This window comes from Streptococcus oralis (genome assembly GCF_023109315.1).
Taxonomy (GTDB): domain Bacteria; phylum Bacillota; class Bacilli; order Lactobacillales; family Streptococcaceae; genus Streptococcus; species Streptococcus oralis_BS.
In genome coordinates this window covers 1-54,792 of record NZ_JALDUF010000005.1, presented here as the reverse complement: position 1 = coordinate 54,792, position 54,792 = coordinate 1, and the positions used below count along the sequence as shown (strand labels likewise).

The window sequence follows — 54,792 nt, the reverse complement described above, 5'->3', positions numbered from 1 at the left end:
AAATCTGATTATTGACATCTTTACCAAAACGCACGAACCTGTCGGATCCAAGGCGCTACAAGAGTCTATCAATTCTAGTAGTGCTACCATTCGTAATGACATGGCGGCTCTAGAAAAGCAAGGTTTGCTTGAGAAGGCGCATACTTCAAGCGGTCGGATGCCAAGTGTTGCTGGTTTTCAGTACTATGTGAAACACTCACTGGATTTTGACCGATTGGCTGAAAATGAGGTCTATGAGATTGTCAAAGCCTTTGATCAGGAATTCTTCAAACTGGAGGATATTCTGCAAGAGGCTGCTAATTTACTAACAGACTTGAGTGGCTGTACGGTAGTGGCTCTAGATGTTGAACCAAGTAGACAGCGCCTGACGGCTTTCGATATTGTCGTTCTAGGACAACATACTGCTCTTGCAGTTTTCACCCTAGACGAGTCTCGAACGGTTACTAGTCAGTTTCTGATCCCAAGGAACTTTTTGCAGGAGGATTTGCTGAAACTGAAGAGCATCATTCAGGAACGTTTCTTAGGACACACTGTTCTAGATATTCACTACAAGATTCGGACGGAGATTCCGCAGATTATCCAGCGTTACTTCACAACAACGGACAATGTTATCGATCTCTTTGAACATATCTTTAAGAAAATGTTCAACGAAAACATTGTGGTGGCGGGCAAGGTCAATCTCTTGAATTTTGACAATCTAGCAGCCTATCAGTTCTTTGACCAACCACAGAAGGTGGCCTTGGAAATTCGTGAAGGTCTGCATGAAGATCAGATGCAAAATGTCCGTGTGGCTGACAGTCAGGAATCCTGCCTAGCTGATCTAGCTGTGATTAGTAGTAAATTCCTCATCCCTTATCGTGGTTTTGGAATTCTGGCGATTATCGGTCCAGTCAATCTGGATTACCAGCAACTAATCAACCAACTCAATGTTGTCAATCGAGTCCTAACTATGAAACTCACAGATTTCTACCGCTATTTGAGTAGTAATCACTATGAGGTGAGTTGAACATGAAATTACACAAATTCCTAAAAAGGAGGCGAAAAATGTCTGAGGAAATAAAAAACGAAGAAGTAAAAGAAGAGGAAGTTGTTGAAACGACAGAAGAAGCAACTCCTGAGAAATCTGAATTGGACTTGGCAAATGAACGTGCGGACGAGTTTGAAAATAAATACCTTCGTGCTCATGCTGAAATGCAAAATATCCAACGTCGTGCTAATGAGGAGCGTCAAAACTTGCAACGCTATCGTAGTCAATACTTGGCAAAAGCAATCTTACCATCGCTCGACAACCTAGAACGTGCACTCGCAGTTGAAGGTTTGACAGATGATGTCAAAAAGGGATTGGAAATGGTCCAAGAAAGTTTGATTCACGCTTTGAAAGAAGAGGGGATCGAAGAAATCGCAGCTGATGGCGAATTTGACCATAATTACCATATGGCAATCCAAACTCTTCCAGCAGACGATGAACACCCAGCAGATACCATTGCACAAGTCTTCCAAAAAGGCTACAAACTCCATGACCGCATCCTACGCCCAGCCATGGTAGTAGTGTATAACTAGGCTAGAGAACTTAAAAACTTGTCCGAAACGACAATAAACTATGAAGAAAGATAAAAAGCAAGCTGGAGGCTTGCAAGGAAGATGTTGCCCGCCGTGGTGAAAGTTTCAGTAGCGTGTGCTACTGAAACAGGGGATTTTTGAGACAATTGGCTCAAAAATAAGTGATGAAATCCCGAAGGGAGTTGCTCACGTCCCCACCACTTAAGGGAAATATCAAAAAAAGAAGAAAAAACAACAAGGAGAAAACACATGTCTAAAATTATCGGTATTGACTTAGGTACAACAAACTCAGCAGTAGCAGTTCTTGAAGGAACTGAAAGCAAAATCATCGCAAACCCAGAAGGAAATCGTACAACTCCATCTGTAGTGTCATTCAAAAACGGTGAAATCATCGTTGGTGATGCTGCGAAACGTCAAGCGGTCACAAACCCAGATACTGTTATCTCTATCAAATCTAAGATGGGAACTTCTGAAAAAGTTTCTGCAAACGGAAAAGAATACACTCCACAAGAAATCTCAGCTATGATCCTTCAATACTTGAAAGGTTATGCGGAAGATTACCTTGGTGAAAAAGTAACCAAAGCTGTTATCACAGTTCCCGCTTACTTCAACGATGCACAACGTCAAGCTACAAAAGACGCTGGTAAAATCGCTGGTCTTGAAGTAGAACGTATTGTCAACGAACCAACTGCAGCAGCTCTTGCTTATGGTTTGGACAAGACTGACAAAGAAGAAAAAATCTTGGTATTTGACCTTGGTGGTGGTACATTCGACGTATCTATCCTTGAATTAGGTGACGGTGTCTTCGATGTATTGGCGACTGCAGGGGATAACAAACTCGGTGGTGACGACTTTGACCAAAAAATCATCAATCACATGATTGCAGAATTCAAGAAAGAAAATGGTATTGACTTGTCTACTGACAAGATGGCTCTTCAACGTTTGAAAGATGCGGCTGAAAAAGCGAAGAAAGACCTTTCTGGTGTAACTTCAACTCAAATCAGCTTGCCATTTATCACTGCTGGTGAATCTGGACCTCTTCACTTGGAAATGACTTTGACTCGTGCCAAATTTGACGATTTGACTCGTGACCTTGTAGAACGTACAAAAGTTCCAGTTCGTCAAGCCCTTTCAGATGCAGGTTTGAGCTTGTCAGATATTGACGAAGTTATCCTTGTTGGTGGTTCAACTCGTATCCCAGCCGTTGTAGAAGCTGTTAAGGCTGAAACTGGTAAAGAACCAAACAAATCAGTAAACCCTGACGAAGTTGTTGCCATGGGTGCTGCCATCCAAGGTGGTGTGATCACTGGTGATGTTAAAGACGTTGTCCTTCTTGACGTAACGCCATTATCACTCGGTATCGAAACAATGGGTGGAGTATTTACAAAACTTATCGATCGCAACACTACTATTCCAACATCTAAGTCACAAGTCTTCTCAACTGCAGCAGACAATCAACCAGCCGTTGATATCCACGTTCTTCAAGGTGAACGCCCAATGGCAGCAGATAACAAGACTCTTGGACGTTTCCAATTGACAGATATCCCAGCTGCACCTCGTGGTATTCCACAAATCGAAGTAACATTTGATATCGATAAGAACGGTATCGTGTCTGTTAAGGCTAAAGATCTTGGAACTCAAAAAGAACAAACAATTGTTATCCAATCTAACTCAGGTTTGACAGACGAAGAAATCGACCGCATGATGAAAGATGCAGAAGCTAATGCTGAAGCAGATAAGAAACGTAAAGAAGAAGTTGACCTTCGTAACGAAGTAGACCAAGCAATCTTTGCGACTGAAAAGACAATCAAGGAAACTGAAGGCAAAGGTTTTGATGCAGAACGTGACGCTGCCCAAGCTGCCCTTGATGACCTTAAGAAAGCGCAAGAAGACAACAACTTGGATGAAATGAAAGCAAAACTTGAAGCATTGAACGAAAAAGCTCAAGGACTTGCTGTGAAACTCTACGAACAAGCAGCTGCAGCGCAACAAGCTCAAGCAGGAGCAGAAGGCGCACAAGCAACAGGAAACGCAGGCGATGACGTCGTAGACGGAGAGTTTACTGAAAAATAAGATGCAAAGCCCGTTAAAACCTCACAGTGAAAATAGGAAATCTGACGCAGACACTTTAGTTTCTAGGAAGATTTGCACCTAAAGGTAGCCATATCTGTAGTTCGCTAAAGCGAAAACAGCTACGTCTCTTTTTCGCCAAGAGGTTAGGGAGTGCTCGATTTAGCATTACTAGTTTGATTTTTAAAACTAGAACGTCGTAATGATAAGAAGAAATCCAGAGGTTGCAACCCAGCCTCTGTTTTTCGGTAAAATAGAGGATGTTGCGTATGAAAAAAGTACTTTGTATTATTTATCCTAATTTTTCTCTTTATGAGATAACCACTTTAACGAGTACTTTAGCTCTGTCTTTTGATATCACGATTGATTATGTAGCTTCTGAGCGTTCGATGGTGGTCTCTGAGGATGGTTTGCCCTGTCAACCGACGAAAACATTGGATCAAATCCGTATAGAAGATTATTCTTGTGTGATTTTGCCAGGAATGGTAAATATAGGTCCTGCTCTACAAGATGAGAAATTGATCTCGTTTTTGAGAAGTCTTGATGAGCAAGATATCCTAATTGCAGCCATTTCTTCAGCGCCACTTTTATTGGCGAAAGCAGGCTTGTTGAACGACACGAAATTTACAGGTGGAATTTGGCAAAACTTCTTTGACTATTTTGAATTTCTTTCACGTGAAAATTTCAAATCGAAAGTTCTTGTGCAAGATAAACAAATCATTACGGCTATCGGTTTTGCACATCAAGAGTTTGCAAGAAAAGTGATACTTGGTCTAGGTTTGGCAGAAAATACTGACAACTATTTTAAAGAACAGAACGAATATTCAGAAGAGGACTTGATTTTTACTCTATCGGATAAAGAGTTTGATGAAGTGAAGCAGAGTATAGAAAATACACTCTAATGATTTACTTATAAACTATAGAAAGGAATAAGGGTGTTCGAGTAACTGAACACGGGCTACGGACTGTGTCAAAAAGATAGTTTTTTCTAGAACGTAAGCGTCCGTCGTCAAAACTCCTATTTTGACTGTGTCCGTTTGACGCCCTTTGTATCTTGAATTATGAACAATACTGAATTTTATGATCGTCTGGGGGTGTCAAAAAACGCTTCGGCAGACGAGATCAAAAAGGCTTATCGTAAGCTTTCCAAAAAATATCACCCAGATATCAACAAGGAACCTGGAGCTGAGGAAAAATACAAGGAAGTTCAAGAAGCCTATGAGACTTTGAGTGACGATCAAAAACGTGCAGCCTACGACCAATATGGGGCTGCGGGTGCCAACGGTGGCTTTGGTGGTGCTGGCGGTTTCGGTGGCTTTGACGGAGCAAGTGGCTTCGGTGGTTTTGAGGATATTTTCTCAAGTTTCTTCGGTGGAGGCGGAGCTTCGCGCAATCCAAACGCTCCTCGTCAAGGGGATGATCTCCAGTATCGTGTGAACTTGACCTTTGAAGAAGCTATCTTCGGAACAGAAAAGGAAGTTAAGTACAACCGTGAAGCCAGCTGTCGTACATGTAATGGATCTGGTGCTAAGCCAGGGACAAGTCCAGTCACATGTGGACGCTGTCATGGTGCTGGTGTCATTAACGTCGATACGCAGACTCCTCTTGGTATGATGCGTCGTCAAGTAACCTGTGATGTCTGTCATGGTCGTGGAAAAGAAATCAAAGACCCATGTACAACTTGTCACGGTACAGGTCATGAAAAACAAGCTCATAGTGTACATGTGAAAATCCCTGCTGGTGTGGAAACAGGCCAACAAATCCGCCTAGCTGGTCAAGGTGAAGCTGGCTTTAACGGTGGACCTTACGGAGACTTGTATGTAGTGGTTTCTGTGGAAGCTAGTGATAAGTTTGAACGTGAAGGAACGACTATTTTCTACAATCTGAACCTCAACTTTGTCCAAGCAGCTCTTGGTGATACTGTGGAAATTCCAACCGTGCATGGAGATGTTGAATTGGTTATCCCAGAAGGAACTCAGACTGGCAAGAAATTCCGTCTACGTGGCAAGGGAGCGCCAAGCCTTCGTGGCGGTGCCGTTGGTGACCAATATGTTACAGTTAATGTCGTGACTCCGACAGGTTTGAACGACCGCCAAAAAGCTGCGCTTAAAGAATTCGCAGCTGCAGGTGACTTGAAAGTCAATCCAAAGAAAAAAGGCTTCTTTGACCACATAAAAGATGCCTTTGAAGGAGAATAAAGTAAAAAGAGCCAGCGGGCTCTTTTTTTGTATAATCTTGGGAAATTTAGTATCGAGAAATCATTCTCCAGTTAGTCTACTATTTATACTTTTGAGTGAGCAAGCCAGCTGCATCCATCTCCTGAATGAGTTGCTTGATTTCCGCTTCCTTGCCAGGCTTAATGGTAATAGTATCAATGTGTTTGATTGCCGAGTTATCTTGAATATCCACTAAGGTCAAAGCTTTTTCATAGAATGCAATTCCCTTTTTAAGATTTTCCTGATCTTTCCAATTTAGAATTGTGTAAGAAGAATTTGATTTCTCTCCTTTTTCTTGGAAATACTTCTCACTTTCCTTTTCTAAAAATTGTATTAAACCATGATTGAACAAGTTGTCTCCTACCTTATAGTATGAAATATCCCCTGCCTGTAGGACATAGACTTCCAGTCGGTTTTTGGTGAGTTTTGGACTTTCTTTTAGGACGGGGTGACTATTGATAACCTCATCTGAGAAAGTAACATAGAAATTTAAGCCTCCACCCTCGAATTGATACCTTCCATTTGATTCTACTTTCTCAGGAGGCATGTCAAGAGAGATAAATATTTGTTTTAAGGATTCATTTCCTTTTTGGATGTCACTCGGTGAGGCCTTGAAAAGATTCATCAGTAGTAGAAATGCTAGAGCCGTCAGAAGGCAGAGACAGCCACAAGGGATCGCGATGACCTTCGCTAGAACTTTTAAAAACTGTTTCACTTTCATTCCCTCCCTTTTCTGTTCGAATCTAGTAACCCAAAAAGGATTTAAGGAAACTTGGAGGCTCTCTTATTCTTGTTTTTCTTCTTGGAGGACTGCCATTCTAGTTTGAAAATCCTTTTCCAAGACTTTGAATTTATAGGTTAAATCTTTTTGGTATTCCTTGATAAGGGATTTTTGTTGGTCGATGATTTGTAGGCTGTTTTGGATGATATCCAAATCATCTTTGATAGCTTCGACGCGGTCAGTTGTATCTAGCACTTCATCCTGAATGGCTTGGCGATTTTTTACGACAAAATAACTTCCAGCTGCAGCACCTGCAAATAGCAATAGATTGGATAGTTTCATGGCAACTCCTTAGGCATTTTTAATGGTTTCAGCGACTTGGGCAAGTTTGTCAAAGTCTGGTTCGTGGGCGCTAAAGTCAATCTTGAGGTCGTCTTCTGCACTGTAGCGAGGTACGAGGTGCACGTGAGTATGAAAGACCGTTTGACCAGCAATTTCCTCGCAGTTGGCAATGATATTCATGCCGACTGCTTTGGTAGCCTTCATGACTTTTTGAGCCACTGTTGGCACTTGTGCAAAGAGTTGGCTGGCACTCGCAGCATCCATTTCTAAAAGATTGCGATAGTGCTCTTTTGGTACAATGAGGGTGTGTCCAGGCGTTACTTGAGAGATATCAAGGAAGGCAAGAATCTGCTCGTCCTCGTATACTTTTGAAGCAGGAATCTCTCCTGCGATGATCTTACAAAAAATGCAATCTGACATAAAATCCACCTCTACTGTATTGAATTTTGATATAATATAGCTACATTATACCAGATTCGGAGAAAATATGTTAGAAATTAAAAACCTGACAGGAGGCTATATTCACGTTCCTGTCTTGAAAGATGTGTCCTTTACCGTTGAAAGTGGGCAGTTGGTCGGTTTGATTGGTCTCAATGGTGCTGGGAAATCAACGACAATCAATGAGATTATTGGTCTGTTGACACCTTACAGTGGGGAAATCAAGATTAATGGCCTAACCCTGCGAGAAGATGCGACCAACTATCGCAAGCAGATTGGCTATATTCCTGAAACGCCTAGCTTGTACGAGGAATTGACCCTCAGAGAGCATATTGAAACGGTGGCTATGGCTTATGGTATTGAGCAAAAAGTCGCTTTTGATCGTGTGGAACCTTTGTTGAAAATGTTTCGTTTGGATCAAAAATTAGACTGGTTTCCAGTGCATTTCTCCAAAGGGATGAAGCAGAAGGTCATGATTATCTGTGCATTTGTGGTAGATCCGAGTCTTTTCATCGTTGATGAGCCTTTTCTTGGGCTCGATCCGCTGGCCATTTCTGACTTGATTCAGCTTCTGGAAGTAGAAAAGCAAAGAGGCAAGTCTATTCTCATGAGTACCCATGTTCTGGACTCGGCGGAGAAGATGTGTGATGCCTTTGTCATCCTCCACAAGGGGGAGGTGCGAGCTCAGGGGAACCTCCAGCAACTCCGCGAAGCCTTTGACATGCCTGAAGCGAGTTTGAATGATATTTACTTGGCTCTGACCAAAGAGGAGGAGCTATGAAAGACTTGTTTTTAAAGCGAAAGCAGGCTTTTCGTAAGGAGTGTGTCGGTTATCTGCGCTATGTTCTCAATGACCACTTTGTCTTGTTTCTGCTAGTTCTCATCGGTTTTCTAGCTTACCAGTACAGCCAACTCTTGCAAGATTTTCCTGAAAATCATTGGCCTATTCTCTTGTTTTTGGGGATTGTATCTGCCTTGCTTTTGGCTTGGGGAGGGATTGCCACTTATATGGAGGCACCTGACAAGATCTTTCTCTTAGTCAGTGAAGAGGAGGTCAAGTCCCACCTTAAAGGGCAGACGACGCGCTCACTGGTCTTTTGGCTCTTTGTCCAAACCCTTTTCTTGCTTTTATTTGCGCCCTTATTTTTAGCTCTGGGTTATGGCTTGCCAGTCTTTCTCATCTATGTGTTTTTACTGGGAGCTGGAAAATATCTCCTCTTTCGCCAAAAAGCCAGTAAATTTTTTACTGAGACTGGCCTCAACTGGGATTATGTGATTGCCCAAGAAAGCAAACGCAAGCAAGTCTTGCTTCGTTTCTTTGCTCTCTTTACTCAGGTCAAGGGCATTTCAAATAGTGTCAAACGTCGCGCTTATCTGGATTTCATCCTTAAAGCAGTTCAGAAAGTGCCGAGCAAGATTTGGCAAAATCTCTATCTCCGTTCTTACCTGCGAAATGGCGACCTCTTTGCCCTCAGTTTGCGCCTTTTGCTCCTATCCTTGTTAGCACTAGTCTTTATCGAGCAAGCTTGGATTGCGACGGCAGTGGTGGTTCTATTTAACTATCTCTTACTCTTCCAATTGCTAGCCCTCTATCACGCCTTTGATTACCAATACTTGACCCAGCTCTTCCCACTAGACAAGGGACAAAAGGAAAGAGGGTTGCAGGTTGTAGTCAGAGGATTGACCAGTTTCGTCTTGATAGTGGAATTAGTCGTCGGCCTTGTGACTTTCCAAGAAAAACAGGCCCTCCTAGCCTTGCTGGGTGCTGGTTTAGTTTTACAAGTCTTGTACTTGCCTTATCAGGTGAAACGTCAGATGCAGGACTAAAACGTACTTATATGATACTAAAAAAGAAGTTGAGTTCAATCTGTCTCAGCTTCTTTTATTTTCTACAAGATAATGGTTGGTCCATAAAGACTTAACTTGGTCTTGACTTGGTCAAAGTGAAAACGGTCATAGGCCCGCCAAGCAGCACGAGTAGGAGCATCTGGATCGAGAGCACTGAGGCCCATGAGAAGACTGGAAGTCTGGTAAAATGTTTCCAGCTCAATCAAGAATCGATTATCCACTGTCTCAGCTTTAGAGAGAAAGCGGAGGATATTGTTCAGTTGCTCCTGAAAGCAGACATCGTCAGCTGTTGCCTGTTTGCATGCTTGATAGGCTTTGTTTAACTCAGTAATCAAAGTCTGAGCTCTTTTGATAGGTTCTGTATCTGTCATGAGAATTCCTCCTTTAATCTGGGTGCTAGTCTTGTTTCTAGCAACTGTTTTTTTGATACTGCCAGTCTATCACTTTTATCTCCTTTTTCAGCTTTAAATCTTTAATTGTCATTGAAATTTCCTGAATGGTAATAGCGGGATTTTATGATAAAATGGTTGTAAGGTTATCATAGTCAATTTGTAAAAGCTTCGACACTTTAGGAATTTTTAAGAACCGTTTAGGATTTGGCAAAAAATGGATTCTAGACTTATGGTATCCTCTCTTCAGGAGGTTTTATCCATGAACTATATCATCATCCAAAAAGAGAAAGAAATTTTCAAATTAAACATAAAGGATATCTACTATATCCAAACGCATCCAAGTAAAGCCCATACCGTGCAGATTGTTACAGAAGACGCTAGCTTTGATCTGTTTCAAAATTTAAGCAATCTTGAGAAACAATATGGGGAAACCTTGACGAGATGTCATCGAAATTGTCTGGTCAACCTTGAACGAGTAAAATCCATGGATATCCAATCAAAGACCCTCTTTCTAGGGGAAGAAGGTCGATATGCTGTTCAGTATGCCAGGCGTCGCTATAGAGACATTCGCCAAAAATGGTTGAAACAAGGAGAGTAAGAAGATGAGAATATTTGTTTTAGAAGATGACTTTTCCCAACAAGCTAGGATTGAAACGACGATAGAGAAACTCTTGAAAGAATATCGTATCATTCCCAGCTCTTTTGAAGTTTTTGGCAAGCCAGACCAACTGCTGGCAGAGGTACATGAGAAGGGGGCGCATCAGCTATTCTTTTTGGACATTGAGATTCGAAACGAAGAGATGAAGGGTCTAGAGGTGGCTAGAAAGATTCGGGATCGGGACCCCTATGCCCTGATTGTCTTTGTGACAACTCACTCAGAGTTTATGCCCTTGTCCTTTCGCTATCAAGTGTCAGCTTTGGACTACATTGATAAGGCCCTTTCGGCAGAGGAGTTTGAATCTCGTATCGAGTCAGCCCTTCTCTATGCCAATAGTCAAGATAGTAAAAGTCTGGCGGAAAATTGCTTTTACTTTAAATCAAAATTCGCCCAATTCCAGTATCCTTTTAAAGAGGTTTACTATCTCGAAACGTCGTCCAGAGCCCATCGTGTTATTCTCTATACCAAGACGGATAGGCTGGAATTTACGGCGAGCCTAGAGGAGGTTCTCAAACAGGAACCTCGTCTCTTGCAGTGCCACCGCTCTTTTCTCATCAATCCTGCCAATGTGGTTCATTTTGATAAGAAAGAAAAACTCCTTTTCTTTCCCAATGGTGGAAGCTGTCTAATCGCGCGTTATAAGGTCAGGGAAGTGTCTGAGGCTATTAATAACTTACACTGAGCTAGGAGAGTTTATGAATATTGCTTGGATATTGTTGTATACACTTATTACTAATGGGCTAGAAATTGTCATTTTCTTTAAGGTAGATGGAATTGGTCTCACTTTCGAGAGGATTTTTAAGGCTTTTCTTTTTAAGATACTTTTGGCAGTTGTTTTTGTAATGATTAGCTATATAGTAGGAAATGATTACCTATCTTATTTTGTGGACCCCTTGTACGGCATAGGTTTATCTTTCTTATTGTTAAGAGGGCTTCCTAAAAAACTCCTTTTCTTTTATGGTCTCTTTCCAATGATATTGGTGAATCTCTTTTATAGAGGAGTCTCCTATTTTGTGCTTCCATTTTTGGGACAAGGGCAAGTATATGATGGCTACTCATTTACTGGGTTATGTATAATAATTTTCAATTTCTTCATTTCTCTAGCTTTTTTGAAATGGTTGGGCTATGATTTCACTAAGTTGAGAAAGGAGATTCTCGATAAAGATTTTCAAAAATCCCTTACTAAGATTAACTGGGTAATGGGAGCTTACTATCTAGTGATACAAAATCTGTCTTACTTTGAATATGAACAAGGTATCCAATCAACGACTGTTCGTCATCTGATCCTAGTGTTTTACTTGCTCTTTTTTATGGGGGTTATCAAGAAATTAGATACCTATTTGAAGGACAAACTTCATGAGAGACTGAACCAAGAGCAGGACTTGCGATACAGAGATATGGAACGTTATAGTCGGCATATAGAGGAACTTTACAAGGAAGTTCGGAGCTTTCGTCATGATTATACCAACCTCTTGACCAGTTTACGTCTGGGGATTGAAGAGGAGAATATGGAGCAGATAAAAGAGGTCTACGACTCGGTCTTAAAGGATTCTAGTCAGAAATTGCAGGACAATAAATATGATCTGGGCCGATTGGTGAATATTCGAGACCGTGCCCTCAAAAGTCTCTTAGCAGGAAAATTTATAAAAGCCAGAGAAAGGGATATTGTCTTTAATGTCGAAGTTCCTGAGGAGATTCAAGTCGAGAGTATGAGTCTGCTTGATTTTTTAACCATCGTATCTATTCTTTGTGACAATGCCATTGAAGCCAGTGCAGAGGCCAGTCAACCTCATGTTTCAATCGCTTTTTTAAAAAATGGAGAACAGGAGACCTTTATCATCGAAAATTCTATCAAAGAAGAAGGCATCGATATTTCTGAAATCTTCTCTTTTGGAGTTAGTTCAAAAGGGGAGGAGCGAGGTGTTGGTCTCTATACCGTTATGAAGATTGTCGAAAGTCATCCCAATACCAGTCTAAATACCACCTGTCAAAATCAAGTTTTTCGTCAGATGCTTACTATGATACATACAGAATGATAAAAATAAGACCTAGAGAGCTTTTCTCTTGGTCTTGTTTTTTTATAGTAGTATTGGCTGATGAAGTCCTTTCGTATTGTTATACTTAATTATATTAAGGCTATACAAGAAATCTTCCCACCATCCTCCACCTGTAATTTGATTGAGTTCAGTAGTTGTTAATTCTTGAAATGAAGTTAGGTTTTGTTTCTTATCCATGTTATGATTCTCCTGTTTTATAAGATAATAAATAGTTATAGAGTGTTATCTGAAAATTAATTAGAATGTGTTAAAATTTTATCTTTGAAATAATCAAAATATGTTTTCTTTGCAGTTACACTAGTGACTCGACCTTGTAGGCCATATTGGATGAGTTTACTGTTCTCACCAGATAGTTTTGCAAGAGCGGTTAATTTAAAGAGATTTCCTTGCTCTGTTCTGGTAGGGGTTTGATCAATGCTCTGAAGTTGGCCGATGATGGTAATGCCGTGATTTCCAATCTTCTCAAGCTTTAATCTTACAGTTTGTCCTTTATCTAGTAAGGGGAGATAGTCAGATGATACGTAGTAAGTGATTAGTACTTCTCTTGTATCTGTGATGAGAGGAAATATTTGAGCAATTTCTGTACCAGTTGGAATTCTATTTTTACCTTCAAATTCGCTGTTCAGATGAACGATACCTTTACTTGGAGCGGTTAAGGTATTGTTTTCCAAGCGCTGTGTCGCTTGATCTAGTTGTACTTTTAATTCTGTTAATTGATTCTCCACGGTTAGTTGTTGCTGAGAAGCTGTCTGTAAAAACTGAGTGCGGAGTACTTCAATTTTGGTTGCTAAACTATTATCATAAGTTGCTACACTTCCGATACCAGCTTGCTGAATTTTGAGACTTGCGATAGATGATTCAAGATTTGCAATACTTTGATTGATTTGAGATAAAAATGGCTCATCTGCAGTTTCTTGTGTTTGTTCTTGAGAGGCTACAAGATAACGATTCAAAATTGACTGGTGTGGATTGCCAGTCGGTAAGCGTGCTCTTTTGTTTATGATAGCATCTCTCAGCTCCTGGTATTCTCCAATTTGTTGTTGAACTCTTGTGATTTCTTGTTCAATAGCTGATGAACTGCTATTGGCAAGGTTGGCTTGATTTGCAACCTCAGTGTTAGTCTTTGAGATACCTAGTTCAATATCATGAGTTTGTTTAGTAAAATTCATAAAGGTATTATAGTAGCCAAACTCATCCTCACCAGAAAAAAGATCGGTATTTTTTTCTAAGCTTTGTTTCAAAATTCCAAGTCCTTCTTTTTGCTTCTCAAGTCTTTGTAATTGAGTTTCTAAGGCAGTTTTCTGGCTCTCTTCCATTGTTTCAGAGTATTTGATGAGTAAGTCACCTTTTTCAACTACTTGATTTGCCACTAAATGATTAGCTAAGATAGTATTATCACTGGTTGACTGAATGGATGCAATGACACTTGTAGGAGTGACTTCTCCTTGCGATGTAACAATAATCTCTTTTGTAGCAACAAGGGAGAAAATCACGATGAAAGTAAACAGTAATGAAAGTGGTATGATCAATACTGTCGCATAATTATGGTAACGTCTCTGATAAAACTCGACGCTTCTAAAAAGATTAGGATTCATAACATTCTCCTTATTTGTTGAATAGATGATGGTAGAAGCCTTGCGCCTGTATTAACTCTTGATGACTACCAACTTCAATGATTTTCCCTTGGTCAAGAACAATGACACGATTAGTCCGTTCGGCTATACTTAGACGATGGGCTACAAAGAGAATGGTTTTATCAGTTAGGGACATAAGATTATCTATAACCTTTTTCTCAGTCAAAACATCGAGAGCACTAGTAGCTTCATCTAGTATTAAAACAGGAGCTTTAGTTAAAAGAGCACGAGCGAGGGCGATTCGTTGCTTCTGTCCTCCTGACAGACCTGCTCCATCAGAAAGTTGAGTTTGATAGCCCATAGGCATTCTTTCAATATCTTGACGGATTTCAGCTAATTCGCAAGCTTTTAGAATATCTTCTTGGCTAATCATATTATTACCGCCCAAGGTTAAGTTTTCCAAGATAGAGCCATTAAAGATATAGGCTTGTTGGGGCAGGTAATTAATATGACGTCGCAAGATTTTTTTATCAATATTTTTAATATCCTGATGATTGATGGTAATCTGTCCTTTGTAAGGGTCAAAGAAATTGACAATCATTTTGGCTAGAGTTGTTTTACCAGAACCACTAACTCCAACCAGGCTAACCTTATCACCTTCTTTAATTGTTAGATTGATATCTGTTAAGGTATCTCGTCCAAAACCATACTTATAAGAAAGGTCATCAAATTCAATATCGCCCATCAAAAAATTTGAATGAACAGGATTTTCTTGAACTTGAAATTCAGATTCAACTAAATAGACCTCGTTCAAGCGGTTATTAGCAACCTTCGCAGATTGGAGTTTAGTTTGTAGGTTGATAATATTTTCCATAGGAGTTGTAAAGTAAGAAAGAAGTGTATTAAAGGTAATCAGCTGACCGATAGAAATCTTACTCGACATGACTAATTGAGCACCAAACCATAGGATAAAGATATTAAGAACTAACTTTGTTCCTTGCTTTAAATTAGTTTGTAAAATAGAATATTTAGTAAGTTTAAAGGATTTTTCCAAATAATCGACAAATTCACTGTCAATATTTTGGTAGCGATTTTCTTCACTTGTGAGTGACTTGATGGTTTCGATCCCGTTGATATCTTCGATAATGGCAGAACTAACCATAGAATTACTTTGCATGACATCATGGTTCATTTTTTCAAAAGGCTTCATAAAAGAAAAGATGATAAATATGTAAATAGGGATGGAAATAAGAGAAAGAAGAAAGAGGTTAGGATTTTGTGCTAGTAAGACGCTCCCTACAAGGATCAGAATGGAAACATCAAGAAGAAGAGAGAGAATGGTAGAAGCTAAGGCATCTATAATAGAGTTGGCATCTGTGAAGCGTGAAATGATTTCTCCTGTACGACGTGTCGCAAAGAAAGACATAGGAAGTTCAAAGATATGGCGAATATAGGCCAAAATTACATCAATGCTTAATCTCTGACTCAGAACAGTTAGGAGATAATCTCTGGAGAAGCTCATGGCTTGTTGGAGGATATAGGTGATAATTAGACCAATTGAGATAATTCCTAAAGTTGATTTCATCTGATTTGGAATGTACTCATCCAAGATTCCTTGGAGATAATAAGAACCACCGATATTGATAATAGTGACTAATAAGCTTGAGAGAACAATGTAAGCAATGAGAGATTTTTGTTTGAAAATCAGAGGGAGGAAGCTCAGTAGACCATTCTTTTTATCTTTATGGGGTTGATAGCTGGGTTTGGGAGCTAGAAAAATAGCTACTCCAGTCCATTCAGAGAAAAAGCGTTCTTTTGACATTTTGGTGATTTTTACAGAAGGATCAGGATCACCAATAATCAGATAGTCTTTCTTTGTTTGATAGACAACATAGTAATGTTGGAGTTTCCCTTCTTTGTTAACGTGAACGATAAATGGATAGGGGACATCGCTCATGTCAAAGAGCGTTTTATCTGCTTGAACAGGCCTTGTTTCAAAGCCCATTTCATCAGCGGCTTTTACAATGCCAAGAGCAGTCGTCCCTTCTTTATTGGTCTTTGCAAGTTCTCTCAAGTGAGCTAGAGAAAAATCTGAACCATAGAATTTGGCAATCGAGGCTAAGGCAGCGACACCACAGTCTCTAGCATCTATTTGAGGAACAAATGTACGTTTATAAGAAGTCATTGGCAAATCCTTTCATATAAAATATGAATTTATTATACCATGATAATAAGCTCATATTTTATAAAATCTTGAATTGTCATTGAAACTTCCTGAATGGTAAAAAAGTGATTAGAAATTATCTTTTTTAAAAAATTTAGAGGTGGTTTCAAATGAAAAGCTAATTCAAGACGTTTCGATGACAATTCAAGATTTGGATGAAAAATTTTAAAAAACAATGATATACTAAGCTTGTCAAGGTTGCAACAGGACAAAAATTAAAAATAAAAAAGGAGTATTTGTCATGAATACAAAAACGATGTCACAATTTGAAATTATGGATACTGAGATGCTTGCGAAAGTTGAAGGAGGTTTCGGAGGTTGGGGAGATATGATTGCTGGTTTATTGGGTGGGCTAGCACCTTCTCCAACTTTGGATCAATTAAATGGTAAGTGGCCTATTATACATTTTTCAAAACCATGTGGTCTTTATGGTATAGGGGGAACTCCAAACTCATGTAATGGTATTTAAAAAGGATTGAAACTATGAAGGCAAAATATGGGAATCAAATTGTTGATGTTTGGGAAATTGGTCAAGCAACTCCTAAACCAAGTTGGGTAGAGGAAGCTTTTCAAAAAAATTATATGGTTTGGTTGGATAATCATGTGCGCATTCTAATGGCAGGTCTCAACACTTCTCTCGCAACGAATATCAAGTTTGGTCTAGTTGGAACAGTTGGAGGAGGATTCGCTGGTTATGGAATGTATGTTCTTGGTTATCCAGGTGATTATATAGATATCACCAATCATAGAGTTGTTTCTGCTAAAACATTTCACAAAAGTTATCAAATTTTAGAAAATGATTAGATGTCATTTAATTGTAATGGAGAAAGCAATGAAAAAAATATTTTTAAAAAAACGGACCATCTTCCTTGCGAGATTGTTCCTAGGGCAGTTGCCTTTGCTTGTCTCTACTTATCTATTTCTATCTCGTCAATTTTTAAATTTTTCCTTAGTCCTCCAATTTCTTTTAGTGGTTATTAACTTAGCTTCTATTTTGGCTACTGTTTATCTCACTAGGGAAATGAAGATAAGAGAGTTTGAAGATGATGATTTGGTTAGTCCTAGAACCAATCAACTCATGTTCATCGGCTTGACAGGCTTTATGTCTATTATCTGTTTGTATAGAGGTATCACAGCAGGAGAATCTTACCAACAACTAATCGCTTATATTGGCGCGGTTCTATGCTGGCTTATCATGCTTTTGCTTATTTGGGGTTTGAAGTATTATAAAAAGTAGAGGTTAATGAAGTATAAAAGGGTGAGTGTTTTTGAAATACTTACCCTTTTATACTGAAGTTTTTGCAATTCAAGACGTTTCGATGACAATTCAAGATTTGGATGAAAAATTTTAAAAAACAATGATATACTAAACTTGTCAAGGTTGGAACAGGACAAAAATTAAAAATAAAAAAAGGAGTATTTGTCATGAATACAAAAATGATGTCACAATTTAAGATTATGGATACTAATATGCTTGCTTGCGTTGAAGGTGGGGATAAAGTAGGGGCTGGAGAAGTTGTTCAAGCATTGGGAGTTTATACAATAGGAGGTGCAGCTCTGGGGAGTGTTATCCCAGTTGTGGGAACTCTTGCTGGAGGGATTTTAGGAGCACAGTTCTGTACAGCAGTTTGGGGAGCTTTGAGGGCAAGTTAAATTTTTAGAGATATAGCAGATTAAAATATAATAGTAACAAATTGATTAAGAGAATTTAAAGCAATTTCTAAAAATGCTTTAGAAACGACATTGTGCGATGCTAGATTTAATTTACTATAGTAGTAAAAGGAGGTGATTTATATGAGATACAGGTTATTTCTTGTTATTTTCTTGGGTAGCATTTTGGATATTCTTTTAGGAACATTTTTGCAAATCTCTAATGTATCGATTGGGTGGCTTGTTCTCTACAGTGGTTTGTTTGAAGCAGGAGTTTTCCTTCTCACTAATAAAGGTTTGGCGGTAAAGATCAAGGAAGCAGACATTCAAAACCGCTTTAAATTTATTTTTAGAAAAACGGTATGGTTTCAAATCCTTTTACTCATCTTTTTGATAGTCAAACTTTATCTTGGTTTGGATGCGAGGTTGATTTTATTCTATGGACATATTTTCATTGCCTTTAATGCCTTGATTTATCTTTTGTCTACTAGCCAAATTAATTTAACAAAGAAAGTGTGAAAAAATGGAACAATCAGTAAATAACTTCTTCATTTTATCCGATGAAAAACTAACAACGATAACAGCTGGTGATAAACAACTTGCAGATGCATTTTTAAGTGGAGTAGGTGGTGCAGTTGAGGGGATTTCGCTTTGTATGCAGACAATCCCTTTCCCAACTCCTCAGATTTATTTGATTTGCGCAGCTGGTGGGGCAGCAGCTTCAGTTTTATGGCCACATTAGAGGATTGAGTTAGTATAGAGAGTTATTAATCTGGGTATTTCTTTGAGTTTATACTCTCTATACTGTATAGGAATATATCATGTATAAACACTTATTTTTTCCATATTCAAAAACCTTAGACTGGTTGACACCCTATATTCTAGTCTTGGCTTCCGACACCATTGCCTTCAATGTTTTTGTGCTAACCTTTGTGTCCGTTGTGATCTTCTATTTCTTGAATCCTATGATAGCTTTTATAGCTATATTCTTTGGTGCTGGCTATGTTGTCGGATTTTGGTTATTAAAATGGTTTGTTTTAGAGAGATTGGAGGTAAAGGATGGCTTGTAGGAAGGCTTACTTAGTGTTTAAGTGATTATCCTTATGGCTGTTTTCAATAAAGATTATACCTTGTTTTTTGATTTTTATTATAAAAATGTCAAATGTATCTCCTTACATTCATTCCTGATTCCTAAAAACTGAATCACTGTTTTCCTCAGGTTTATCTGGGGGAGGCAGTGATTTTTTGAAATAAAGACATAGATATTCCTGTTTTCCAATTTTCCTTATTTTAACCATTCAGGAAATCTCAAGCACTGTTTAAGATTTAGAGTAAGGATTTAGGGGAATATGGTTTATATTAGAGATGTTCCGAGTTTATAAAGGAGGGATTACATGAAAAAGTATCAGCTTCTATTCAAAACAAGTGCAATTTTATCCTACCTATTTTTCGTATTTGGCCTTTCTCAGCTAACGCTTATCGTCCAAAACTATTGGCAATTTTCTTCTCAGATAGGCAATTTATTCTGGATTCAAAATATCTTGAGTTTACTTTTTATTGGAGTCATGATTGTGGTTCTTGTTAAGACAGGCCATGGTTATCTCTTTCGCATTCCAAGAAAAAAATGGCTTTGGTATTCGATTTTGACAGTATTAGTGGTAGTGCTCCAGATCTCTTTTAACGTTCAGACAGCTAAACATGTCCAGTCAACTGCGGAAGGTTGGGCTGTATTGATTGGTTATAGTGGGACTAACTTTGCCGAATTGGGTATCTACATAGCCCTGTTCTTTCTGGTTCCACTGATGGAAGAGTTAATCTATAGAGGATTACTGCAACACGCCTTTTTTAAAGATTCGAGATGTGGTCTTGATTTGCTTCTTCCTTCTATTTTATTTGCTCTCCCTCATTTTTCAAGCCTGCCTAGTCTGTTAGATATCTTCGTCTTTGCAACAGTTGGAATCATCTTTGCTGGTTTGACCCGCTATACCAAGAGTATTTATCCATCCTATGCAGTGCATGTGATTAATAATATTTTCGCAACATTACCATTTTTGCTGACTTTTTTACACAGGGTATTTAGCTAAAAATAGTAGATTAAAAATAATTATCGATTATGAGAAGTGAATAAGATTAGATTTCTGAATAATAGAATTTAATTTTATTCACTTCTTATTAGTTGACTAAGAAAATTGTGCTCTTTGAGCAATTCAAGACGTTTCGATGACAATTCAAGATTCGGGTGAAAAATTTTAAAAAACAATGATATACTAAACTTGTCAAAGTTGCAACAAGACAAAAATTAAAAATAAAAAAGGAGTATTTGTCATGAATCTAAAAATGATGGAACAATTTGAGATTATGGATACTGAGATGCTTGCGAGTAAAGTAGGAGGAAAAACAATATATTACGGTAATGGTTTATATTGTGATAACTCTAAAGGTTGCTGGGTAAACTGGCCTGAAGCTATAAATAAAATTCTTACTAATTCTATTGTTAATGGATTTTCAGGTGGGAATGCAGGTTGGAATTCGGGTGGACCTCTATAATGAGAGGGTTAAAGTGGTTTTCTGGTGGGGTTGAAAGACGCCGTGAAGCTATCATCATATTAGAAGAACTTATTCAAAATATAAAATGTGATTCTCAACTCCTCCCTTTGAAAGATATATTGATTTCTTACGAATGTGAATTAAAGAAAGGAAGTATATCGATTCCTTATACCCTGAGTCGAATGAACATTGAAATTTCAAATGTATTAATTGAAAATGCACTACATTTATCTGAAATTCAGTCTAATCAGATAAAAAAATTAAGAGAATTATCTAATATTAGATATGGATACTAGGATATAGTATAGGTGATATGTTAATTATAGTTTATGTATTTCTAATATTTTTATTGTGACTCTGAATTTGAGTGAAAAAAATTAAAACAGTGTTATACTAAACTTGTCATGGTTGCAACAGGACAAAAAACTTCATTAAAAAGGTGGGTGTTTTCGAAATACTTACCTTTTTAATGAAGTTTTTGCAATTCAAGATGTTTTGATGACCATTTAAGATTTAGATGAATTTGTAATTTTAAATAAGGTAAGATAAAGATAACAAATGTAAAGGAGTATTCTTATGAAGAAACAAAAGATAAAATCGCTATTACTTGTACCACTTGTATTTGCATCTATTACTACGGGTGTTGTATATGCAGAAGAACAGCCTACTACTTCATCTATCCAGGCAAATGATAGTTCTGTTGTGGCACCAGATTTGCCATCGGCTAAGGAAAATGTGGAGCATAAACCTTCCGTTGTAACTCCCGAGGAGTATGAACAGAATGTTGCTGACTTTAAAAAGATAGATATTGAAGCCGTTCGTCAATCTTTTACAGAGGATCAATTGGAACATACTATATATTTTGGTAGAAAAACTTGTTCTCATTGTCGTCAATTTTCTCCTGAATTGAAAGAATTTAATAACTTGATTGAAAAGAAGTTAGAGTATTATGATTTGGATGGTCAGGATTTTGATGGGGAGGCGAGAGAGTTTCTATTTAAAAAAGTCGGGATTCCAGGAACACCAACAATTTTGTATTTAAAAAATGGACATCCGATATCTGGATGGGTTGGTGGGGGAGCGACTGCACAACAGGTGTATGATTATATGTACTCTAGAAACTCACCTAAGCAAACGGAAACAATAGCATCGTCCGAGGAAACAGTAATTGAAAATGTGCATGATGAGAAAACCAGAAATGACAGCATGAGTACTAGTGATAAAGTTGTAAGTGAAAGCAAAGGTATGAGTGATGAAAAAAGAACCGAAATGAAAATATCCAATGATAATTCCAATTCTAATAGTGAAAATAGTGGGAAAGTGGAGAGTATAAACTCAACTTCTAAAGCTAAAACTACTCAATCTGGCGATTTAGCAATGTTAGACAATAAGAATCAATTGGAAACTCTCAAACCTATTTTTGATGCTGCTCAAGAAAATAAAACTCCTTTAACCGATGTTAAGAGGCCTGATTATGTAAGCCAATCGATTACTTCGAATGAAAAATTATTACCGAAAACAGGCGAGGAAGAAAGTTACCAACTGATTCGGCTAGCTGTCGCATTTTTTATGGCTTCTATAATGATTAAAGTGAAACAAAAAATTCATAAATAAAAATAGATGGTAAACAGGTGCAATGATATTATTTGTTTGTAATAACATATGACTAGAATTTTCCTATAGACCAGAGTGAAAGGGCAAGCATGTTTTTAATGCTTGCTTTTTAAATTTTTTAACAATTCAAGACGTTTCGATGACAATTCAAGATTTGGATGAAAAAAATTAATAAACGATGATATACTAAACTTGTCAAAGTTGCAACAAGACAAAAATTAAAAATAAAAAGGAGTATTTGTCATGGATACAAAAATGTTGTCACAGTTAGAGGTTATGGATACTGAAATGCTGGCTAGCATTGAGGGAGGAACTGATTGGGGAACAGTAGGAAAAGGAGCTGTCTATGGAGCAGGTATCGGAGTTGCTATGTGTACGGTAGGAGGACTCCTTACTGGTGGTTCCGCATGGGCTATGACTGCTGGCTGTGCTTGGGCTGGAGCTAAACTTGGTGGTGCTTTTACTGCAATTGCTGATAATATTTGGCCATAGAAGGGAGTAGAAATTATGTTTGATTACAAAATAGTAGACAATCAAGAATTAAGTAATATTTCTGGAGGTGGATTGGGAGGAGATGTAGTTGTAGGAGCCTTGTCGGGTGCATTTCAGGCAGGACAATCTTGTATTGCTGGAGGCCCTCAAGCTTACTTGATTTGCGCAACAGGGGGCGCTATAGTAGGTGGCATTATAGCTTTTGGATTGAGACCCCCAAAATAGTTTAAAAAAGGAATGTGTATTAATATGTTAAATGAAACTATGATTCAGCTTATACTCATTGCAATTTGTTGTGTGTACATTATTTTTAACACCAAGGCTGATAAAAACCCAAAGAGAGGATATCGTACAGCTTTGTACCTTTTCGTTATGGCTGGTATTATATCCTATATTATGAATTATCTGAATTGGTTAGATTTTTTCTTACTGATAACTCCGATAATGTGTCTATTTAAATTTGAAGATAAATGGAGTTAGCAACATTTGATACTTCAATAGGTTATTAACTATCCTTTGGCTCATTGTCAACTGTAGTGAGTTGAAGAAAAGCTAAGATCGAGAAAGGACTAATTTCGTCCTTTCTTTTTTGAGTACGACGGGCATGACGTTTATTTGATGTGTAAGTCCTCCGTGTGCACCCGCTACCGGTGAATTCAATAGCGATTCTCAAACCTGACTATCGTGAGGTAGCGGGGAGAAGAAGGCATAGCGAAATCGTGGCTTAAAGAACAGGAATGTTATAGTAAGACACGTTTAGAGGATAAAGTGGCTTCACACTCTAAAGCACAAATAGGTATACCTAATCCATATATTTAAATCACGAGAGTGTACGAGAAAAGATGTACGACTGATCTATTGATGTGAGGTTCTGATGAGAGCTGAAAGCATGGTAACAACGAATCATGAGAAGTTAGTCAATCCTATAGTAGTCAGGAAAATTCTATAATGGAAGTGGAGCGAAAGGTGAACAATTGAAAGTAGAATTGTCTGTTTTGATTATTTGTTTGATAGGATGGTAGTATGAAAATATAAATGGTGACTATTCAGATCTATTTAATTTGTGCAGCTGGTGGGGGCGGCAGTTTCGGTTTTATGGCCACATTAGAGGATTTGATTGGTATATAGAGTTATTAATCCAGGTATTTCTTTGAGTTTATACTCTCTATGCTGTATAGGAATACATCATGTATAAACACTTATTTCTCCCATATTCAAAAACCTTAGACTGGTTGACGCTCTATATTCTAGTCTTGGCTTCTGACACCATTGCCTTTAATGTTTTTGTGCTAACCTTTATATCTGTTGTGATCTTTTATTTCCTAAATCCCATGCTATCTTTAATGGCCATCTTCTTAGGGGGTGGTTTTGTGGTCGGATTTTGGTTACTCAAATGGTTTGTTTTGGAAAGGCTAGAGAAAAAGATGACGTGTAGGGAAGTCTGTTTGGTGGGGAGGATAGTTTTATGAGAATTTTTAATAAATGTCATGCCTTGTTTTTGGGATTTTTAGTCTTTGCAATCGTTGGTGCAGCGGGGTATTCCGTCAATCAAGGAGATTATTTTCAACACCAGTACACATTCATTGTTGTAAAGACTCTCTTGCTTTTCCTTAGTTTTGCCTATGCGAGATGGTTTGATATGATTTCTTTGGGGATTTTAAGCAAGAAACAACTCTTGCTGTTCATTGGAATCTTTCTTCTTACGGTGCTGGTAAATATAGGCTATCATGCTTTTTTCTCAGTTGCTTCTGGTGCCTCGGCTCAACACCTTGAGGAAACGAGCAAAGGACTTTCGCTTTCCTTTATTGTAAGTGTTACAGTTTTGGGACCAATCCAAGAGGAATTCATTTTCAGAGGACTTCTTCAGGGGGCTATATTTGAAAATTCTTGGTTAGGGCTTGTACTGGCTTCCTCTCTCTTTTCTTTCATGCATGAACCTTACGATGTGCCTTCGTTTTTCTATTATCTACTTGGGGGCTTGTTGCTGGGCTTTGCTTATAAAAAGAGCCAAAATTTGTGGGTTTCTACTCTAGTCCACATGTCTTACAACAGTTTGCCACTTTTAACTTATTTCTAAAAATCATGAAAAGGTAAGCAGAAGACGGTGCTTGCCTTTTTTAAGCTATAATGATAGCCTGAGCCAATTGAGATGCTTTTCTTTGAGAATCAGGTGTGGAGCGGTTGACGAATAGACCAAAAACTAGTAGAATAGTAAGGAAACTTTATACGGAGGAAAGAAATGGACTTGGGTGATAATGAGCTAACGCTGACCCCTATCCCTGGGAAGAGTGGCAAAGCTTATATGGGAAGCTACCCTGATGGAAAGCGCGTCTTTGTAAAAATGAACACCTCTCCAATCCTACCTGGCCTAGCCAGAGAACAAATCGCTCCTCAATTACTATGGACTCGTCGTTTGCCAGACGGCCGTGATATGTGTGCTCAGGAATGGCTGACGGGTAAAATCTTGACCCCTTTCGATATGAATCGCAAGCAGATTATCAATATCTTGAACCGCCTTCACCGCTCACGTCCCTTGATGAAGCAGTTGAGCCGTTTGGGATATACCATGGAAACGCCAGTTGATTTATTGCGTTCTTGGCAGCAAGGAGTTCCAGAAATCTTGAAGCAGAATCACTATTTGAACAGTGTGATTGCGGAACTAGGTAAGACGGTTCCAGGTTTTAGGGAAGACCATGCAACGATTGTGCATGGTGATCTTCGTCATAGTAATTGGATTGAGACAGAGAGTGGACTCGTTTATCTAGTGGATTGGGATTCGGTTCGTCTGACGGATCGTATGTTTGATGTGGCGCATTTGCTATGCCACTACATTCCAGATCATCAGTGGCGCCAATGGTTGAGAGACTATGGCTATAAGTACAATCAGACAGTGTTAGATAAATTGTATTGGTATGGTCAGTATTCTTACTTGAGCCAGATTGCCAAATACTGTGAAAATCAAGATTTAGACAATGTAAACCGGGAGATTTATGCCTTGCGTGTCTTCCGCGATAAGTATGGAAAGAAGAGATGAGAGTTAGAAATCGTAAAGGAGCGACAGAATTACTAGAGGCTAATCCCCAGTATGTGGTCCTCAATCCCTTAGAAGCTAAAGGGAAATGGCGAGACTTGTTTGGAAATGATCATCCTATTCATGTTGAAGTTGGAAGTGGGAAAGGGGCCTTCATATCAGGAATGGCCAAGCAAAACCCTGACATCAACTACATCGGGATTGATATCCAAAAGTCGGTATTGAGTTATGCCTTGGACAAGGTGCTTGAAGTTGGAGTTCCCAATATCAAATTGCTGTGGGTAGATGGTTCAGATTTGACTGACTACTTTGAAGACGGTGAGATTGATCGTCTCTACCTCAACTTTTCAGATCCCTGGCCTAAAAAACGCCATGAAAAACGTCGTTTGACTTACAAGAGTTTCTTGGATACCTTCAAGCGTATCTTGCCTGAGAATGGGGAAATCCATTTCAAGACGGATAACCGTGGTTTATTTGAGTACAGCCTGGTGAGCTTTTCTCAGTATGGGATGAAGCTCAATGGCGTCTGGCTAGACTTGCATGCCAGTGATTTTGAAGGTAATGTCATGACAGAATATGAGCAAAAATTCTCCAACAAGGGTCAAGTGATCTACCGAGTTGAGGCAGAATTTTAAGAAACAGCTTGAAAACCAGCTGTTTGAGTGCTAATGCTTTACATAAATTGACAAACGTGCTATACTGATAGTAAGAATATGAGAAAGAGAGGCGGGGAGATATCTTCGCCTCTTGCTTATGAGGAGGTGGACGCAATCGCAACAATCGTAGAATTAGTCAGAGAAGTTGTAGAACCTGTCATCCAAGCACCTTTCGAACTCGTGGATATCGAGTATGGAAAGATTGGCAGTGACATGATTCTCAGTATTTTTGTAGATAAACCTGAAGGAATTACCTTGAACGACACGGCAGATTTGACAGAAATCATCAGTCCTGTTCTTGATACTATCAAGCCTGATCCCTTCCCAGAACAATATTTCCTAGAAATCACCAGTCCAGGCTTGGAACGTCCTTTGAAAACCAAGGATGCTGTCGCTGGAGCTGTTGGGAAATACATCCATGTCGGGCTCTACCAAGCCATTGATAAGCAAAAAGTCTTTGAAGGTACCTTGGTATCCTTTGAAGAGGACGAGTTGACCATGGAATATATGGACAAGACACGTAAGAAAACTGTCCAAATTCCATACAGTTTAGTATCAAAAGCACGTTTAGCAGTAAAACTATAGAAAAGAAAGGATAGCTTTTGAGGATTCAAAAGTAAAAAGAACATGAGTAAAGAAATGCTAGAGGCCTTCCGCATTTTGGAAGAAGACAAGGGAATCAAAAAAGAAGACATCATCGACGCAGTAGTAGAGTCGCTTCGTTCCGCTTATCGCAGACGCTATGGTCAATCTGACAGCGTAGCTATCGACTTCAATGAAAAGACAGGCGACTTTACAGTTTATACTGTCCGTGAAGTTGTTGATGAAGTATTTGATAGCCGTTTGGAGATCAGCTTGAAAGATGCTCTTGCCATTAATTCAGCCTATGAGCTTGGTGACAAAATCAAGTTTGAAGAAGCACCTGCTGAGTTTGGTCGTGTAGCAGCCCAATCTGCTAAACAAACCATCATGGAAAAAATGCGCAAGCAAACACGTGCCATCACTTACAATACTTATAAAGAACATGAACAAGAAATCATGTCTGGTACGGTAGAACGATTTGACAACCGCTTTATTTACGTCAACCTTGGCAGCATCGAAGCCCAATTGTCCAAACAAGACCAAATCCCTGGAGAAGTTTTTGCTTCCCATGACCGTATCGAAGTCTACGTTTACAAAGTTGAAGACAACCCTCGTGGTGTCAACGTCTTTGTTAGCCGTAGCCATCCAGAAATGATCAAACGCTTGATGGAGCAAGAAATTCCAGAAGTCTACGATGGAACTGTTGAAATCATGAGCGTAGCCCGAGAAGCTGGTGACCGTACTAAGGTTGCTGTTCGTAGCCACAATCCAAACGTGGACGCTATTGGGACAATCGTTGGACGTGGTGGTGCTAATATCAAGAAAATCACCAGCAAATTCCACCCAGCTCGCTACGATGCCAAGAGCGACCGCATGATTCCTGTAGAAGAAAACATTGACGTTATCGAGTGGGTAGCGGATCCAGCTGAGTTTATCTACAATGCCATCGCACCTGCAGAGGTTGACCAAGTTATCTTTGATGAGAACGACAGCAAACGTGCCTTGGTCGTTGTACCTGATAACAAGCTTTCTCTTGCTATCGGTCGTCGTGGACAAAACGTTCGCTTGGCAGCTCACTTGACGGGTTACCGTATCGATATCAAGTCTGCCAGCGAATTTGAAGCCATGGAAGAAGCAGGTCAAGTGGATTACGCAGCTGCGGATGAATTGACAGAAGAATAAAAGCTGCTAGAGGAGGGAAAGATGAAAACAAGAAAAATCCCTTTGCGCAAGTCTGTTGTATCCAATGAAGTGATTGATAAGCGTGATTTGCTCCGCATTGTCAAGAACAAAGAAGGACAGGTCTTTATCGATCCGACAGGCAAGGCCAATGGCCGTGGCGCTTATATCAAGCTAGACAATACAGAAGCCCTAGAGGCGAAAAAGAAGAAAGTCTTTAACCGTAGCTTTAACATGGAAGTGGAAGAAAGCTTTTATGACGAGTTGATCGCCTATGTGGATCACAAAGTAAAAAGAAGAGAGTTAGGACTTGAATAAGCAAAAGATAAGCAATCTCTTGGGACTTGCTCAACGAGCAGGCCGGATCATATCAGGAGAGGAATTGGTGGTTAAAGCCATCCAAGACCAGAAAGCTAAGCTAGTCTTTCTAGCCCATGATGCTGGTCCCAATCTGACCAAGAAGATTCAAGATAAAAGTGACTATTATCAAGTAGAAGTTATAACCGTGTTTTCAACACTGGAATTAAGCATAGCAGTCGGAAAATCGAGAAAGGTTTTGGCTGTGACAGATGCTGGATTTACAAAGAAAATGAGGTCTCTTATGGAATAGAAGAGGAGGACATGATTTGTCTAAGAAAAGATTGTACGAAATCGCAAAAGAACTTGGAAAAGAAAGTAAAGAAGTTGTAGCGCGTGCAAAAGAGTTGGGCTTGGATGTAAAAAGCCACTCATCGAGCGTGGAAGCTGCTGCTGCTGAGCAAATCGCGGCTAGCTTTAAACCTGCACCTGCTCCTAAGGCAGAAGCAAAACCTGTAGCACCAAAAGCAAGTGTAGAAAAGAAAGTTGAAAAGCCTGCATCAGCTAAACCAGTAGCCGCTAAGGAAGAAAGTAAACCAGCTGCACCTGCAGCTCCTAAGGAAGAAAAAGTAGTGGCTGCAAGACCACAGAGTCGAAACTTCAAGGCGGAGCGTGAGGCGCGTGCCAAAGAGCAGGCAGAGCGACGCAAACAAAACAAGGGCAACAACCGTGACCAACAACAAAACGGCAACCGTCAGAAAAATGACGGCCGTAATGGTGGAAAACCTGGTCAAGGAAACCGCGACAATCGCCGATTTAACGACCAAGGGAAAAAACCACAAGGTCAAGGGAATCGTGGCAATGATCGCCGTCAGCAACAAGACTTCCAGCCAAAACAAGCTGGTCCACGTGTTGACTTTAAAGCCCGTGCAGCAGCCCTGAAAGCAGAGCAAAATGCAGAGTACGCACGCTCAAGCGAGGAGCGCTTCAAACAATCGCAAGCAGCCAAAGAAGCCTTGGCTCAAGCTAATAAACGCAAGGAGCCAGAGGAAATCTTTGAAGAAGCTGCTAAGCTAGCTGAACAAACGCAACCAGCGGTAACAGTAGTTCCTGTAGCGAAAGAAGCGCCAGTGGATACACGTCGTAAAAAACAAGCTCGACCAGACAAAGAACGTGATGATTATGATCACGAAGAAGATGGTCCTAGAAAACAACAAAAGAATCGAAGTAGTCAAAATCAAGTGAGAAATCAAAGAAATAGTAACTGGAATAACAATAAGAAGAACAAAAAAGGCAATAACAAGAACAATCGTAATCAGACTCCAAAACCTGTTACAGAGCGTAAGTTCCACGAATTGCCAACAGAATTCGAATATACAGATGGTATGACTGTTGCGGAAATCGCAAAACGTATCAAACGTGAACCAGCTGAAATCGTTAAGAAACTCTTTATGATGGGGATTATGGCCACACAAAACCAATCCTTGGATGGAGAAACCATTGAACTCCTCATGGTGGATTACGGTATCGAAGCCAAACAAAAGGTTGAAGTGGACAATGCCGACATCGAACGTTTCTTCGTCGAAGATGGTTATCTCAATGAAGATGAATTGGTTGAGCGTCCACCAGTTGTCACCATCATGGGACACGTTGACCATGGTAAGACAACACTTTTGGATACCCTTCGTAATTCTCGTGTTGCGACAGGTGAAGCGGGTGGTATCACTCAGCATATCGGTGCCTACCAAATCGTGGAAAATGGCAAGAAGATTACCTTCCTTGATACACCAGGACACGCGGCCTTTACCTCTATGCGTGCGCGTGGTGCTTCTGTTACCGATATTACCATCTTGGTTGTAGCGGCAGATGACGGGGTTATGCCTCAAACTATCGAAGCCATCAACCACTCAAAAGCAGCGAACGTTCCAATTATCGTAGCCATCAACAAGATTGATAAACCAGGTGCCAACCCAGAACGTGTTATCGGTGAATTGGCTGAACACGGTGTCATGTCAACTGCCTGGGGTGGAGATTCTGAGTTTGTAGAAATCTCGGCTAAATTCAACCAAAACATCGATGAACTCTTGGAAACAGTCCTTCTTGTAGCTGAAATCCAAGAACTCAAGGCAGACCCAACAGTGCGTGCTATCGGTACTGTTATCGAAGCTCGCTTGGATAAAGGAAAAGGTGCGGTCGCAACCCTTCTTGTGCAACAAGGTACCTTGAATGTCCAAGATCCTATCGTTGTCGGAAATACCTTCGGTCGTGTCCGTGCCATGACCAATGACCTTGGTCGTCGTGTTAAGGTCGCTGGACCATCAACACCAGTATCTATCACAGGTTTGAACGAAGCACCAATGGCGGGTGACCACTTTGCTGTTTACGAAGATGAAAAATCTGCGCGTGCAGCAGGTGAAGAACGTGCGAAACGTGCTCTTATGAAGCAACGTCAAGTAACCCAACGTGTCAGCCTTGAAAACCTCTTTGATACGCTTAAAGCAGGTGAGCTCAAGTCTGTTAATGTTATCATCAAGGCCGACGTACAAGGTTCTGTTGAAGCCCTTTCTGCCTCGCTTCAAAAAATTGATGTGGAAGGTGTGAAGGTTACTATCGTTCACTCAGCAGTCGGTGCTATCAACGAGTCTGACGTGACCCTTGCGGAAGCTTCAAATGCCTTTATCATCGGTTTCAATGTGCGCCCTACACCACAAGCTCGTCAACAAGCAGAAGAAGATGATGTAGAAATCCGTCTCCACAGCATTATCTACAAGGTTATCGAAGAGATGGAAGAAGCCATGAAAGGAATGCTTGATCCAGAATTCGAAGAAAAAGTTATCGGTGAAGCAATCATCCGTGAAACCTTCAAGGTATCTAAAGTGGGAACCATCGGTGGATTCATGGTTACGAGTGGTAAGGTTACCCGTGATTCTAAAGTCCGTGTTATCCGTGACGGTGTCGTAATCTATGATGGCGAACTCGCAAGCTTGAAACACTACAAAGACGACGTCAAAGAAGTTACAAACGGTCGTGAAGGTGGATTGATGATTGATGGCTACAATGATATCAAGACTGATGATGTGATTGAGGCCTATGTCATGGAAGAAATCAAACGTTAAGATTTTTGCTCCTTTCTTAGGTGGTGAGGGACGCAAGCAAACCAATGGTTTCATTGCTTATTTTTGAGCCTAGTGTCTCAAAAATCCCCTGTGATGGGACTGATAAATCAGTTCCATCACTTTCACCACAGCGAAAGAAGCGGATGAGTTCAAATTGCACTTCGTTTCAATTTGAACTGAAAATCAATAAATTTAAAAATAGCTAGGTCTGCTGGCCTAGCTTTTGGTTCAAAGTAGAGAAAGGAATATCATGGCAAATCATTTCCGTACGGATCGTGTGGGCATGGAAATCAAGCGTGAAGTCAATGAGATTTTGCAAAAGAAGGTCCGTGATCCGCGTGTCCAAGGTGTGACCATTACAGATGTTCAGATGCTGGGGGATTTGTCTGTTGCTAAGGTTTACTACACCATTTTGAGTAACCTTGCTTCGGATAATCAAAAAGCTCAAATCGGGCTTGAAAAAGCAACTGGTACCATCAAACGTGAACTTGGTCGCAATTTGAAATTGTACAAAATCCCAGATTTGACTTTCGTCAAAGACGAATCCATCGAATATGGAAACAAGATTGACGAGATGCTACGCAATCTGGATAAGAACTAAGAAAGAGGGGGAACCCTCTTTTTTGGTGGAGAAATGGCAATAAAAAATACTGGGGGAATCTCTCTAGAGTAAAAAATTGTTAAAAAGCTTTATAAAGCTCAACTTGTATGATAGTATAGAAATTGGAAAGAGTGAGATGAAATGATTTCTTATCAATAACTAGCTAGTCTGGTATAGCAATCGGCTAGAAACTGCAGTTAGAAAAGGAAAGATAATATGGGATTCATTAAAATTCTAGCCAAGACTTATGGGAATTACTTTTTTGTGATGCAAAGCGTCAAAGTTCTGAAAAACATGAAAAAAGATGACAATGCTTTAGTAGGTTTCGGGAAAGTACTGCTTGCTGACAAGCTGATGGATGTAGCCCAGTGGCTCGCAAAACCAGATGATAAGGAATAACTTGAAATGAAAGAAACTAGCAGGAACTCCGCTGCTAGTTTTTTAATCTCTTCCCATATGGTATAATATAAGCAGTAAAATCATTTTATACTCAATAAAAATCAAAGAGCAAACTAGGAAGCTAGCCGTAGGTTGCTCAAAACAGTGTTTTGAAGTTGTGGATAGAACTGACGAAGTCAGTAACCATACCTACGTTAAGGCAACGCTGATGTGGTTTGAAGAGATTTTCGAAGAGTATTAGAACATACATGGAGGTCGTCATGGATAATATCATCGATGTGTCAATTCCCGTTGCAGAAGTGGTGGACAAGCATCCAGAAGTCTTGGAAATCCTAGTGGAGCTTGGTTTTAAACCGCTTGCTAACCCTTTGATGCGCAACACTGTCGGGCGCAAAGTATCGCTCAAACAGGGTTCTAAACTTGAAGGAACTCCTATGGACAAGATTGTCCGCACGCTAGAAGCGAACGGCTATGAAGTGATTGGATTAGACTAATGGCAGATGAACGGATTCATATCTTACGGGATATTTTGTTAGAATTGCATAATGGTGCCTCTCCTGAGTCAGTTCAGGAGCGTTTTGATGCGACCTTTACAGGTGTATCGGCCATTGAGATTTCCCTCATGGAGCACGAGCTGATGAACTCAGACTCAGGTGTCACCTTTGAAGATGTTATGGAGCTCTGTGATGTCCATGCCAATCTTTTTAAAAACGCTGTTAAGGGCGTCGAAGTGGAGGATACCGAGCATCCTGGTCACCCAGTTCGCGTCTTCAAGGATGAAAATCTGGCTCTCCGTGCAGCATTGATTCGCATTCGGAGATTGTTAGATACCTATGAGTCTATGGAAGACGAGGAAATGCTTGCGGAGATGCGCAAGGGTTTGGTTCGTCAAATGGAACTTTTGGGGCAATTTGATGTCCATTACCAGCGCAAGGAAGAGCTCTTCTTTCCTATCATGGAGCGCTATGGTCACGATTCACCCCCTAAGGTCATGTGGGGAGTGGATGATCAGATTAGAGAACTCTTTCAGACAGCTCTAGCGACAGCTAAGTCACTACCAGAAGTGCCGATTTCCACTGTAAAGGAAACTTTCGAAGCTTTTGCGATAGAGTTTGAGAGTATGATTTTCAAGGAAGAGTCCATCCTTCTCATGATTCTCCTTGAGTCTTTCACCCAGGATGACTGGATTCAGATTGCGGAGGAGAGCGATGCCTACGGCTATGCCATCATCCGTCCGTCAGAGAAATGGGTGCCAGAACGACAGAGCTTTGTTGAGGAAAAGAGTGCAGAGGAGCCAGTACAACTAGACACGGCAGAAGGTCAAGTTCAGCAAGTTATCGATACACCAGAAGGCCAGTTTACCATTACCTTTACTCCTAAGGAAAAGGAAGCAGTGCTGGATCGTCATAGTCAACAGGCTTTTGGCAATGGCTATCTCTCAGTTGAGCAGGCCAACCTCATCCTCAATCACCTCCCCATGGAGATCACCTTTGTCAATAAAGACGACATTTTCCAGTATTACAATGACAATGCACCAGCTGATGAGATGATTTTCAAACGGACGCCGTCCCAAGTCGGGCGTAATGTAGAACTCTGCCATCCGCCCAAGTACTTAGACAAGGTGAAGGCCGTTATGAAAGGTCTTCGTGAAGGGGTCAAGGACAAGTATGAAATGTGGTTCAAGTCAGAGTCGCGAGACAAGTTTGTCCACATCACCTATGCCGCAGTGCACAATGAAAACGGGGAATTCCAAGGCGTGCTAGAGTATGTTCAGGATATCCAACCCTACCGAGAGATTGATGCGGACTATTTCCGTGGATTAGAATAAGGAGAATCAATGAGTTACGAACAGGAATTTATGAAGGAATTTGAAGCTTGGGTCAATACCCAGATCATGATCAACGACATGGCGCACAAGGAAAGTCAAAAAGTCTACGAAGAAGAGCAAGATGAACGCGCCAAAGATGCCATGATTCGCTACGAAAGTCGCTTGGATGCTTATCAGTTCTTGCTTGGTAAGTTTGAAAATTTCAAGGCGGGCAAGGGTTTCCATGACTTACCAGAGGGATTATTTGGTGAGCGAAATTATTAATCGTTACAAATCAAAAAGTGCGTATGAACGCACTTTTTCTGTTTATACGTGATGTGTGTGTTTGGTAATCCATTGTTCCATTTTGATATGCAATCAGAATGAATAGATGCCCAAAGTGATGATGGTGAGCAAGAACCATTTGATCCAGTTCCTGAATAATCGAGAACCTGTTCCGTCAAAATAGAGGCGACGTCCATCGATGACAGTGCGCTTAACTTTCCAGTTTTGCATCATACAGACTGCCCAAGGCGTAGCGATTCCAATAGTAAAGCCTATGATAATCATGGCTAGGATAGCATATCTAACCTAGCTCAAAAGACCACCATCAAAGTAACTTTCGTTATTCACATTGTTCTCCTTATCAGCTTTTTATGTGAATTAATATTGCACATTACTGCATATTTTATCAAGAAGTTGAATCGTTGTCGAATTAGATTGAAAGAAAAAACGGCTAGATTTTTAAGAACAATCTCGTTTCCTTTCTTGATTTTTTTCCAAAATCTTGATAGAATATCTTTATTAAATCCTTGTCAGAGCAGGGATTTTTTATTGAAAGGATTTTATCATGTCAAAGAAACTCCAACGTAAAAAACAATTGCGAAATAGCCTTCGTCGTTCAGGTGTATTTTCAACTACAGTGACCAAGGTTGTAGAAGAGACCAAAAAAGTCGTGAAACATGCAGAAAAATCTACCAGCCAAGTAGGAAAAGTTGTCTCAAAAAAAGTGGAACAAGCAGTAGAAGCTACCAAAGAGCAAGCTCAAAAAGTAGCCAATTCTGTAGAAGATTTTGCAGCAAACTTGGGTGGACTTCCACTTGACCGTGCCAAAACTTTTTATGATGAAGGCATCAAGTCAGCTTCTGACTTCAAAAACTGGACTGAAAAAGAACTCCTTGCCTTGAAAGGAATCGGCCCAGCTACGATTAAGAAATTAAAAGAACACGGAATCAGTTTCAAGTAATCTTTCTTGAGCCTTGCATTTCCGTGAAAAACTTGTTACAATAAAGCCATTAGAGGTGTTTTGAATCCCACATTTTACAGAAAGTGGCGGAGCTGAGAAGTCCACAAATGTGTCAAAACTGGTTGCTGATGATGAAAAATGAAATAAAAGTGTCTTTGTATATCCTTCAAAGACAAGAGTTGCGGGCGTCTGCCCGAAATTGGGTGGTACCGCGGATAATACATTCGTCCCTGTCATGTAGTTGGCAGGGGCATTTTTTTATGGAAAGCGAGGGAGGAAGATGACAAGAGCAGAATTACCAGAACGAATAGAGACTGAGCGACTTGTCTTGCGAGTCCGTACAGTAGCTGATGCTGAAGATATCCATGCCTACGCTAGTCTGCCAGAAGTCTCCTACCCAGTAGGCTTTCCGCCCGTCAAGACTTTGGAAGACGAAATCTATTACCTAGAACATATCCTTCCCGAGCGCAACCAAAAGGAAAATCTCCCAGCTGGCTACAATGTCCAAAGTCAACGAGTCGCAGAAAAACTTGGCTTTACTCTCGAAGCTCGTATCCGAGACCGTAAAGATGTTCAAGGAAACCGCTGTGACAGTTTGATATATGGCTTGCTGAAGAGTGAGTGGAGGGTAAAATAATGAAAAGAATTCGACTGATGATAGGCATATCTCTTATTTCAATAATAATAATTGTTGGATGTTCAATATTTGGGATAATTTCGATGGATGAGTTACTAAAAGGGGCACTATTAGGTGCGGTTGTTTCAATAATAATTTCAGTTCCAAATGAAATACTAATTTATCGAGAATCTAGAAAAGAAAAGATTAGTAAAATTTTTTGGGATGGCTTTGTTTCTTATAATTCTTCTTTAAGCGAAATTTTTGCATTTTCGAAAGATTTTTATTTCTTTGAATCAATAATTTTTGAAAAATATGCAATTTCTAAAGATTCTGGAGATTGGCAAGATTATCGTGAGGCTTATTCTGACTACAAAGAAATTTTGGAAAATAGAATAGATAGTTATTGTAATAATATTTTTCAATTATGCAATAGAACAGAAAATCTCATTCCTCTATTAAGCAATCTACTAGCCAATATTGATAATAAAACAATTTTATTTACTAATAGTTTAGAGTATAAAGAATGCTACAATGCTTACCATATAATTGAAAATATTGACTTATCTATAAAAGAAGCAAAACAACTATTGGATGATATTCATGTTAGTAAGAAGAATGATCTTCAAAAGAAATGTGAAGAACTTATAGTGTTACGTTGGCTTTCTCATTTATTATTTATGGATTATAATAGGGGAATCGAAGATATAGAAGAAAACTCTGTTTCAAATCCTGTAGAAACTGGAAAAGCTGAGAACGATTTAAATCGTTCATTGAGTAATATAATGAAATATTTGTAATTTTTAACTAGAAAGGACACACACATGTCTAAAGAACTTTCACCTAAATACAATCCAGCCGAGGTTGAGGCTGGTCGTTACCAAAAATGGCTTGATGCGGATGTTTTCAAACCTTCAGGCGATCAAAAGGCTAAGCCTTATTCGATCGTTATTCCACCACCAAATGTAACTGGGAAACTTCACCTTGGTCACGCTTGGGACACAACCTTGCAAGATATCATCATCCGTCAAAAACGCATGCAAGGCTTTGATACGCTTTGGCTTCCAGGTATGGACCACGCTGGTATTGCCACTCAAGCTAAGGTTGAGGAGCGCTTGCGGGAGCAAGGCATTTCCCGCTATGACCTGGGTCGTGAAAAATTCCTCGACAAGGTCTGGGAATGGAAAGATGAATATGCCACTACCATCAAGGAACAATGGGGCAAGATGGGACTCTCTGTAGACTACTCTCGTGAGCGTTTCACTCTTGACGAAGGTTTGTCAAAAGCCGTTCGCAAGGTCTTTGTGGACCTTTACAAGAAAGGTTGGATCTACCGTGGTGAGTTTATCATCAACTGGGACCCAGCTGCTCGCACAGCCCTTTCTGATATTGAGGTGATCCACAAGGATGTTGAAGGTGCCTTCTACCACATGAACTACATGCTGGAAGACGGTTCACGCGCCCTTGAAGTTGCGACCACTCGTCCTGAGACCATGTTTGGAGACGTTGCCGTTGCGGTCAATCCAGAAGATCCACGCTACAAGGACTTGATTGGTCAAAACGTCATTCTTCCAATCGCTAATAAACTCATCCCAATCGTTGGGGACGAACATGCAGACCCTGAGTTTGGTACTGGTGTCGTGAAAATCACACCTGCCCACGATCCAAACGACTTCTTGGTTGGTCAACGCCACAACTTGCCGCAAGTCAACGTCATGAACGACGACGGAACTATGAATGACTTGGCCTTCGAATTTGCAGGCATGGACCGTTTCGAAGCTCGTAAGGCAGTCGTTGCTAAGTTGGAAGAAATCGGTGCCCTCGTTAAAATCGAAAAACGTGTCCACAGTGTTGGCCACTCAGAGCGTACAGGTGTTGTGGTTGAACCACGCTTGTCTACGCAATGGTTCGTCAAGATGGACCAATTGGCTAAAAATGCCATTGCTAACCAAGACACAGAGGACAAGGTAGAATTCTACCCACCTCGTTTCAACGATACCTTCCTCCAATGGATGGAAAATGTCCACGACTGGGTGATCTCTCGTCAGCTCTGGTGGGGTCACCAAATCCCTGCTTGGTACAATGCTGAGGGTGAAATATATGTCGGCGAAGAAGCTCCAGAAGGTGATGGTTGGACTCAGGACGAAGACGTCTTGGATACGTGGTTCAGCTCAGCCCTTTGGCCATTCTCAACCATGGGCTGGCCTGATGTCGACTCAGAAGACTTTAAACGTTATTATCCAACATCAACTTTGGTGACTGGTTATGATATTATTCCGTTCTGGGTGTCTCGTATGATCTTCCAAGGTTTGGAATTTACTGGCAAGTCGCCATTCAAAAATGCATTGATTCATGGTCTCATCCGTGATGAGCAAGGACGCAAGATGTCTAAATCTCTCGGAAACGGGATTGATCCAATGGATGTTATTGATAAGTACGGAACAGATAGCCTTCGTTGGTTCCTTTCAAACGGTTCTGCACCAGGGCAAGACGTGCGCTTCTCTTATGAGAAAATGGATGCGTCATGGAACTTCATTAACAAGATCTGGAACATCTCTCGCTACATCCTCATGAACAATGAAGGCTTGACCCTTGAGCAAGCAACTGCTAATGTGGAAAAAGTTGCCAACAAGGAAGCTGGAAACGTTACTGACCGCTGGATTCTCCACAACCTCAATGAAACGATCGGTAAGGTCACTGAGAATTTCGACAAGTTTGAGTTTGGTGTGGCTGGGCACATCCTCTACAACTTCATCTGGGATGAGTTTGCGGACTGGTACGTTGAGTTGACCAAGGAAGTCCTTTATAGCGATAATGAAGAAGAGAAAGTCATCACACGTTCTGTTCTCCTTTACACTTTGGACAAGATCCTTCGTCTCCTTCACCCAATCATGCCATTCGTGACAGAGGAAATCTTTGGACAAATTTCAGAAGGCTCTATCGTTACAGCAGCATACCCAACTGTCAATCCAGCCTTTGAAGACCTTGCAGCTCACACTGGTGTCGAAAGCCTCAAAGACTTGATCCGTGCTGTTCGGAATGCGCGTGCGGAAGTAAACGTAGCACCAAGCAAGCCTATCACTATCCTTGTTAAGACCAGCGATAGCGAATTGGAAGCCTTCTTTAACAGCAATGTCAACTATATCAAACGTTTCACAAATCCAGAACACTTGGAAATCGCGTCAACCATCCCTGCACCTGAACTCGCTATGTCAAGCGTCATCACAGGAGCAGAAATCTACCTGCCACTGGCTGACCTCCTCAATGTCGAAGAAGAACTCGCTCGTCTCGACAAGGAACTGGCTAAATGGCAAAAAGAACTGGATATGGTCGGTAAGAAGCTCTCTAACGAACGCTTCGTAGCCAATGCCAAACCAGAAGTCGTCCAAAAAGAACGCGACAAACAAGCCGACTACCAAGCTAAATACGATGCGACCGTAGCACGTATTGATGAGATGAAGAAGTTGGTGAAATAAACACAGAAACACGGTGATGAACCGTGTTTTTTTGGTATAATGAAAATATTAAAACAATAGAAAAGAGAAGGTCTATGCCAGAAGGCGTCACTTTATTTCAAGATACCTTGATCAAATCTTTAAAGTTTGGATTTATTGATAATATTAAATTTCAAGAAGGGGGATACTCTCCTCAAATTTTAATTAATGACCCAGAGTCCAAGCGATATGTATTGAAGGATATTCAAGAAGAATTATCAAAATGCCAAGCCTTTTATATTTCGGTAGCATTTATTACCCAATCAGGAATTGCTCTGATAAAATCCCAATTATCAGATTTAATGGATAAAGGAATAAAAGGTAAAATTCTTATATCTCCTTATCTTGATTTTAATGATCCGGTTGCCATGCAAGAATTACTCAAGTTGAAAAATGTTGAAGTTCGACTTACTCCAGAGAGTCTGCAGATGCACGCTAAGTTTTATCTTTTTGAACATCAGGGGAAACAGGTTCTTATTTCTGGAAGTTCAAATTTAACTCATAATGCATTGAAAATCAATTACGAGTGGAATATTAAGTTGACATCAACTTACAATGGAGAGTTAATTCAAGCTACTAAAAAAGAGTTTGAAAAAATTTGGGAAAAGTCGGATGTTTTAACTACAGAAAAGATTGATTCTTACGCTAGAAAGCGTCAGAAAACAATTCGAGTGGACCAGATTCGAGAAGAGGAAATAGCAGAATATCAGGTTACAAGTATTGAACCTAATAAGATGCAAAATGAAGCACTGAAAGGTCTGCAGGCTATTCGCGATTCAGGGAAAAAGAAAGCTTTAGTTATCAGTGCTACAGGGACAGGAAAAACATATTTATCAGCTTTTGATGTTCAACAATTTGAGCCGAAAAGAATGCTCTTTATCGTTCATAGGGAGCAAATTCTTCAAAAGTCTTTAAAGGATTTTCAAAAGGTTTTACAGTTCCCGGAATCAGAAGGTTTGATTTATCATTCTGGTGCTGATTTGACAAATAAGAAATACATTTTTGCTACGATTCAAACTTTGTCACGTGATTATCATTTGAATCTATTTTCAGAAGATTATTTTGACTATATTTTAATCGATGAAGTTCACAAAGCCGGAGCTGATTCATACAAAAAAGTGATGGCACATTTTCATCCTGAGTTCTTTTTAGGAATGACTGCAACTCCCGAACGAACTGATGGGCAAAATATTTATGAACTGTTTGATTATAATATCGCCTATGAAATTCGTCTGCAGGATGCGCTTGATAATGATATGCTTTGCCCATTTATTTATTTTGGGGTAAAGGATATTGAGATAGATGGACATCTAATCGATGAGAAGACAAATATATCAAACTTAACATCTAATGAACGAGTTAAACATATTCTGCAAAAAATTGATTTTTATGGAGTAAGTGGTGAAAAAGTAAAAGGATTGATATTCTGTTCCTCTAAACAGGAAGCGCATGAACTCGCTTCAAAATTGAATCAGAATGGGAAAGTTTGTAGGGCTCTAACAGGCGATGATAATATTGAAACACGAAATGAAGTCGTTTCTCAACTTGAAAAAGGAAAACTAGACTACATTTTGACAGTGGATATTTTTAATGAAGGGATTGACATTCCTTCTGTCAACCAGGTAGTTATGTTAAGAAATACTCAGTCTAGTATCGTTTTTGTTCAACAATTAGGACGTGGTCTTCGTAAACATGAGAGTAAAGAATACGTCACGATCATTGATTTTATTGGTAATTATAAAAATAACTATTTGATTCCAATTGCTTTATTTGGAGACAAATCAATGAATAAAGATAATTACCGAAGAGAGCTAAGAGAACCCAATATTTTAAATGGCCTAACTACTATTAATTTTGAAGAAGTTGCTAAAGAACAAATCTTTAAGTCTATTACTAATACAAATCTTTCCAATCGAGCTATCCTAAAAGAGGCCTATATGGAAACAAAGAACCGCTTGGGACGTACTCCGAATCTCAGTGATTTTTTGGAACTAGATAGTCTAGATCCCTATGTTTTCTTTGATACTTTTAATCATTATGGAGAGGTTATTGCTTCCTTTGAAAAAGAGGATCGGTTTATTAAAATTCCTGAATTAAATGGTTTTCTAACTTTCCTCTGCAAAGAACTATCCAATGGTAAACGAAAAGAAGAACTCTATCTTTTAAAAATATTACTAGAAAAAGGAAAGATTTCCCGATCTGAATTTAAACAAATCTTAACAATGAAGCAATTAGGATCCTCCGAACAGTTATTTAAATCTATCGAAAACTGTTTAGACTATAACTTTTTCGTTAAAAGAGATCAAGAAAAGTATGGTTTCTCAGCCTTAAGCATTGAAGATGACACTTATCAACTAGCAACAGATTTCACTCAATTTCTTACAGAGGAATACAAAAAATTTATCTTAGACATCATTCAGACTGGTCTAGAGCGCTCTCAAAAATATCCGCAGGAACCATTGACAATAGGTGAAAAATACTCTCGAAAAGATGCTGTGAGACTTCTTAACTGGGACAAGGATGAGAGTTCTACTGTATATGGATACAAGGTCAAACATGGAACGTGTCCTATCTTTGTAACTTATCATAAGGATGACGATATTACAGAAACAACCCAGTATCAAGATGGATTCTTATCCAACAAAGTCTTTCATTGGTATTCTCGGAGCAATCGAAGCTTTAAGTCTAAAGAAGTTGCTGATATTATGCAATCTAATCAAACCGGTTTGGCTCTTCATCTCTTCGTAAAAAAAGAAGACGGTGAGGGAAGTGATTTCTATTATCTAGGGCCAGTTAGTTATTTGGAAGATAGTGCTACTGAAACTAGGATGCAGGATGGAAAAACTCCTGTAGTTACAATGAATTTTGAATTAGCCAATAAGGTTTCTTCCGCACTTTATGATTATTTGACAAAAAAATAAGAGAGTAATCTCTTATTTTTTTGTTAATAATTCTACAGCTGGACGATCTACTGGAGCCCAGTTGAGAGTATCTAGTTCATTGGGAGCTAACCAAGTTGAATTTTGGTGTTCAAGCAACTCTAGTTTTCCTGATATTAGCTTTGCATGATAGGTCTTCATGACAACTGTCCCAAAATTATAATCATATGAAGCTTCATTGATGTAAGAAACAATCTCAATTTCAGAATTTAGTTCTTCTTTAATTTCACGGACTAAAGCTTGTTCAGGAGATTCTCCTACTTCTAATTTCCCACCTGGAAATTCCCAAAAACCTCCCAAACTTTTACCTTCAGGTCTTTGTGCACAGAATACTTTTCCATCTCGTTCTATAGCTGCTGCAACAACATTTATTATTTTTTTTGACATAAGCTACCTCCAAGTAATATTTTAACAAATATTTTTAAATTTACCATGTAATAAAATCAATTGATTTTTACTTAATAAATCATAGATAAATCTATTTTAACCTTTGACTATTCCGCAAAATTATCGTACAATAAAGAGTACATGATAAAATGAGGTCAGAGTCTGTTTGCTCTGGCGATAGTAGTATAAATGAGGAGAAACGCTTTGGAATTAGAAGTATTTGCTGGGCAAGAAAAAAGTGAACTATCTATGATTGAGGTGGCGCGTGCTATCTTGGAACTTCGTGGTCGCGATCATGAGATGCATTTTAGCGATCTTGTAAACGAAATTCAAAACTACCTTAGAACATCAAACAGCGATATCCGTGAAGCTTTGCCTTTGTTCTACACAGAGTTGAACTTTGACGGTAGCTTCATCTCACTTGGAGACAACAAATGGGGCCTTCGTTCATGGTATGGTGTAGACGAAATCGACGAAGAAATCATCGCTCTTGAAGAAAGTGACGACGATGAAGTAGCACCAAAAGCTAAGAAAAAACGTGTCAATGCCTTTATGGATGGTGATTCAGATGCCATTGACTACAATGCAGATGATCCAGAAGACGAAGATGCATACGAAGCTGATCCAGCTCTTTCATATGATGATGATAATCCAGATGATGAGAAAAATGAAGTGGAAGCTTACGATGCAGAAATCAACGAAATCGCTCCTGATGACTTGGGTGAAGATGTGGATCTTAACGAAGAAGACGACGAGTTTTCTGACGATGACGCTGAAACGAGTGAAGAAGAGTAAAAGACTTCACAAAGGAGATCGCCTGATCTCCTTTTTTGTTGCTTAGGTAAAGTGGTTGAGCAGGTCATCCGTTTGGATGCGGACCTTTAGTTGGTTTTCTGAAAACAATCTTCTTTTTTCATCTTTTACCAATTCGGGTTGACAAATGTTCTGCTTTAAGGTATCATATTGTTCGGGCACCTCTTTTAGAGGTCGGGGCTCCCTAGTTACTAGGGAGCTATTTTTGTTTTTCAGGAAGTTTTCTTGAAATGTCGTTATTCATAAGGGTCTTGTTTTCTATCTCCCCTCGTAGTTAACAAGGCCTTGAGCATTTTAGAAAGAGGAATCTATGTCTACGAAATATATTTTTGTAACTGGTGGTGTGGTATCGTCTATTGGGAAAGGGATTGTCGCAGCAAGTTTGGGTCGTCTCTTGAAAAATCGTGGTCTAAAAGTGACTATTCAGAAGTTTGACCCTTATATCAATATCGATCCGGGAACCATGAGTCCTTACCAGCATGGGGAAGTCTTTGTTACAGATGATGGGGCTGAGACAGATTTGGACTTGGGCCACTATGAACGTTTCATCGATATTAATTTAAACAAATATTCCAATGTGACAACTGGTAAAATCTACAGTGAAGTTCTTCGTAAAGAACGCCGTGGCGAATACCTTGGCGCAACTGTTCAAGTCATTCCTCATATCACAGATGCTTTGAAAGAAAAAATCAAGCGTGCCGCTGTAACGACTGATTCGGATGTCATTATCACAGAGGTTGGTGGAACCGTTGGGGATATCGAGTCCTTGCCATTCCTAGAGGCCCTTCGTCAGATGAAGGCAGATGTGGGTGCGGATAATGTCATGTACATCCATACAACCTTGCTTCCTTATCTCAAGGCTGCTGGTGAGATGAAGACCAAGCCAACTCAGCATTCTGTAAAAGAATTGCGCGGTTTGGGAATCCAGCCAAATATGTTGGTCATTCGTACGGAAAAACCAGCTGGTCAGGGCATTAAAAATAAACTAGCTCAGTTCTGTGACGTGGCACCAGAAGCTGTTATCGAGTCTTTGGATGTCGAACACCTTTACCAAATTCCATTGAATTTGCAGGCACAAGGCATGGACCAAATTGTTTGTGACCATTTGAAACTAGACGCACCGGCAGCGGATATGACAGAGTGGTCAGCTATGGTGGACAAGGTCATGAACCTCAAGAAACAAGTTAGAATTTCCCTTGTCGGTAAGTATGTGGAGTTGCAAGATGCCTACATCTCAGTGGTCGAAGCCTTAAAACACTCTGGGTATGCCAACGACGCAGAAGTGAAGATTAATTGGATCAATGCCAATGATGTGACAGCAGAGAATGTAGCAGAACTCTTGTCTGATGCGGACGGGATCATCGTACCAGGAGGTTTTGGTCAACGTGGTACGGAAGGGAAAATCCAAGCCATCCGATATGCGCGTGAGAATGACGTTCCAATGTTGGGAGTCTGCTTGGGAATGCAGTTGACTTGTATCGAGTTTGCTCGCCACGTTTTGGGTCTTGAAGGTGCCAATTCTGCAGAACTTGCACCAGAAACAAAATACCCTATCATTGATATCATGCGTGACCAAGTTGATGTTGAGGATATGGGAGGAACCCTTCGTTTGGGACTTTATCCATCTAAGTTGAAACGTGGCTCTAAGGCAGCAGCTGCTTATCACAATCAAGAAGTGGTGCAACGTCGTCACCGTCACCGTTATGAGTTTAACAACGCCTTTCGTGAACAGTTTGAGGCAGCAGGTTTTGTCTTTTCAGGAGTTTCTCCAGACAATCGTTTGGTAGAAATTGTGGAAATTCCTGAGAATAAATTCTTTGTGGCTTGTCAGTATCACCCTGAACTTTCCAGCCGTCCGAACCGTCCAGAGGAACTCTACACTGCCTTTGTCACTGCAGCGGTTGAAAATAGTAACTAGTTTTCTTCTGATCTCTGAGAGCAATCTCAGAGATTTTTTAATCCATTCAGGAAAATCTTGGTAACTCAGGCGCTTGGCAATAAGAATTAGACTCACTGAGGGAAGAGATTTTCCTTGCTAGTATACGGCTTCCCTATTTGTCCTAGAGCCCTTTTTGTGTTACAATGAATGGTATGAAAGCTAAGAAATTATGGATGACTGGCTTGACTGTGGCTGGTCTAAGTGCCCTTGCTTTGGGTGCCAAAAAAGCAGCAGATAACCACAAACTCATGAAGACTCAGGAAGAGTTGACCGCTATCGTGCGCGAACTTTTCTCAGATATGGGTGAGATTGCGACTCTCTATGTTCAAGTCTACGAGAGTAGCCTAGAGCGACTGGTCGGAGGAGTCATTTTTGAGGATGGTCGTCATTACACCTTTGTCTATGAAAATGAAGATCTGGTCTATGAGGAGGAAGTCTTATGATTATTCCCAGTAGTATAGAAGAACTAGCAGGTTTTGTCGAGCAAGATGGCAAGAAGGTCTTCCTTTTTGTGGCGGACTGGTGTGGCGATTGTCGTTATATCTATCCAGCCTTGCCAGAGATCGAGGAGACTAATCCAGAGTTCACCTTTATTCGAGTGGACCGGGACCAGTATCTGGATCTGGCCAAACTCTGGGATGTTTACGGGATTCCTAGCCTTGTTGTGCTAGAAAAGGACAAGGAAATCGGCCGATTTGTAAATCGTGACCGTAAAAGCAAGCAACAAATTAACGACTTTTTAGCAGAACTGAAATAGGAGAAAAGGAAAGAATGATTTTTACATATAATAAAGAGCATGTTGGCGATGTCCTTATGATCATCGTGAAAAATAGCGGAGATGCCAAGTTGGATGTGGAGCGCAAAGGTAAGGTAGCCCGTGTTTTCCTCAAAGAAAATGGAGAAACAGTAGCTTGGAATATTTTCGAAGTTTCAAGTTTGTTTGAAATTGCAGAGCGTGGTCAAGTCTTTTTGACAGATGAGCAAGTAGAACGTTTGAACCAAGAGTTACAAGCGGAAGGCTTTGCAGAAGAAATTGTCAACGACAAAGAACCTAAGTTTGTCGTCGGTGAGATTGTTGAGATGGTAGCCCATCCAGATAGCGACCACCTCAACATCTGCCAAGTTGCAGTCGCAAGTGACAAGACAGTGCAAATCGTTGCAGGGGCTCCTAATGCGCGTATCGGTTTGAAAACTATTGTAGCTCTTCCGGGAGCTATGATGCCAAAAGGAAATCTCATTTTCCCAGGCGAACTTCGTGGCGAAAAGAGTTTTGGCATGATGTGCAGTCCTCGTGAACTTGCCTTGCCAAATGCTCCGCAAAAACGTGGGGTTATTGAATTATCAGAAGACCAAGTTGTCGGAACTCCATTTGACCCAGCCAAGCACTGGACTGCCTAAGAAATTGTTAGTATTTGATAGACCAGATAGGGGGATAAGATGGCGAAAAATGTAGTGATTACAGGAGCGACCTCAGGAATCGGTGAAGCGATTGCGCGTGCTTATCTGGAGCAGGGGGAGAATGTCGTTCTAACAGGGCGACGGACAGACAGACTAGAGGCCCTCAAGTCAGAGTTTGCAGAAACTTTTCCAAATCAAACAGTTTGGATCTTTCCACTGGATGTCACGGATATGACCATGGTGAAGACTGTCTGCTCCGATATTTTGGAAACGATAGGGCAGATTGATATCTTGGTCAATAACGCTGGACTAGCTCTTGGCTTGGCTCCCTATCAAAACTATGAAGAATTGGATATGCTGACCATGTTGGATACCAATGTCAAGGGTTTGATGGCAGTTACTCGCTGTTTCTTGCCAGAAATGGTAAAAGCGAATCAGGGTCATATTATCAACATGGGATCGACCGCAGGAATCTATGCCTATGCGGGTGCAGCAGTTTATTCAGCCACCAAGGCAGCAGTTAAAACCTTTTCAGATGGACTACGAATTGATACGATCGCAACGGATATCAAGGTGACCACCATTCAGCCAGGGATTGTCGAAACAGATTTCTCTACAGTTCGTTTTCATGGTGACAAAGAGCGTGCTGCCACCGTCTATCAGGGAATTGAGGCCCTGCAAGCTCAGGATATTGCAGATACAGTGGTCTATGTGACCAGTCAGCCTCGTCGTGTGCAGATTACTGATATGACCATTATGGCCAATCAACAGGCGACAGGTTTCATGGTTCATAAAAAATAAAAAATTTCTTCGAAAAGTTACAAATTTTTGTAACTTTTTTTGATTCCTTACGAATAGATAAGTAGGAGGAAGAAAATATGTATAATAAAGTTATTCTTATTGGACGTTTAACGTCTACACCAGAATTGCACAAAACCAACAATGACAAGTCAGTAGCGCGTGCAACTATCGCTGTCAACCGTCGTTACAAAGACCAAAACGGGGAACGTGAAGCTGATTTTGTCAATTTGGTTCTTTGGGGGAAATTGGCTGAAACCTTGGCAAGCTACGCAACTAAAGGTAGTCTTATCTCTGTGGATGGAGAACTTCGTACCCGTCGCTTTGAGAAAAATGGCCAGATGAACTATGTGACTGAAGTCCTTGCCACAGGATTCCAACTTTTGGAAAGCCGCGCCCAACGTGCCATGCGTGAAAATAACGCAGGACAGGATTTGGCAGATTTGGTCTTGGAAGAGGAAGAATTGCCATTTTAAACATTGAAAAGTCTGAGTTGGTCTCAGGCTTTTTATCTTGCCAAAGTCAGACTTTTTTCTTGACTATTTCTGACCAAGTGATACAATAGAACTATGAATTAGCACTCAGTTATAAAGAGTGCTAATAATATGTATTTCATCATGGAGGAAAACAGATGTTGAAACCATTAGGAGACCGTGTGGTCTTGAAAATCGAAGAAAAAGAACAAACTGTTGGAGGCTTTGTCCTTGCGGGCTCAGCCCAAGAAAAAACAAAAACAGCCCAAGTTGTAGCTACTGGACAAGGTGTTCGTACCTTGAATGGTGACTTGGTTGCTCCAAGCGTTAAGCCTGGAGACCGTGTCTTAGTTGAAGCTCATGCAGGTATTGATGTCAAAGATGGCGATGAAAAGTACATCATCGTAGGCGAAGCTAACATTTTGGCTATCATTGAAGAATAGAAGGAGAAAGTAAGTATGTCAAAAGAAATTAAATTTTCCTCTGATGCTCGTTCAGCCATGGTTCGTGGTGTTGATATCCTTGCAGATACTGTTAAAGTAACCTTAGGACCAAAAGGTCGTAATGTTGTGTTGGAAAAATCATTTGGCTCACCATTGATTACCAATGACGGTGTTACTATTGCCAAAGAAATTGAATTAGAAGACCATTTTGAAAATATGGGTGCCAAATTGGTATCAGAAGTAGCTTCAAAAACCAATGATATCGCAGGTGACGGAACGACAACTGCAACAGTCTTGACTCAAGCTATCGTCCGCGAAGGAATTAAAAACGTCACTGCAGGTGCCAACCCAATCGGCATTCGTCGTGGGATTGAAGCAGCGGTTGCCGCAGCTGTAGAAGCCTTGAAAAACAATGCCATCCCTGTTGCCAATAAAGAAGCCATCGCTCAGGTTGCCGCTGTATCTTCTCGTTCTGAAAAAGTCGGCGAATACATCTCTGAAGCCATGGAAAAAGTTGGTAAAGATGGTGTCATCACTATTGAAGAATCACGTGGTATGGAAACAGAGCTTGAAGTCGTGGAAGGAATGCAGTTTGACCGCGGTTACCTATCACAGTACATGGTGACAGATAGCGAAAAAATGGTGGCTGATCTTGAAAATCCATATATCTTGATTACCGACAAGAAGATTTCCAATATCCAAGAAATCTTGCCACTTCTAGAAAGCATTCTCCAAAGCAATCGTCCACTCTTGATTATTGCGGATGATGTAGATGGTGAAGCTCTTCCGACTCTTGTATTGAACAAGATTCGTGGAACCTTCAATGTCGTAGCTGTCAAAGCACCTGGCTTTGGGGACCGTCGTAAGGCTATGTTAGAAGACATCGCTATCTTGACAGGCGGAACAGTCATCACAGAAGATCTTGGTCTTGAATTGAAAGATGCGACCATCGAAGCGCTTGGTCAAGCAGCTAGAGTAACTGTGGACAAAGATAGCACTGTTATCGTAGAAGGTGCTGGAAATCCTGAAGCTATTTCTCACCGTGTTGCAGTTATCAAGTCTCAAATTGAAACTACAACATCTGAATTTGACCGCGAAAAATTGCAAGAACGCTTGGCAAAATTGTCAGGTGGTGTCGCAGTGATCAAGGTCGGTGCTGCAACTGAAACTGAGTTGAAAGAAATGAAACTCCGCATTGAAGATGCCCTTAACGCTACTCGTGCAGCTGTTGAAGAAGGAATTGTTGCAGGTGGTGGAACAGCTCTTGTAAATGTCATTCCAGCCGTTGCTGATTTGGAATTGACAGGAGATGAAGCGACAGGACGCAATATTGTTCTTCGTGCCTTGGAAGAACCAGTTCGTCAAATCGCCCACAATGCAGGATTTGAAGGATCTATTGTCATCGATCGTTTGAAAAATGCGGAAGTTGGTACAGGCTTCAACGCAGCGATTGGCGAGTGGGTCAACATGATTGAAGAAGGAATCATTGACCCAGTGAAAGTGAGCCGTTCTGCCCTTCAAAATGCAGCCTCTGTAGCTAGCTTGATTTTAACAACAGAAGCAGTCGTAGCCAATAAACCAGAACCAGCAGCCCCAGCTCCAGCCATGGATCCAAGCATGATGGGCGGGATGATGTAAAAACTATTAAAGGAGGGAATGACTACCCCTCCTTTTTATGATATTCACTTCTAAATAGATTTGAGCTCTCCTAACTTATATGATAAAATAAGACTATAAAAAGGAGAAGAACATGATCGATGTAGAAGAAATTCTGAGCAAGATGAACCCCAATCAGAAGATTAATTATGACCGTGTCATGCAGAAAATGGTTCAGGTTTGGGAGAAAAATGAGCAACGTCCAACTATTCTCATGCATGTTTGCTGTGCTCCTTGTAGTACCTACACCCTAGAGTATCTGACCAAGTACGCGGATGTGACCATCTATTTTGCCAATTCTAACATCCATCCCAAGGCAGAATACCACAAGCGAGCTTACGTCACCAAGAAATTTGTCAGTGATTTCAATGAGCGAACAGGCAATACAGTCCAGTACCTAGAAGCTCCCTATGAACCAAATGAATACCGGAAGTTAGTCAGAGGACTGGAAGAAGAACCCGAAGGTGGTGACCGTTGCAAGGTTTGTTTTGACTATCGTCTGGATAAAACAGCGCAAGTAGCTATGGATTTGGGATTTGATTATTTTGGTTCAGCTTTGACCATCAGTCCTCATAAGAATTCTCAAACCATCAACAGCATCGGAATTGATGTGCAAAAGATTTACACAACCCACTATCTCCCAAGTGATTTCAAGAAAAATCAAGGCTACAAGCGCTCGGTGGAGATGTGCGATGAGTATGATATCTATCGTCAATGTTATTGTGGATGCGTCTATGCAGCCCAGGCTCAGAATATTGATTTGGTTCAGGTTAAGAAGGATGCCACAGCTTTCTTGTTGGATAAGGATGTTGAAAAAGACTATTCCCACATCAAGTTTACTGTCACTAAATTAGATATATAGCAATTAACCCAGCTTCTAGGCTGGGTTTTTCAAATAAAAAACCAGGGCTCTCACCCCGGTTTGACAACTTTACCGATTCTTTAGTTCTATGTAGCGTTTGTACCAAATGTTGACATAGGCCTCTGAGAAAGGACCGCGTCCATTGTTGATCCAATCAACAAGGATTTTAACATGCTCCTTCAAAATATAGTCTAAATCATCCGAATACTTCATTTTGCGTTTATGGCGCTCATACTCTTCAACGTCCAAGAGACGCTTTTCACCATCAGTGAAGACCTTGACATCCAAATCATAATCAATGTATTTCAGGGCTTCCTCATCTAGATAGTAGGGGCTGGCCATATTGCAATAGTAGGAAATCCCATTATCACGAATCATGGCAATGATATTAAACCAATATTTTTTGTGAAAGTAAACAATAGCCGGTTCTCGAGTCACCCAACGACGACCGTCACTTTCGGTAACAAGTGTGTGGTCGTTGACGCCAATAATAGCGTTCTCTGTTGTTTTTAGTACCATGGTGTCCCGCCAAGTACGGTGAAGACTCCCATCATGCTTATAACTTTGAATTGTAATAAAGTCGCCTTCTTTTGGAAGTTTCATAACTAACCAACTTTCTACAATTTATAAGTTTATCGTCTACTATTATATCATAAATTGGTCTAATTTTTTTGAATTTTACATGCAAATGTTAAAGATATTCCCTGAGAGCGCTTGCTATATCCGAAAAATCATAGCCTTTTCTAGCTAGGACTTGGGTCAAACGTTGCTTTAGTTCGTAACCTTCATATTTACGAGCATATTTAGAATATTGTTTATCCAGTTCTTTAAAAATGAGCTCTTGAGTCGTTTCTTGGTCAACTTGACTATCCAAGTCGTCAAAGGCATTTTTAGCATCGGGATAGGGGAAGCCCTTGTTAGTCAAGTTTTGGATAATCTTATCTTGCAAAGCGCGAGCAGGAAGCTTTCCGGTGTATTTTTTAAGCAGTTTCTCAGCTACACGTTGAGCAACTTCTGTATAGTCAAAATCCTTTAAAACCTCTTCAATAGTTGATTTGGCAATCCCTTTTTGAGACAGTTTTTGAGCTAGCACATAAGGTCCCTTATCTCCAGAAAGTTGGTTTGCATTGATGATAGAGTAGGCATACTGACGATCATTAATCCAGTTATCTTCTTTAAGGTTAGCAATAACTTGACTAGTGATTTTTTCATCAAGATCATACTTTTTCAGATACTCACGAACTTCCTTTTCGGTTCGAGCTTTAAATGATAGATGGTAGAGGGCGAGATTCTTACCATAAGAAAACTGAGCAAAGCCCTGTATCTCGATTAATTCTTCCTTGCTAACCACCTTATCTTTAGACAACATAAAACGGACAATGGTATCTTCCGTGATATAAGAGGTTTGCTGTCCATCTAGTTCCATCAAGTAGAGGCGTTTTTTCTTTTCAAGTTTTGTGATTTTCATAGTTCTATTATACCCTAAAATGTGATAAGATAGGGGTATGAATCTGAAAGTCAAACAAAAAATACCTTTAAAAATCAAGCGGATGGGCATCAATGGTGAGGGAATCGGTTTCTACCAGAAAACCCTCGTTTTTGTGCCAGGCGCCCTCAAAGGAGAAGATATCTATTGTCAGATTACTTCTATTAAACGTAACTTTGTTGAAGCCAAATTGCTAAAGGTTAATAAGAAATCTAAATTTCGAGTCGTCCCGGCTTGTACGATTTATAATGAATGTGGTGGTTGCCAAATCATGCACCTCCACTATGATAAACAGTTAGAGTTCAAAACGGATTTGCTCCACCAAGCCCTAAAAAAATTTGCTCCTGCAGGATATGAAAACTATGAAATCCGTCCAACTATCGGAATGCAGGAACCAAAGTACTACCGTGCTAAGCTTCAATTCCAGACTCGGAAATTTAAAAATCAGGTCAAGGCAGGTTTGTATGCGCAAAACTCTCATTATCTCGTAGAGTTGAAAGACTGTTTGGTGCAAGATAAGGAAACCCAAGTGATTGCTAATCGCCTAGCTGAACTTCTTACTTACCATCAAATCCCCATCACCGATGAGAGAAAAACGCTCGGTGTTCGCACTATCATGGTACGTCGAGCAAGAAAAACAGGACAAGTCCAGATAATCATCGTCACGAATCGCCAGCTAAATTTGAATCAACTAGTCAAAGACCTAGTCAAGGATTTTCCAGAAGTCGTCACAGTTGCAGTCAATACAAATACAGCAAAAACAAGTGAAATCTATGGTGAAAAGACGGAAATTATCTGGGGCCAAGAGAGTATTCAAGAAGGAGTACTTGACTATGAGTTTTCTCTCTCGCCCCGAGCTTTTTATCAGCTTAATCCCGAGCAGACAGAAATTCTCTATAGTGAAGCAGTTAAGGCTCTGGATGTCAGCGAAGAGGATCATCTGATTGATGCCTATTGCGGTGTTGGGACAATCGGATTTGCCTTCGCAAATAAGATCAAGAGTCTCAGAGGGATGGATATTATTCCAGAAGCCATTGAAGATGCCAAGCGAAATGCTAAAAAAATGGGATTTGACAATACCCATTACGAAGCGGGGACAGCAGAAGAGATTATTCCACGCTGGTATCAAGATGGCTACCGAGCAGATGCCCTGATAGTCGACCCTCCTCGTACAGGCTTAGATGATAAGCTATTGGATACCATTCTGACCTATGTTCCAGAAAAGATGGTCTATGTATCCTGCAATGTTTCGACCTTGGCACGAGATTTAGTTAAACTGGTAAAAGTCTATGATCTCCAGTATATCCAGTCGGTCGATATGTTTCCCCATACTGCACGGACAGAGGCGGTCGTGAAGTTGGTTAAGAGAAAAGCATAGAAGTTCTAGGACCTAAAAATTATAAACGAATCAAAACAAAAAAGGTATAATGGATAATTAACTAGCATAGGAAAATTATTATATAGCAGTGATAGAGTATAGAGGAGTATGTAAAATGTCAGTAGAAGAAAATCTAAATAAACATGACTATTTAAAAGAAATTTGCAAATTTTCAGATTTAACAAATGTAAACATAGAACAACTGATAAAAGGGGTGTCAAATGACGAGAAAAAATTGTGGGCAATGTTTGCTAGGAAAAAGAGAGGCTTGAATAACGATAATTCTGATTTGGCACAGATTTGCATACAAGTTGGGAGTAGTATTAACATATACTCTGAGTTAAGAGAAATATTAAGATGTATGATTTCTGAACCAAAAAAAGAAATAGTTTCTACAGAATTTACGGTTGATGCATATATGTTCACTACATTCATGGATAAAGACAGTTTCAAGTACAGAGCTATCTATAATGAATTCGAAGATTTTATTATTTATGAAATTATTGCTGAAAAATACTTAGCTAATATAGATTATGGAGACTATGATAAAATCAACTATTCGGAAGTGAAATTTGCGCTTGAACATCGTGCTTATCTATGGAATCCAGCCCCATCAACACATGGAAATAAAGAACGAGAAATACTCGCAACTTTTAAAACAAGAAAAGAGAACAAAGAGAAAGAAGTTGAAAATTTTTCTGTAGGCTGAAAAAAGATCTTGACAAAGGTAAAAAAGTAGGTATAATAGAAAGAGTTGAAAAGCTCAAGGTCCGTTGGTCAAGGGGTTAAGACA

At 40.0% G+C, this 54,792-nt stretch carries 65 protein-coding genes (1 of these 65 only partly in view); 54 read left to right on the top strand and 11 right to left on the bottom strand.

The window, feature by feature from the left end:
- The 5 genes from hrcA to dnaJ all read left to right on the top strand — a co-directional run.
- Nucleotides 1-1,006: the 3' portion of a heat-inducible transcriptional repressor HrcA gene (gene hrcA / locus M1F74_RS07170; protein WP_247946684.1), read on the top strand. It extends 29 nt beyond the left edge of the window; the window shows 1,006 of its 1,035 coding nt (coding positions 30-1,035); its start codon lies off the left edge, out of view; its stop codon occupies nt 1,004-1,006.
- A gap of 38 nt (nt 1,007-1,044) precedes the next feature.
- Nucleotides 1,045-1,560, top strand: a complete 516-nt coding sequence (gene grpE / locus M1F74_RS07165) for a nucleotide exchange factor GrpE (protein WP_247946683.1) — start codon at nt 1,045-1,047, stop codon at nt 1,558-1,560.
- Nucleotides 1,561-1,809: 249 nt separating this feature from the next.
- Entirely contained in the window at nt 1,810-3,633 is a 1,824-nt protein-coding gene (gene dnaK, locus M1F74_RS07160; RefSeq protein ID WP_061428386.1) for a molecular chaperone DnaK, read from the top strand.
- A gap of 266 nt (nt 3,634-3,899) precedes the next feature.
- Nucleotides 3,900-4,532: a DJ-1/PfpI family protein gene (locus M1F74_RS07155; RefSeq protein WP_247946682.1), complete on the top strand. Its 633-nt coding sequence runs from the start codon at nt 3,900-3,902 to the stop codon at nt 4,530-4,532.
- Between the two features lie 159 nt (nt 4,533-4,691).
- A complete protein-coding gene (gene dnaJ / locus M1F74_RS07150) occupies nt 4,692-5,828 on the top strand; it encodes a molecular chaperone DnaJ (RefSeq protein ID WP_001066318.1) in 1,137 nt (378 codons plus the stop codon).
- Nucleotides 5,829-5,907: 79 nt separating this feature from the next.
- Here dnaJ and M1F74_RS07145 read toward each other — a convergent pair whose 3' ends face one another.
- The 3 genes from M1F74_RS07145 to M1F74_RS07135 form a co-directional block, all read right to left on the bottom strand.
- Nucleotides 5,908-6,567 (bottom strand): hypothetical protein, encoded by a 660-nt coding sequence (locus M1F74_RS07145; RefSeq protein ID WP_247946681.1) that lies wholly within the window; start codon nt 6,565-6,567, stop codon nt 5,908-5,910.
- A gap of 63 nt (nt 6,568-6,630) precedes the next feature.
- A complete protein-coding gene (locus M1F74_RS07140; protein ID WP_000777742.1) occupies nt 6,631-6,909 on the bottom strand; it encodes a hypothetical protein in 279 nt (92 codons plus the stop codon).
- A 9-nt stretch (nt 6,910-6,918) separates the two neighbouring features.
- Complete coding sequence (locus M1F74_RS07135; protein WP_247946680.1) at nt 6,919-7,329, bottom strand: HIT family protein; 411 nt, start codon at nt 7,327-7,329, stop codon at nt 6,919-6,921.
- Nucleotides 7,330-7,396: 67 nt separating this feature from the next.
- Between M1F74_RS07135 and M1F74_RS07130 the strand changes: the two genes are divergently transcribed.
- Together M1F74_RS07130 and M1F74_RS07125 are read left to right on the top strand one after the other, a co-directional pair.
- Complete coding sequence (locus M1F74_RS07130) at nt 7,397-8,128, top strand: ABC transporter ATP-binding protein (protein WP_247946679.1); 732 nt, start codon at nt 7,397-7,399, stop codon at nt 8,126-8,128.
- Nucleotides 8,125-9,174 carry an ABC transporter permease gene (locus M1F74_RS07125; protein WP_247946678.1) on the top strand — a complete coding sequence of 350 codons (1,050 nt, stop codon included), beginning with the start codon at nt 8,125-8,127 and terminating at the stop codon, nt 9,172-9,174. Before M1F74_RS07130 ends, M1F74_RS07125 begins: the two co-directional genes overlap by 4 nt.
- Before the next feature lie 62 nt (nt 9,175-9,236).
- Here the strand turns inward: M1F74_RS07125 and M1F74_RS07120 are convergent, their stop codons facing one another.
- Nucleotides 9,237-9,566 carry a helicase BlpT gene (locus M1F74_RS07120; protein ID WP_125840942.1) on the bottom strand — a complete coding sequence of 110 codons (330 nt, stop codon included), beginning with the start codon at nt 9,564-9,566 and terminating at the stop codon, nt 9,237-9,239.
- 280 nt (nt 9,567-9,846) lie between these two features.
- On the opposite strand from M1F74_RS07120, the gene M1F74_RS07115 reads away from it, so the two are divergent.
- From M1F74_RS07115 to M1F74_RS07105, 3 genes are read left to right on the top strand one after another with little or no spacing between them, the layout of a single operon-like run.
- Nucleotides 9,847-10,185 (top strand): LytTR family DNA-binding domain-containing protein, encoded by a 339-nt coding sequence (locus M1F74_RS07115; protein ID WP_125840943.1) that lies wholly within the window; start codon nt 9,847-9,849, stop codon nt 10,183-10,185.
- A gap of 4 nt (nt 10,186-10,189) precedes the next feature.
- Nucleotides 10,190-10,927: a response regulator transcription factor gene (locus tag M1F74_RS07110; RefSeq protein ID WP_247946677.1), complete on the top strand. Its 738-nt coding sequence runs from the start codon at nt 10,190-10,192 to the stop codon at nt 10,925-10,927.
- 13 nt (nt 10,928-10,940) lie between these two features.
- Nucleotides 10,941-12,281 (top strand): sensor histidine kinase, encoded by a 1,341-nt coding sequence (locus tag M1F74_RS07105; protein ID WP_247946676.1) that lies wholly within the window; start codon nt 10,941-10,943, stop codon nt 12,279-12,281.
- Nucleotides 12,282-12,323: 42 nt separating this feature from the next.
- On the opposite strand, the gene blpC is transcribed toward M1F74_RS07105, so the two are convergent.
- From blpC to blpA, 3 genes are read right to left on the bottom strand one after another with little or no spacing between them, the layout of a single operon-like run.
- Nucleotides 12,324-12,479 carry a quorum-sensing system pheromone BlpC gene (gene blpC, locus M1F74_RS07100; RefSeq protein WP_125840946.1) on the bottom strand — a complete coding sequence of 52 codons (156 nt, stop codon included), beginning with the start codon at nt 12,477-12,479 and terminating at the stop codon, nt 12,324-12,326.
- 56 nt (nt 12,480-12,535) lie between these two features.
- Nucleotides 12,536-13,897 carry a bacteriocin secretion accessory protein gene (locus M1F74_RS07095; protein WP_247946675.1) on the bottom strand — a complete coding sequence of 454 codons (1,362 nt, stop codon included), beginning with the start codon at nt 13,895-13,897 and terminating at the stop codon, nt 12,536-12,538.
- A gap of 10 nt (nt 13,898-13,907) precedes the next feature.
- Complete coding sequence (gene blpA, locus M1F74_RS07090) at nt 13,908-16,061, bottom strand: peptide cleavage/export ABC transporter (protein WP_247946674.1); 2,154 nt, start codon at nt 16,059-16,061, stop codon at nt 13,908-13,910.
- A gap of 280 nt (nt 16,062-16,341) precedes the next feature.
- On the opposite strand from blpA, the gene M1F74_RS07085 reads away from it, so the two are divergent.
- The 27 genes from M1F74_RS07085 to M1F74_RS06955 all read left to right on the top strand — a co-directional run bounded on the left by M1F74_RS07085 (nt 16,342) and on the right by M1F74_RS06955 (nt 34,356).
- Nucleotides 16,342-16,569 carry a bacteriocin class II family protein gene (locus M1F74_RS07085; RefSeq protein ID WP_247946673.1) on the top strand — a complete coding sequence of 76 codons (228 nt, stop codon included), beginning with the start codon at nt 16,342-16,344 and terminating at the stop codon, nt 16,567-16,569.
- A gap of 14 nt (nt 16,570-16,583) precedes the next feature.
- The gene (locus M1F74_RS07080; RefSeq protein WP_000645118.1) at nt 16,584-16,904 is read left to right on the top strand and encodes a hypothetical protein; all 321 of its coding nucleotides are present in this window, start codon (nt 16,584-16,586) and stop codon (nt 16,902-16,904) included.
- Nucleotides 16,905-16,932: 28 nt separating this feature from the next.
- Nucleotides 16,933-17,337, top strand: coding sequence for an immunity protein (locus M1F74_RS07075; RefSeq protein ID WP_247946672.1), 405 nt, complete (start codon nt 16,933-16,935; stop codon nt 17,335-17,337).
- 188 nt (nt 17,338-17,525) lie between these two features.
- Nucleotides 17,526-17,753 (top strand): Blp family class II bacteriocin, encoded by a 228-nt coding sequence (locus tag M1F74_RS07070; protein WP_247946671.1) that lies wholly within the window; start codon nt 17,526-17,528, stop codon nt 17,751-17,753.
- Between the two features lie 141 nt (nt 17,754-17,894).
- On the top strand, nt 17,895-18,269 hold the full coding sequence (locus M1F74_RS07065; protein WP_084970744.1) for an immunity protein: 375 nt from the start codon (nt 17,895-17,897) through the stop codon (nt 18,267-18,269).
- Between the two features lie 4 nt (nt 18,270-18,273).
- A complete protein-coding gene (locus M1F74_RS07060; protein WP_000438252.1) occupies nt 18,274-18,492 on the top strand; it encodes a hypothetical protein in 219 nt (72 codons plus the stop codon).
- 79 nt (nt 18,493-18,571) lie between these two features.
- Entirely contained in the window at nt 18,572-18,820 is a 249-nt protein-coding gene (gene blpZ / locus M1F74_RS07055; RefSeq protein ID WP_247946670.1) for an immunity protein BlpZ, read from the top strand.
- A gap of 324 nt (nt 18,821-19,144) precedes the next feature.
- Entirely contained in the window at nt 19,145-19,834 is a 690-nt protein-coding gene (locus M1F74_RS07050; RefSeq protein WP_247946669.1) for a CPBP family intramembrane glutamic endopeptidase, read from the top strand.
- Between the two features lie 241 nt (nt 19,835-20,075).
- The gene (locus tag M1F74_RS07045; RefSeq protein ID WP_001049877.1) at nt 20,076-20,297 is read left to right on the top strand and encodes a leucocin A/sakacin P family class II bacteriocin; all 222 of its coding nucleotides are present in this window, start codon (nt 20,076-20,078) and stop codon (nt 20,295-20,297) included.
- Nucleotides 20,297-20,593, top strand: coding sequence for a bacteriocin immunity protein (locus M1F74_RS07040; RefSeq protein ID WP_001214680.1), 297 nt, complete (start codon nt 20,297-20,299; stop codon nt 20,591-20,593). Before M1F74_RS07045 ends, M1F74_RS07040 begins: the two co-directional genes overlap by 1 nt.
- A 280-nt stretch (nt 20,594-20,873) precedes the next feature.
- Complete coding sequence (locus M1F74_RS07035) at nt 20,874-21,911, top strand: thioredoxin domain-containing protein (protein ID WP_247946668.1); 1,038 nt, start codon at nt 20,874-20,876, stop codon at nt 21,909-21,911.
- A gap of 243 nt (nt 21,912-22,154) precedes the next feature.
- Nucleotides 22,155-22,403, top strand: coding sequence for a Blp family class II bacteriocin (locus M1F74_RS07030; protein WP_125840955.1), 249 nt, complete (start codon nt 22,155-22,157; stop codon nt 22,401-22,403).
- Nucleotides 22,404-22,418: 15 nt separating this feature from the next.
- Complete coding sequence (locus M1F74_RS07025) at nt 22,419-22,628, top strand: Blp family class II bacteriocin (protein ID WP_049537864.1); 210 nt, start codon at nt 22,419-22,421, stop codon at nt 22,626-22,628.
- A 962-nt stretch (nt 22,629-23,590) separates the two neighbouring features.
- Nucleotides 23,591-23,872, top strand: a complete 282-nt coding sequence (gene blpZ / locus M1F74_RS07020; protein WP_247946667.1) for an immunity protein BlpZ — start codon at nt 23,591-23,593, stop codon at nt 23,870-23,872.
- Entirely contained in the window at nt 23,869-24,480 is a 612-nt protein-coding gene (locus M1F74_RS07015) for a CPBP family intramembrane glutamic endopeptidase (protein WP_247946666.1), read from the top strand. Before blpZ (M1F74_RS07020) ends, M1F74_RS07015 begins: the two co-directional genes overlap by 4 nt.
- Nucleotides 24,481-24,642: 162 nt before the next feature.
- Nucleotides 24,643-25,437 (top strand): cell cycle regulator CcrZ, encoded by a 795-nt coding sequence (gene ccrZ / locus M1F74_RS07010; RefSeq protein WP_247946665.1) that lies wholly within the window; start codon nt 24,643-24,645, stop codon nt 25,435-25,437.
- Nucleotides 25,434-26,069, top strand: a complete 636-nt coding sequence (trmB, locus tag M1F74_RS07005) for a tRNA (guanosine(46)-N7)-methyltransferase TrmB (protein WP_084853017.1) — start codon at nt 25,434-25,436, stop codon at nt 26,067-26,069. The genes ccrZ and trmB overlap by 4 nt, the downstream gene beginning before the upstream one ends.
- Nucleotides 26,070-26,195: 126 nt before the next feature.
- The gene (gene rimP / locus M1F74_RS07000; RefSeq protein ID WP_000338695.1) at nt 26,196-26,675 is read left to right on the top strand and encodes a ribosome maturation factor RimP; all 480 of its coding nucleotides are present in this window, start codon (nt 26,196-26,198) and stop codon (nt 26,673-26,675) included.
- Between the two features lie 42 nt (nt 26,676-26,717).
- Nucleotides 26,718-27,854, top strand: coding sequence for a transcription termination factor NusA (gene nusA / locus M1F74_RS06995; protein WP_000032278.1), 1,137 nt, complete (start codon nt 26,718-26,720; stop codon nt 27,852-27,854).
- A 21-nt stretch (nt 27,855-27,875) separates the two neighbouring features.
- Nucleotides 27,876-28,169: an RNase P modulator RnpM gene (gene rnpM / locus M1F74_RS06990; protein ID WP_000857568.1), complete on the top strand. Its 294-nt coding sequence runs from the start codon at nt 27,876-27,878 to the stop codon at nt 28,167-28,169.
- Nucleotides 28,162-28,461, top strand: a complete 300-nt coding sequence (locus M1F74_RS06985) for a YlxQ-related RNA-binding protein (RefSeq protein WP_001041396.1) — start codon at nt 28,162-28,164, stop codon at nt 28,459-28,461. Before rnpM ends, M1F74_RS06985 begins: the two co-directional genes overlap by 8 nt.
- Nucleotides 28,462-28,477: 16 nt before the next feature.
- A complete protein-coding gene (gene infB, locus M1F74_RS06980) occupies nt 28,478-31,264 on the top strand; it encodes a translation initiation factor IF-2 (protein ID WP_247946664.1) in 2,787 nt (928 codons plus the stop codon).
- Nucleotides 31,265-31,514: 250 nt separating this feature from the next.
- Nucleotides 31,515-31,865 (top strand): 30S ribosome-binding factor RbfA, encoded by a 351-nt coding sequence (gene rbfA, locus M1F74_RS06975; RefSeq protein ID WP_001273601.1) that lies wholly within the window; start codon nt 31,515-31,517, stop codon nt 31,863-31,865.
- Between the two features lie 216 nt (nt 31,866-32,081).
- A complete protein-coding gene (locus M1F74_RS06970) occupies nt 32,082-32,264 on the top strand; it encodes a hypothetical protein (RefSeq protein ID WP_000505781.1) in 183 nt (60 codons plus the stop codon).
- 260 nt (nt 32,265-32,524) lie between these two features.
- Entirely contained in the window at nt 32,525-32,758 is a 234-nt protein-coding gene (locus tag M1F74_RS06965) for a DUF1858 domain-containing protein (protein ID WP_000368739.1), read from the top strand.
- Nucleotides 32,758-34,092, top strand: a complete 1,335-nt coding sequence (locus M1F74_RS06960; protein ID WP_247946663.1) for a DUF438 domain-containing protein — start codon at nt 32,758-32,760, stop codon at nt 34,090-34,092. Before M1F74_RS06965 ends, M1F74_RS06960 begins: the two co-directional genes overlap by 1 nt.
- 9 nt (nt 34,093-34,101) lie before the next feature.
- Nucleotides 34,102-34,356 carry a DUF1912 family protein gene (locus M1F74_RS06955; protein ID WP_000119714.1) on the top strand — a complete coding sequence of 85 codons (255 nt, stop codon included), beginning with the start codon at nt 34,102-34,104 and terminating at the stop codon, nt 34,354-34,356.
- Nucleotides 34,357-34,449: 93 nt separating this feature from the next.
- Here M1F74_RS06955 and M1F74_RS06950 read toward each other — a convergent pair whose 3' ends face one another.
- Entirely contained in the window at nt 34,450-34,641 is a 192-nt protein-coding gene (locus tag M1F74_RS06950) for a DUF898 family protein (RefSeq protein WP_231069217.1), read from the bottom strand.
- A gap of 280 nt (nt 34,642-34,921) precedes the next feature.
- On the opposite strand from M1F74_RS06950, the gene M1F74_RS06945 reads away from it, so the two are divergent.
- From M1F74_RS06945 to M1F74_RS06925, 5 genes are all read left to right on the top strand, one after another.
- A complete protein-coding gene (locus M1F74_RS06945; RefSeq protein WP_247946662.1) occupies nt 34,922-35,317 on the top strand; it encodes a helix-hairpin-helix domain-containing protein in 396 nt (131 codons plus the stop codon).
- A gap of 280 nt (nt 35,318-35,597) precedes the next feature.
- Entirely contained in the window at nt 35,598-35,954 is a 357-nt protein-coding gene (locus M1F74_RS06940) for a GNAT family N-acetyltransferase (RefSeq protein ID WP_247946661.1), read from the top strand.
- Complete coding sequence (locus M1F74_RS06935; RefSeq protein ID WP_247946660.1) at nt 35,954-36,733, top strand: hypothetical protein; 780 nt, start codon at nt 35,954-35,956, stop codon at nt 36,731-36,733. The genes M1F74_RS06940 and M1F74_RS06935 overlap by 1 nt, the downstream gene beginning before the upstream one ends.
- A 24-nt stretch (nt 36,734-36,757) precedes the next feature.
- Complete coding sequence (locus M1F74_RS06930) at nt 36,758-39,409, top strand: valine--tRNA ligase (protein WP_247946659.1); 2,652 nt, start codon at nt 36,758-36,760, stop codon at nt 39,407-39,409.
- A 74-nt stretch (nt 39,410-39,483) separates the two neighbouring features.
- Nucleotides 39,484-42,348: a DUF3427 domain-containing protein gene (locus tag M1F74_RS06925; RefSeq protein WP_247946658.1), complete on the top strand. Its 2,865-nt coding sequence runs from the start codon at nt 39,484-39,486 to the stop codon at nt 42,346-42,348.
- 12 nt (nt 42,349-42,360) lie between these two features.
- Here the strand turns inward: M1F74_RS06925 and M1F74_RS06920 are convergent, their stop codons facing one another.
- Nucleotides 42,361-42,753 (bottom strand): (deoxy)nucleoside triphosphate pyrophosphohydrolase, encoded by a 393-nt coding sequence (locus M1F74_RS06920; RefSeq protein ID WP_247946657.1) that lies wholly within the window; start codon nt 42,751-42,753, stop codon nt 42,361-42,363.
- Nucleotides 42,754-42,957: 204 nt separating this feature from the next.
- On the opposite strand from M1F74_RS06920, the gene rpoE reads away from it, so the two are divergent.
- The 10 genes from rpoE (at nt 42,958) to M1F74_RS06870 (ending at nt 51,135) form a co-directional block, all read left to right on the top strand.
- Nucleotides 42,958-43,548, top strand: coding sequence for a DNA-directed RNA polymerase subunit delta (gene rpoE, locus M1F74_RS06915; protein ID WP_247946656.1), 591 nt, complete (start codon nt 42,958-42,960; stop codon nt 43,546-43,548).
- Nucleotides 43,549-43,876: 328 nt separating this feature from the next.
- Nucleotides 43,877-45,484 (top strand): CTP synthase, encoded by a 1,608-nt coding sequence (locus M1F74_RS06910; RefSeq protein WP_247946655.1) that lies wholly within the window; start codon nt 43,877-43,879, stop codon nt 45,482-45,484.
- A gap of 164 nt (nt 45,485-45,648) precedes the next feature.
- Complete coding sequence (locus M1F74_RS06905; protein ID WP_002875970.1) at nt 45,649-45,948, top strand: DUF4651 domain-containing protein; 300 nt, start codon at nt 45,649-45,651, stop codon at nt 45,946-45,948.
- Nucleotides 45,945-46,262, top strand: coding sequence for a thioredoxin family protein (locus M1F74_RS06900; protein WP_247946654.1), 318 nt, complete (start codon nt 45,945-45,947; stop codon nt 46,260-46,262). The genes M1F74_RS06905 and M1F74_RS06900 overlap by 4 nt, the downstream gene beginning before the upstream one ends.
- A 14-nt stretch (nt 46,263-46,276) precedes the next feature.
- A complete protein-coding gene (ytpR, locus tag M1F74_RS06895; protein ID WP_247946653.1) occupies nt 46,277-46,903 on the top strand; it encodes a YtpR family tRNA-binding protein in 627 nt (208 codons plus the stop codon).
- A gap of 39 nt (nt 46,904-46,942) precedes the next feature.
- A complete protein-coding gene (locus M1F74_RS06890; RefSeq protein WP_247946652.1) occupies nt 46,943-47,704 on the top strand; it encodes an SDR family NAD(P)-dependent oxidoreductase in 762 nt (253 codons plus the stop codon).
- Between the two features lie 77 nt (nt 47,705-47,781).
- Nucleotides 47,782-48,177, top strand: coding sequence for a single-stranded DNA-binding protein (locus M1F74_RS06885; RefSeq protein WP_000282436.1), 396 nt, complete (start codon nt 47,782-47,784; stop codon nt 48,175-48,177).
- A gap of 155 nt (nt 48,178-48,332) precedes the next feature.
- Nucleotides 48,333-48,617 carry a co-chaperone GroES gene (groES, locus tag M1F74_RS06880; RefSeq protein WP_000917326.1) on the top strand — a complete coding sequence of 95 codons (285 nt, stop codon included), beginning with the start codon at nt 48,333-48,335 and terminating at the stop codon, nt 48,615-48,617.
- Between the two features lie 15 nt (nt 48,618-48,632).
- Nucleotides 48,633-50,255 carry a chaperonin GroEL gene (groL, locus tag M1F74_RS06875; RefSeq protein WP_247946651.1) on the top strand — a complete coding sequence of 541 codons (1,623 nt, stop codon included), beginning with the start codon at nt 48,633-48,635 and terminating at the stop codon, nt 50,253-50,255.
- Nucleotides 50,256-50,367: 112 nt separating this feature from the next.
- Nucleotides 50,368-51,135, top strand: a complete 768-nt coding sequence (locus tag M1F74_RS06870; RefSeq protein ID WP_247946650.1) for an epoxyqueuosine reductase QueH — start codon at nt 50,368-50,370, stop codon at nt 51,133-51,135.
- Nucleotides 51,136-51,204: 69 nt separating this feature from the next.
- On the opposite strand, the gene ntdP is transcribed toward M1F74_RS06870, so the two are convergent.
- On the bottom strand, nt 51,205-51,738 hold the full coding sequence (ntdP, locus tag M1F74_RS06865) for a nucleoside tri-diphosphate phosphatase (RefSeq protein WP_000775318.1): 534 nt from the start codon (nt 51,736-51,738) through the stop codon (nt 51,205-51,207).
- A gap of 88 nt (nt 51,739-51,826) precedes the next feature.
- A complete protein-coding gene (recX, locus tag M1F74_RS06860) occupies nt 51,827-52,603 on the bottom strand; it encodes a recombination regulator RecX (RefSeq protein WP_247946649.1) in 777 nt (258 codons plus the stop codon).
- 37 nt (nt 52,604-52,640) lie between these two features.
- Here recX and rlmD point away from each other — a divergent pair, with 37 nt between their 5' ends.
- Nucleotides 52,641-53,999 carry a 23S rRNA (uracil(1939)-C(5))-methyltransferase RlmD gene (rlmD, locus tag M1F74_RS06855; protein WP_247946648.1) on the top strand — a complete coding sequence of 453 codons (1,359 nt, stop codon included), beginning with the start codon at nt 52,641-52,643 and terminating at the stop codon, nt 53,997-53,999.
- A gap of 115 nt (nt 54,000-54,114) precedes the next feature.
- The gene (locus M1F74_RS06850; protein WP_247946647.1) at nt 54,115-54,708 is read left to right on the top strand and encodes a hypothetical protein; all 594 of its coding nucleotides are present in this window, start codon (nt 54,115-54,117) and stop codon (nt 54,706-54,708) included.
- The last annotated feature ends 84 nt before the right edge of the window (nt 54,709-54,792 follow it).

Excerpts from the sequence above, each read along its gene's own strand:
- M1F74_RS07075 (WP_247946672.1), top strand. The coding sequence starts at position 16,933 with ATGAAAAAAATATTTTTAAAAAAACGGACCATCTTCCTTGCGAGATTG.
- ytpR (WP_247946653.1), top strand. The coding sequence starts at position 46,277 with ATGATTTTTACATATAATAAAGAGCATGTTGGCGATGTCCTTATGATC.
- M1F74_RS06945 (WP_247946662.1), top strand. The coding sequence starts at position 34,922 with ATGTCAAAGAAACTCCAACGTAAAAAACAATTGCGAAATAGCCTTCGT.
- M1F74_RS07025 (WP_049537864.1), top strand. The coding sequence starts at position 22,419 with ATGTTTGATTACAAAATAGTAGACAATCAAGAATTAAGTAATATTTCT.
- M1F74_RS06890 (WP_247946652.1), top strand. The coding sequence starts at position 46,943 with ATGGCGAAAAATGTAGTGATTACAGGAGCGACCTCAGGAATCGGTGAA.
- M1F74_RS07030 (WP_125840955.1), top strand. The coding sequence starts at position 22,155 with ATGGATACAAAAATGTTGTCACAGTTAGAGGTTATGGATACTGAAATG.
- blpZ (WP_247946667.1), top strand. The coding sequence starts at position 23,591 with ATGTATAAACACTTATTTCTCCCATATTCAAAAACCTTAGACTGGTTG.
- blpC (WP_125840946.1), bottom strand. The coding sequence starts at position 12,479 with ATGGATAAGAAACAAAACCTAACTTCATTTCAAGAATTAACAACTACT.
- M1F74_RS06960 (WP_247946663.1), top strand. The coding sequence starts at position 32,758 with ATGGCAGATGAACGGATTCATATCTTACGGGATATTTTGTTAGAATTG.
- M1F74_RS07065 (WP_084970744.1), top strand. The coding sequence starts at position 17,895 with ATGAGATACAGGTTATTTCTTGTTATTTTCTTGGGTAGCATTTTGGAT.
- M1F74_RS06920 (WP_247946657.1), bottom strand. The coding sequence starts at position 42,753 with ATGTCAAAAAAAATAATAAATGTTGTTGCAGCAGCTATAGAACGAGAT.
- M1F74_RS06850 (WP_247946647.1), top strand. The coding sequence starts at position 54,115 with ATGTCAGTAGAAGAAAATCTAAATAAACATGACTATTTAAAAGAAATT.
- M1F74_RS07135 (WP_247946680.1), bottom strand. The coding sequence starts at position 7,329 with ATGTCAGATTGCATTTTTTGTAAGATCATCGCAGGAGAGATTCCTGCT.
- M1F74_RS07015 (WP_247946666.1), top strand. The coding sequence starts at position 23,869 with ATGAGAATTTTTAATAAATGTCATGCCTTGTTTTTGGGATTTTTAGTC.
- grpE (WP_247946683.1), top strand. The coding sequence starts at position 1,045 with ATGTCTGAGGAAATAAAAAACGAAGAAGTAAAAGAAGAGGAAGTTGTT.
- M1F74_RS07040 (WP_001214680.1), top strand. The coding sequence starts at position 20,297 with ATGAGAGGGTTAAAGTGGTTTTCTGGTGGGGTTGAAAGACGCCGTGAA.
- M1F74_RS06905 (WP_002875970.1), top strand. The coding sequence starts at position 45,649 with ATGAATGGTATGAAAGCTAAGAAATTATGGATGACTGGCTTGACTGTG.
- M1F74_RS07095 (WP_247946675.1), bottom strand. The coding sequence starts at position 13,897 with ATGAATCCTAATCTTTTTAGAAGCGTCGAGTTTTATCAGAGACGTTAC.
- ccrZ (WP_247946665.1), top strand. The coding sequence starts at position 24,643 with ATGGACTTGGGTGATAATGAGCTAACGCTGACCCCTATCCCTGGGAAG.
- M1F74_RS06950 (WP_231069217.1), bottom strand. The coding sequence starts at position 34,641 with ATGATTATCATAGGCTTTACTATTGGAATCGCTACGCCTTGGGCAGTC.
- M1F74_RS07130 (WP_247946679.1), top strand. The coding sequence starts at position 7,397 with ATGTTAGAAATTAAAAACCTGACAGGAGGCTATATTCACGTTCCTGTC.
- M1F74_RS07035 (WP_247946668.1), top strand. The coding sequence starts at position 20,874 with ATGAAGAAACAAAAGATAAAATCGCTATTACTTGTACCACTTGTATTT.
- rnpM (WP_000857568.1), top strand. The coding sequence starts at position 27,876 with ATGAAAACAAGAAAAATCCCTTTGCGCAAGTCTGTTGTATCCAATGAA.
- blpZ (WP_247946670.1), top strand. The coding sequence starts at position 18,572 with ATGTATAAACACTTATTTTTTCCATATTCAAAAACCTTAGACTGGTTG.
- M1F74_RS07125 (WP_247946678.1), top strand. The coding sequence starts at position 8,125 with ATGAAAGACTTGTTTTTAAAGCGAAAGCAGGCTTTTCGTAAGGAGTGT.
- M1F74_RS07115 (WP_125840943.1), top strand. The coding sequence starts at position 9,847 with ATGAACTATATCATCATCCAAAAAGAGAAAGAAATTTTCAAATTAAAC.
- M1F74_RS07140 (WP_000777742.1), bottom strand. The coding sequence starts at position 6,909 with ATGAAACTATCCAATCTATTGCTATTTGCAGGTGCTGCAGCTGGAAGT.
- M1F74_RS06935 (WP_247946660.1), top strand. The coding sequence starts at position 35,954 with ATGAAAAGAATTCGACTGATGATAGGCATATCTCTTATTTCAATAATA.
- M1F74_RS06930 (WP_247946659.1), top strand. The coding sequence starts at position 36,758 with ATGTCTAAAGAACTTTCACCTAAATACAATCCAGCCGAGGTTGAGGCT.
- M1F74_RS07060 (WP_000438252.1), top strand. The coding sequence starts at position 18,274 with ATGGAACAATCAGTAAATAACTTCTTCATTTTATCCGATGAAAAACTA.
- recX (WP_247946649.1), bottom strand. The coding sequence starts at position 52,603 with ATGAAAATCACAAAACTTGAAAAGAAAAAACGCCTCTACTTGATGGAA.
- M1F74_RS07050 (WP_247946669.1), top strand. The coding sequence starts at position 19,145 with ATGAAAAAGTATCAGCTTCTATTCAAAACAAGTGCAATTTTATCCTAC.
- M1F74_RS06885 (WP_000282436.1), top strand. The coding sequence starts at position 47,782 with ATGTATAATAAAGTTATTCTTATTGGACGTTTAACGTCTACACCAGAA.
- M1F74_RS07110 (WP_247946677.1), top strand. The coding sequence starts at position 10,190 with ATGAGAATATTTGTTTTAGAAGATGACTTTTCCCAACAAGCTAGGATT.
- groL (WP_247946651.1), top strand. The coding sequence starts at position 48,633 with ATGTCAAAAGAAATTAAATTTTCCTCTGATGCTCGTTCAGCCATGGTT.
- M1F74_RS06925 (WP_247946658.1), top strand. The coding sequence starts at position 39,484 with ATGCCAGAAGGCGTCACTTTATTTCAAGATACCTTGATCAAATCTTTA.
- M1F74_RS07155 (WP_247946682.1), top strand. The coding sequence starts at position 3,900 with ATGAAAAAAGTACTTTGTATTATTTATCCTAATTTTTCTCTTTATGAG.
- M1F74_RS07070 (WP_247946671.1), top strand. The coding sequence starts at position 17,526 with ATGAATACAAAAATGATGTCACAATTTAAGATTATGGATACTAATATG.
- blpA (WP_247946674.1), bottom strand. The coding sequence starts at position 16,061 with ATGACTTCTTATAAACGTACATTTGTTCCTCAAATAGATGCTAGAGAC.
- M1F74_RS07045 (WP_001049877.1), top strand. The coding sequence starts at position 20,076 with ATGAATCTAAAAATGATGGAACAATTTGAGATTATGGATACTGAGATG.
- M1F74_RS07105 (WP_247946676.1), top strand. The coding sequence starts at position 10,941 with ATGAATATTGCTTGGATATTGTTGTATACACTTATTACTAATGGGCTA.
- groES (WP_000917326.1), top strand. The coding sequence starts at position 48,333 with ATGTTGAAACCATTAGGAGACCGTGTGGTCTTGAAAATCGAAGAAAAA.
- nusA (WP_000032278.1), top strand. The coding sequence starts at position 26,718 with ATGAGTAAAGAAATGCTAGAGGCCTTCCGCATTTTGGAAGAAGACAAG.
- M1F74_RS06965 (WP_000368739.1), top strand. The coding sequence starts at position 32,525 with ATGGATAATATCATCGATGTGTCAATTCCCGTTGCAGAAGTGGTGGAC.
- rbfA (WP_001273601.1), top strand. The coding sequence starts at position 31,515 with ATGGCAAATCATTTCCGTACGGATCGTGTGGGCATGGAAATCAAGCGT.
- M1F74_RS06900 (WP_247946654.1), top strand. The coding sequence starts at position 45,945 with ATGATTATTCCCAGTAGTATAGAAGAACTAGCAGGTTTTGTCGAGCAA.
- M1F74_RS06970 (WP_000505781.1), top strand. The coding sequence starts at position 32,082 with ATGGGATTCATTAAAATTCTAGCCAAGACTTATGGGAATTACTTTTTT.
- M1F74_RS06940 (WP_247946661.1), top strand. The coding sequence starts at position 35,598 with ATGACAAGAGCAGAATTACCAGAACGAATAGAGACTGAGCGACTTGTC.
- M1F74_RS06910 (WP_247946655.1), top strand. The coding sequence starts at position 43,877 with ATGTCTACGAAATATATTTTTGTAACTGGTGGTGTGGTATCGTCTATT.
- ntdP (WP_000775318.1), bottom strand. The coding sequence starts at position 51,738 with ATGAAACTTCCAAAAGAAGGCGACTTTATTACAATTCAAAGTTATAAG.
- M1F74_RS07120 (WP_125840942.1), bottom strand. The coding sequence starts at position 9,566 with ATGACAGATACAGAACCTATCAAAAGAGCTCAGACTTTGATTACTGAG.
- rlmD (WP_247946648.1), top strand. The coding sequence starts at position 52,641 with ATGAATCTGAAAGTCAAACAAAAAATACCTTTAAAAATCAAGCGGATG.
- trmB (WP_084853017.1), top strand. The coding sequence starts at position 25,434 with ATGAGAGTTAGAAATCGTAAAGGAGCGACAGAATTACTAGAGGCTAAT.
- dnaK (WP_061428386.1), top strand. The coding sequence starts at position 1,810 with ATGTCTAAAATTATCGGTATTGACTTAGGTACAACAAACTCAGCAGTA.
- M1F74_RS07085 (WP_247946673.1), top strand. The coding sequence starts at position 16,342 with ATGAATACAAAAACGATGTCACAATTTGAAATTATGGATACTGAGATG.
- dnaJ (WP_001066318.1), top strand. The coding sequence starts at position 4,692 with ATGAACAATACTGAATTTTATGATCGTCTGGGGGTGTCAAAAAACGCT.
- M1F74_RS07145 (WP_247946681.1), bottom strand. The coding sequence starts at position 6,567 with ATGAAAGTGAAACAGTTTTTAAAAGTTCTAGCGAAGGTCATCGCGATC.
- M1F74_RS06955 (WP_000119714.1), top strand. The coding sequence starts at position 34,102 with ATGAGTTACGAACAGGAATTTATGAAGGAATTTGAAGCTTGGGTCAAT.
- M1F74_RS06870 (WP_247946650.1), top strand. The coding sequence starts at position 50,368 with ATGATCGATGTAGAAGAAATTCTGAGCAAGATGAACCCCAATCAGAAG.
- M1F74_RS07080 (WP_000645118.1), top strand. The coding sequence starts at position 16,584 with ATGAAGGCAAAATATGGGAATCAAATTGTTGATGTTTGGGAAATTGGT.